Below are 57,671 nucleotides of genomic sequence, written 5' to 3' on the forward strand. Positions count from 1 at the left end.
GGGTGTAACCCGCGCCACGATAGGACGGAATTGTGAGCGCAGCGAGCAATTTCCGTCCTATCTATTGCATCTCCGCACCTTAGTTCGTTTTATATACCAATATGGTGGTATCTGCGAACTATAGTTCGTGAATACTTACTTATAGGTTTACTCTTCTTTACTAATTATTCGATCTAACGGGCTTTTGATTCTGCTGATACTAGCATGTGTTAAATGTGTATAAATCTCTGTGGTTTTTGAGCTGTTGTGTCCCAATAACTCCTGTATATATCTTAAATCAGTACCTCCCTCCAGTAGGTGGGCAAAAGAGTGTCTCAAGGAATGTACCGCCCATATCTAGCCAATATTTGCTTTACTTCTACATTTAATTTGCATCACCTTCCAAATCAATACATTTTTTTACATTATTTCCTTGGTATTTCCTTCTCCAGCAAATTTTCTATACTATATTCCACATAATTATTTCTTGACACTTCCAGAAGGCTTGAGAAAAGGATGCTTCGTTAGCCAGGAGACCTTCCTGTTATCTATTATTCTTGTTGGATGATGGTAAAGTCCTCAACCAGAGTTTTATTTTGGTTGGGGACTTTTTATATTAAAAACCAAGGAGGTAAAAGCAATGTCCTTATTAAGGAATGCTCAAAATGTGTTGTTACCAAAGAAATGGAACAAGTAGCAACACAAGAAAAAGTCAGTCCTGAATTTATCAGACAGGGCGTAGCTGAAGGCAGGATAGTTATACTTAAAAATGAAAGAGGAGATTTCATATCTCCTCTTTTAAGAGTACTGCTTTAACTATTACTCCCGGTGGGATTGGCCCTGTCCCTGCTGGTATATCTATTAGTGCATTACAGCCAGCCATTGATTTCATTATACTTGACGCCTGTTTGCCTGTCTGCTTTGCAACCCATTTTCCGTTTTCATAACTTACATGAACCCTTAAATACCTGCGTTGAGGGCTTTTTTTACTAAACCCTTCTTCGAGTATTACCTCTAAAATAGGTTGTTTTATATTTTTAAATCCTTGAAATTTCTTAATCAAGGGCCTTACTAAAAGTTCAAAGCTGATTAAAGCCGCTGCTGGATTTCCTGACAATCCAATCATTAATTTCCCATCCTTAACCGCCCCTATTACTGGAGTCCCTGGTTTAATATTTACCCGGTTAAAAAGGATTTCAGCACCGATGTAACGAAAAGCAGCTTCTATTAAATCATAGTCACCAACTGAAGCTCCACCGGTAGTTACTATTAAATCATTATCCTGCAAAGCAACAAGGATTTTTTCTGCTATTGCTGTTGTATCATCGGAAATACATCCTAATGATCTGCCCTTTCCCCCTAAACTGTTTATTAAGGCTATGAGGGAAGGTAGATTGCTGTTATATATCTGGCCATGTTCCAGTTCTTCCCCAGGCAATTTCAATTCACTTCCAGTAGATAAAACAGCTACTTGTGGATTTTTATACGTTTTAATTTGTGTTAATCCTACTGCAGCAAGAATACCAACATAATATGGTCCTAATAATTCACCTTTAGATAATAGAAGTTCTCCCTCTTTCATATCTGAACCTATAAAGATTACATTGCTATCAGAAGGCAATTCTTCTGTTAAGGAAATTTGCTCTTCTTCATAAAGAACATCTTCTTTTTTTATGACCACATCTAGTCCATCTGGAATGGGGGCCCCTGTTAGGATTTTTACACCACATCCGCCTTCTATCCTACTAATTTGTCTTGTGTCCCCAGCCTGGACTTCATCAACGATTGTAATTTTTACAGGTTTATCTTTGCAAGCACCTTTGGAATCTTCTGCCCTTAGCGCGAAACCGTCTAATGGGGATTTCTTGAAAGATGGAACATTTATTGGTGAATATATATCCTCAGCCAATACACGTCCATTAAGGTTTTCTATTAGTATAGTTTCCCCTTGCAATGGATTAATGTTATTTAATAATATATCTTGTGCCTCTTCCAATTCAACGATTTTAAACTTCATTGTTCTATACTCCTTTTCCAAAGCTGCATTGGGGATACCTACAAGGTTTACATTCCAAGCATAGGCCTCCATGTCCTAGATCCACGAAATCAGCTTTAGTTATTCTTTCTCCAACAAGTACTCTAGGCAATATTAAATCGAATACGGTTATTTTTCCGTACATTACACATCCTGGCAAGCCCATAACAGGTGTATTCTCCAGATATCCCATGAGGAACATGGCTCCTGGTAAGACAGGGGCACCATAAGAAATAATATTGGTCCCCATTTCCCTGATTGCTGCGGGTGTAACATCATCAGGATCAACTGACATTCCGCCTGTGGTAAGAATTATTTCGGCACCTTGGTTTATTAACTCTTTAATAGCTTTTTGAATATGTTCCTTAGAATCTGGAGCCAATATCTGTCCGATTACCTCACTTCCATAGGGCTTTAACTTGTTTACAAGAACTGGACCAAAGGCATCTTTAATCCTACCGTAAAAAACCTCATTACCTGTTGTTACAATTCCTACCTTGTGGGTTTTGTAGGGCTTAATTTCTACTAATCTTTCCCCTGCACATAATTCTTCGACATATTTAAGCGGTTTTTCATTGATGACCAATGGAATAATTCGAGTTCCAGCCACAAGTTCTCCTTTTTTTACAGGACAGTTATTATGGGCCGTTGCGAACATAATATCGTCTAGGAAATTTATTTCTCTTAAAACTCCCTGGTTAATTTTTAGCAATCCATTGTACTGTGCAATGAGGTTCACTTTTCCTTCCTTGGGTTCAGTAAAGGTTATTCCACTTTTTCCTCCCGCTTTTGCCAACCTTAAAGCTGCCTCATCCTCATGAATCTGCCCGTTTTCCGGTTTCATTATATAAATATGGTCTTTTCCCAGCTTAAGAAGTTCAGGGATATCTTGGATTGAAATTATATGGCCCTTTTTATAGGCTCTTCCTTTGAATTCACTAGGTACAATTTTGGTTATATCGTGGCATAATACCATCCCTACAGCCTCTTGAACTTTTACCTTTTCCATTATCATTCCCCTTTTAAGTATTTTGTGCAAACAAGAAATTTTTGTAATAAAAAAATCCTTATCCCCCAAAAGGAGATAAGGATAGACTAGACCTATCTCTTTTCTCCTTTCCAATGGGGAGGTATAACCGTTTCCAGACATACCCCGTGAGTAGTTTTACTCAGGACTATATACCATAGAACTTAACCTTAGGAAATATAGCCTCGGAGAAATACAAAATACATTTCAAATATTAGTTAGCTTTTTTAGTTAATATTTGCTTGGACTTTACCTTTAACTTCAGTAGAGTTTGTAATAAATTTTTGGTTCAATTACCATATATGCCATGATTGTAATCCCGATTGCTCCGAGTATCAATGACCATTCTACCCAAGTTGGAATATAGTTTGAATTGGACTAATCTGACAGGCAATTACAAAATTAATTCTCATTAAAAGTACACCAAACATTGCTAATATTGAAGCTCCAAAAACTCTTGCCGGTTGGAAATACTAATTGGCCTTTGTTCCGGGTAAATTTTTTAAAAACTGCATATCTTCTTTTATAAATTTTTGCGTTAATAATGTTAAATTAATATAAAAGTCAGTATTGGAATGTTTAACTACAGCTTTAGTAAAATCATCTATCCATAAACCTAAGTGTGTATTCAAAAATATTTCCTGCTTTACCAGATACATCAATTCATTTGTTTCTAAATAACGGTAGTTTAAGTAATACAAAAACTCTAACTCTACCGCTATATGATCTGGTGCTTCTTTAAAAGAAGCATCTATTTCTAAACCTGCCTCTGCATACTGCCTGCAAGCATCCATAGTAGAGTCACCCATCACTTTTCTTTCATTATCCAAATATATAGATCCATAGGGTGCCGCTAATACATCGAAAGGCCCCACAAACAACTTAGCATAATCTACTAATAAATAATTTGCATTAGCAGATGTCTTAGCCAAATCTTTTTCCATTTTGTCCATAAATTCAGTACCTGAATATATATAATCTGAGATTAGTTCTTTTAATTCTTTTACATATCCAGCGGTATCAGCATTTGGCTGATAATATAATAAAGAAAGCAGTTTATAGATATCAGCTCTTTTTTCAATAATCTTTGTAGAGTTATTATTTGTCAAAGTTATTCACCTCTACTTTTTAATAGTACGGGAGCAGTGTTTTGGACACCGCCCCGTACTGTTTATTCTAATAACTTCTAATATAAAACACCTTAGGCTTTGTACCTAACTCAGCTTTTAGTTGTTTAGCTCCATGCTTACTGATTAAATAACTAATTTCACTATTGGGGTCATCCAAATCACCAAAAATACGGGCATCTGCCGGACAGGATTCTACACAATATGGCTTTACTCCATCTTTAACCCTATGGTCGCAAAAGCTACATTTCTCAACTATACCCTTAGGCCTAATTCCCGCATAGGTTTTTTCCCGATCTGGATTATAATAAGGAATGGGAGCGCCTGCTTTATCTGCTACTTCTTTACCACTTGAAGTCCCGTCTTGGACAGCATTTTCACTACTGTTCCAAAATTTATGAGGGTTCTCTTTATTAAAATAGATTACCCCATAAGGGTCGGCAATCATACAACTTTTACAACCAATACATTTTTCCGGGTCATGTAAAGTCATACCATTTTTATCTTTATACATGGCTCCTACGGGACATGCTTTTACACAAGGTGCATCTTCACAGTGATTGCAAAGGGTAGGCATAAACTCAAAACGGACATTGGGAAATTCACCGGTAGTTTTATGAACATAATTTGACCAAAAGAAGCCCTCTTGCACATTATTTTCATTTTTACAAGTTATAGCACATGCACCACAACCTGCGCATTTATGCAAATCTATGACCATTGCATAGTTAGGCATATAATCACCTCCGTTTTATTAAACTTTTTCCACTTTTATCCTGGTAACCCCGCCATGGCGGGCAGTACTGCCGCTAAATCTATCATAATCGGCAGGAAGCAGTTCATTATTATTACCACCCCGGGGCAGCATCTTTTGGAAATCCTTGGCTGCTATTCTTCCATAAGCCCAGTGACCTTGACCATAACATTTTGCAATAGTTCCAGGACGTACACCTTCCCAAAGCTTAGTCGTACATTCAATATGTCCTGTGGGTGAGATAAGTCTAATTTTGTCACCTGTTTTAATTCCTAATTTTGCTCCATCAACCGGGTTTATCTTAGCAACGTCATCCCACTTTTCATCACCTGGATCAACGTCTTTACAGTCCTGATACCAGGAACTGTTAGCGGAGCGGGCTTCACGATTTAATCTGGACCTGTGTTCAAAGAAAATAAAGGGATACTCATTTTCTTCACCCCAGCGGAATGCCGGCTCATAGTGAGGAATGAATGAATGCTCACCAGTAACCGTGAATTTACAGGTCTTCATTATATCATCAACATCAGTAGCGTGCTTTTCTGCATGCCCTTCTAGTGATTTTTTTAATGTTTCACTATAAAACTCAAACATCTTAGTTTCGGTATGGAAATTACCCCACATTTCTTTAAAAGGATATGGCTCCGAATTCCAAACACCTTTTTCCTGAAAATCTTGCCATCCTTGGAATTTATCGCCTTTACTATTTAGTGCTGGATCCCACATGGGTTGAGTAAACATCTTTAGAGCATATAAAGTAAATTCTAAACCATTAGTTGGCTTTTTACCTGTTTCCGGATCTTGGAACTCATTTTTATAATAGTTAAATAAATTAGGATATCCCTTTTGAGCCAATTTTTCTGCTATTAACCAGGGTATTTCTGTTTCATCCATCCGTACATCCCACAGTGGTTCGATTACTCTTTGGTTCATGGTGGCATAGGCATATCTGTTAGCTTTGGATTTTACATAGCCCCATTTTTCATATTTATGCTGGGCTGCCGGTAAGACAATATCTGCAAACTTAGTCATCTCAGCAGGGTTAGTAGTAATATGAACAAAGAATGGAAGCTTTTCTAAAGCTTTTTCCCATCTGGATGCTCCAGAACAGGAGAAGGCAAAGTTATTCCAATAACCGATAGCCATTTTAATTTCATAAGGATCTTCATTTAAAATTGCATCGGCTGCACGGTTGGTCACTACTCCACCACCAGATGCACCTTTCTTCAATGCCGGGAACTCCTTATAACCCCGTTGGTCCATTTTAGGATACTTTTTACCTTTAGCAGCAATTTCATCTACATATGCATCATAGCTTGGGATACCATTAGCCGGTATCTTCATTACCTGCAAAGTACCGCCTTTATTATCAACAGAGCCTACCAGACCATTTAAAGCATGACAGGCCATTGCTGCATAAGCACCTCTAACCTGCATAGCAGAACCAGGTGCCAGCCAGGAGATAACATTAGGAGCATTGCCAGCAAAATCTACAGCTACCCGTCTTATTTGTTCTGCAGGTACACCAGTTATATCCTGAGCCCATTCTGGAGTTCTATTCATGAGCTCCATATTCCACCATTTAACTACACCGTATGTGTATTTTTCCTGGAATATATCCTCCTGCACCGAAACACCGGAACTAAATCTATTAATACCATCAACGAAATCCCCGACAAACTCTCTAGACCATAAGCCCTCTACCAATATTACATGGGCCATAGCTAAAGCTAACGCTCCATCTTCTCCGGGCACAACGGGCAGCCATTCATCGGCCTTGGAGGCGGTAGCTGAAAGTCTGGGGTCAATAACTGCCACTTTCGCCCTGTCTAAAACATCTCCCCAGACGTTAAGAGCACGGGGAACCTGTCTATTAGAGGCTAAGGGGTCTGCTCCCCATAATAGTACATATCTCGTATTTGGCAGGTCGTAATCCCGATAATCCCAAAAACCTTCTGTATAATATGCCCCAAATTTCTCCGCTTCAGCACAAATTGCACTATGGGAAATTCCATTAGGAGAACCATATACTTTAGTAAATGCATCATAGATAATATCACGCATATAAGTATAGCGACCACGGAATGTCACATACTTATGAGTTTCATTGCTTCCACGCAGTTCCATCATTTTTTCAGCAATAGTATCAATTGCTTCATCCCAGGTTATCGGAACAAACTGGGGATCTTCATTTCTGCCCTTCTTAGGATTTGTTCTTTTCATCGGTACTTTAATACGATCGGGGTCATAAACCTGTTGGAGTGATATATGAGCCCGGGGACAAACCTTTCCTTCCATTGCTTTGGAATTAGGGTTACCTCTAACTTTTATGGCCCTGCCATTTACTACATATACCTGAACAGGACACCATGTAGTACACCCCTGGCAGGTAGTGGATTTCCACTGGCCTTGTGATAATTTATTGGCAGCATCACTATTTTCTGCAAAAGCTGTTAACATCGGCTTACCTTTAATACCTGCAACAGCACCGGCAGCTACTGATAATTTTATAAACCCTCTACGGGAAACTTTCATCCATTCTTCCCTCCAGTCCTAAAGATATTTTATAAAAATGGGAACCTAACTTGACCAACTATTAATACAATATGCTTTAATACAAAACCGCCGATTAAAATTAAGGCAGTAATAATGGGAGCAGCAGTTAAATTGTCTTTTCTTTTGTTTAGTTGAGACAGTATTAGAACTAAAGGAATTAGTAAGCCCACTATTATTACTCCACCCCACCAAAGCATACCGTGATTGGAAATTAAATAATCCAAAGCTTTTTGTGTTTCTAAAGTACCATTGTTTAAGGAAATAAACCAAACTAAGACAATTGTTATATTGGCTACAATTAAACCAAATAATAAACCTGAAAAACTAAAATTTCTACTCTGCCCATCAGCAGCTGCTGTTTCCCTTTGGGTAACATTACTTACTGTTGAGGATTTAAAGGAATTAATTAACATTACTACTGCTGTACCAGTTAAAATTGATGAAAATAAGAACATAACTGGTACTAATCCGCCGCTCCACAGACTTCTGCCAACATTTGCAGATAATAGTAAACCATGGTATATACCAACTGCTAAAGCTAATAGTGAACCGAGTATTAGGGTTAAGTTATATATGCCTGAATTGTCTTTGTTCTTCAAAATTAAATAGGCAAATATTAACGCAAGTAATATAAATCCTCCTTGCAAAAATACCCCCCAGGACATTACTGATGAAGAATTAAAATTGAAAATAGTTGTTATAAATCTCATAGGTTTACCCAGCTCAGTAATTAATGCTAACAGTCCTATCATTATTGATATAGGTGCAATAACTGCACTAAGTTTGATAAGTTCACGATAACGATCTTTGCCGTAAAAACTAAGTAATGCCGCAAACAGAAAAGCTCCTATTCCAAGTCCCCCTAGAAAAAAATCTAGAGTAACTCGAATATCCCATGGCGCATAAAAATTCATTTACAAACCTCCCTTATTAAAAATTTCTCATAATATTTAACTACAGATTAAATATTCTTTAAATTTACCCCCTTTGTGAAAATAATCTTAGTTTTATTATGATGTTTTTTTGTTGTTTTTCATATCGGTCAAAACCCTTAAGTTACATTTTTCATGTAAGTAAATACCCCCAAAAAAAGAAATGGTTGTAGGTGTTTTTGCCTACAGCCACTTTTATCTAATACTTTTATAAATTTATCAGTCCTTCATTCAAATTCTATCAAGCCTTCATCAAAAGCGTATCTTACTAATTCCGATCTTCTACTTAAATTCAACTTCTTTGATATTCTAGCTTTATGAGTTTCAACGGTTTTAACACTTATATATAATTCATCGCCTATTTGTTTATTGGTATAGCCTTGTGCTATTAATTTAAGTACTTCCGTTTCCCTTGAACTAAGAATTTGTTTAGATTCATTATTTTCTTTAGCAGCTGTTGGTGAGATAAAACCACTAAGAAGGTTTTCAGTCATGCTTGAATCAATATAGTATTCATTTCCATATACTGAGCGAATAGCAGACAGCAGATCTAAATCAGCGGCATTTTTAAGGATGTAACCGTGGCCTCCAGACTTTAGGACGTCTTTTAAATAGCTATCATCCTGATGCATTGTCAAAACTAAAATCTTAGTGTCAGGTGATAGCTGCCTAATATCAGGTATAGCCTTTAATCCCCCTTTGTGAGGCATGTTTAAGTCTAGAATTAAAACATCAGGCTTTAAAGTTTGGCATGAATGTATTGTCTCTACATCAGTAGCAGCTTCACCGATAACCTCCATGTCATTTTGAGCATTAAGCATCATTTTTAAACCACTACGCAAAACTGCATGATCGTCAGCAATGACAATTTTAATTTTCATTAATATCAACCATCCCTTCTAAGTTAATATGAAGATAGATAGTTGTTCCTTGACCTAGAGTTGATTCGATAGTTAATTGTCCTCCAAGCAAATTGGCCCTCTCCCACATACCATGTAAACCTAATTTCTTCTCTTTAATGGAAGAATTAAAAATTTTTTCTACATCAAATCCTACCCCGTTATCTTCTATTATGGCCATTAACTTATTACCTCTTTTCTCTATTATAACACTAGCTTCTGTTGCCCGTGAATATTTTGCTATATTTGTTAGAGCTTCTTGAACAATTCTATAAATCGTTAGTTTAATTTCTGGCGGCAGTTCTATCCCAGTAATACCAATAGCTTGAAAATCAACATCTACTCCCAAACTTGCCAAACATTCCTGAGAATATCTATGCACAGCAGCCTCTAGTCCCAGGTCATCTAATAAACTTGGTCTTAAAGCAAAGGCCAGACTCCGCATATCTTCAATTGTATTATTTGCTATATGTCTTAAATCCCCTACTTTATTTCTGACATCGTCAATATTGTCGCTGCTCTCTAACATTTTTAAACCTATCATTAATGACGTTAAAGATTGACCCATGTGATCATGAAGCTCTCTAGCAATCCTACTTCGTTCTTCTTCCTGGGCACCTATTATTTTATTTAGTAAATTGGAGCGAGCATCATGGGCTTTTTGTAAATTCTCGATCATATTGTTAAATGCTTTACCCAAATCAAAAAATTCATCCTGTATCCACCAAAACTTTACTCGTTTTGTAAAATCACCTTTACCTACAGCGTTTGTAATTTCCACCATATGGTTTATGGGTTTAGTCAAAACTGATGTTAAGAAATAGGCAGCAATTATACCAAAAAATCCAACCAATACAGTAGTTAGTAATAAGCCTTGCGTTGTTTTAAGTAATAGTTTTTGAATTTCTCGCTCAGTCATGCCCAACCTAACGGTTCCTGCTCTATTATCAAAAATGGGTAATGCCAAGTCATAAACTAGACCTTCTTCAGTTTTTAAAATTTCTAAATTATATGCCTCATGTTCTATAACAGTATTACTTTGGATTAAACCTTGAGGTAATAACATTCCAAAGCTATTAGCAACTAAATGTCCTTCAGAGTCAAATATTAATACATAACGAACATCTTCATTATTTTCAACAATATTAGTGACAAGCTGATGCAATGCAAAACTATCATTAGTAAATATAAGGTCCACACTTCGTGCTGCAGCGTATTGTCCTAAAGAAATTCCTTGCTTGATCAACTGCTCACGCAGTGTTGTTTGCATTGTAAAATAATTTTGTGCAGATGCAAACAGGCCTAGTATCAAAACTAGACCAACCACAATACCCATAATTTTTACTCTGACACTAGCATAGGTTAAAAGATTTATTAAGGCTCTACTTTTGCTCACTTAGCACCTCCTCAACCATATCTCTTAAACTATCATAATCTTTGTCCTCTTGAACAACAAATTCATCTATTCGCAAATGTTCAAGAATCCTTTGTCCTTCAATATCAGTATGCATAGTTAACAATATTCTTTTTAAGTTTGATGCCAGTTCCAAATCTAAATCAGGTCTAACTACTACAGGTGGCATACCAAATTCCACTGAAGTGTTAATTATCTTCACTTTTTCTATAAAACTCGGATCATTTTCAATTGTATGGTCAAAAACCAAGCTGTCAACAGCAGCTCCATCTACTACATTATGCGCTACTGCTGTGATAGAATTGTCATGGCTATAGGTAAAAGTCACACTATTAAAAAAGTCTTTAGGCATATATCCAAATTTTTGAACTAGAAAAGTAGGATAGATATAGCCTGTATTAGATAAAGGATCAGTAAAAGCAAATCTTTTATTCTTTAACTCTTCAAATGAATAAATATCACTACTCGAGTCTACTATAATATATGATCTGTAGGTGTTTTTACCTTCAATTTGTGGGGTTAAAAAAGGCTTTAAATTAAATTCTTCAACACCTAACACATAAGCATAGGTACAGATAAAAGCTAAATCTATCTCCCCTTTCTTCAATAAATCATTTACTTCTTGATAGGTCTTTCTTTGGACAACTTTAATAGGCATTCCTACCTCTTTTTCAAGATACTTTAACAAAGCACTATAATATACAATGCTTTCTTTAGGTGAAGTCATTGAAGATATAGCAACTCTCAAAAATTGGCCATCATCATCATTTTTTTGCTGGTCATCGATTGGCTGAAGATCATTTAATGTTACTTCCTGGTATTCTTTAGGGTTACTTGTACAGGAAGTGGCAAATAAAAGAGCAGCTGTAAGAAATAAAATTGTAATTATGTGATGCTTCGGTTTTAATGACATATTTCTCACTCCCCAGCATTTGAATGTATACATATCATTGTAAACCATATTTACTTTAAAATGAAGGACATAAATTTTAACAAGTGTCAGTATTGTTTTAAAGCTGGTATCCTAATTATTCAACTTTTGCCCCATATGACTCAGCAAATGAAATTGCTTGAAAAATGTCTATCTTCGTACCTTTAAGGTTAATACTCTTGAACAGTTCCAATAAATTTATCTTGATCCATTGCAACTAAAGCTAGTGGTATTTTATTAAAATTCAATCTCTCAGAAATAGAAGCTTCAAAATCTTTTAGGTTCCTTTCAGGATATAAATAACCCCATTCATTATAAAAATGTCTTGAAATTTCCTCAATCAATTTAGGATGGTTTTTTAAATAATCAACTTTAATATCCATTCTAATCTCACTCCACACCTTTACAGGCCTCTTTTAAAAGTCCCGACTTGACCTATTTAAAATTAACTATTACCGTCCTCATTATCTTCCAATTTACTTAACTTTTGTTCAACATGTACCTGTTCGGAAAATAAGCCCAGACTATCGTATATGTATAGCTATGCAAATGTCTATCAAAAATTGTTGGTTAAATGATGATTGCTATTTATCCCCTAAGGCTGTCTTAAAACAGTCTTCATTTGGCCACCCCCAATATTTTTTTGAAAATCTGACTTCTCTACCATTCGGTGGTATTTCCGATAGGTTCCCGAACTTATTCATTTATCGCTTCCAATGTTATTAGTACTATCTCGGGCCGATTATGAAACCTAATAGGTAATACACTTTCTCCTAGTCCACCATTAATTACCATTTTTGTGGAGTTTGATGAAAACAGGCCATAGTCCAACTTTGGAAAGAATCCTTGCCCTGGTGCAACAATTGCCCCTATAATCGGTAGCCGCACCTGACCACCATGAGTATGCCCTGTCATTACTAAGTCAATGTTAGATTGAATTGCTGATGGATAAATATTCGGTGCATGAGCTAATAGTAACCTTGGCGAAGAATCATCAATTCCTTCCAAGGCCAAATCTAAATTATCCTTTCCTAGATAAGGGTCATCAACACCAATAATCCACATGTGCTCTTCACCCTTAAAATATTTGTGATTTGAATTCTCTAGTACAAGTACTCCCTCCGAGATGAGTTGTTCTTTTATCTTATAATTATTCCACCACTCGTGATTACCGGGTACAAAAAATATGGGTTTATCAGTTAACCCTTTTATTAAGTTGATAGCTGGATCTGTTCGGGGGTTGCCTTTATCAACGAAGTCCCCAGTAATAGCAACCATATCAAACTTGTACCGATTTATTAAGTCAATCAACTGTTTTTGGTCATTACCATACTCTTTGCTATGAAGATCTGTTAAATGAAGAATAGTAAAGCCATTAAGTGTGGAAGGCAAGTTACTAATAGGGATACTATACTTAGTTACAGCAACATTTTTAACCTCAAAGAACATGTAAGATATGAAAGCCATTCCACCACCAATAACAAAAGTACGCCGTGAAATCTTTCTTGACCTCAAATAAAAGCCTCCTTTAAAGTCTATTTACATCCACTTCACGTCCTTCTCAATACTTTCTCGAACACGAAAAACGGCAATCTTTCGAATTAGAGGCAAAGGTAGAGGTTTATCCAACGGAAACTGAATTGTGCTACTGGATGTTTTATAATCTGAAAGGTCTTTTGCAAAAGCTTTCACTACTGACGGCGTGGGGTAGAAACTGATGTAATGTTTGAATGCAGCAAACTGGAATAGGATTCTGTGATAGGAAAAAGCGGGCACTCCCCACTTAATACTTTCCTCGGCTTCAGGTGCGGCTTTGCGAAGACATGCACGCATTTGTTTCAAAGCCTTTTGAATATCTTGTGGAAACCCGGCAATATATTCGTCAATGTTATTTGCTTTATTTGTTGTCATACTATCTACCTCCTATAATTAAAAACTACAACCATTATATATAATTTTTCATCCCCCACTATAATCAAATCTACTTCCATTTGAAAGCTTATCATTCCTTCTTCCTCGTGAGAAAAATATTTTGTAAACTGCGTTAATCCTTTTCAAACCACAGTAATGCTGAAACCGGGTTTGGAGATTCTCTTGCCACAGCATGTGCGCCTGCTGAAGCTTTCATCGCTTCACCTACTGGTACATTTTTACCTAGTAAATACTTAAGAAATGTTTCTTGTATAGTATTCCATAATTAGGCATTATTTTCCTTTAGTTTATAGTAGTTGAAAGGAATCTGATGTCACCTTAAAAGAAAGGCGCAGCCTTATAATTGTTCCAACATAACCTTTTCACTAGATGGAAAGGACTTTAAATCTCTTTTGAGGTAATGTCTTGATTATATAAAAAAGATGCTTTGCCTATGGCAAAAACATCCTTTTATCTTATCTCATGTTTATGCTGTACTTTTAATGATTTTTTAGAGCGCCATATGCTGATCATACATTAATAACTGAAGCCTCCAAGGAACGTAACTCTTTTGAACAATGAGCAATGTTCTTATTTGGGCAAATCTTTAACTAAGTACTCCAAACCTAATTCTTTAAGCTTTTCTTCTGTAGGAACACCATTATTGTCCCAGCCTCTTAATCGATAATAGTCATCCAGCATTTCATCAAGATGAACTACCAAATCCTTTTTTATGGCTTCTTTGGGATGTAAAATAAAATCATCATCAGCAACCATTTTATATACGTTGATTGCTTCTTTCAAAAACCTTTTTGGTAGCTGATCGTCCTTTCGATTCAGTCCAAGGCGAACATTGTACATCCTCTCAAGGTTAACTATTCTTTCTCCAGCTTTAACAAGCTCATCAGTAGTATATTTCTGTCCTAAGGCTGTTAACCCGCTACTTATATCTTCAGGATACAAGCAATAGTTTTCTGTAGTGGAAAACTTACACACACCTACTGCATCACTAATGGCATTATAGGCTTCTGTAAATTTAATCATTCTTGCTTTATGTTTTTCAATACCAATGTCCATAATTTCAGGATAAATATCATTAAAATATTTTTTTGCAACGTCCACATGTCCCGCAAGGTCAATAGTGGGTAAAGCGTAGAGGTGATCTGCTCCCCTATTGGCAACTGCATGGCCTAAGGCGAAGGCTTTTACTACCCTTGGTTCCTGTCTTGGTAATTCCATTCCCTTTACGTGCATTGCTAAATCCTCTGCCCCATTACCAATCTTTTCTGCTGCTCTTTTCACACCTTCAGCAAGTAAGTCGCCGATACCATCTCTATAGGCTATCCTAGTTATTAACTCTATAATTTCTGTTGTATTACCCCACTCAAAGTTTAGCTCATCATCACTTATCAGGCCTTTTTCTTTACATTCCATGGCGAAGGCTATAATCACCCCAGTAGAGATGGTGTCCATACCATAATCATTACATAACAGGTTACCATAAATAATTGATTCTAAATCTTTATTGCCGAGTAAAGGCCCTAGAGCATTCATAGTTTCATACTCGGGACCTTCAGTTTCACATGCAAACTCACCAGTCTCAACCTTGGAATATCTAGAACATCTAATAGGGCATGCAAAGCAACCCATATTTTTCTGCAAATATTTCTTTAGTTCCATAGCATTAACACTCAAATTACCTTCAAATTGCACTTGCTGATGGTTTCGAGTAGGTTGATCACCTACTGTATTTTTGGGATCCATTAAAAGAGCTGTTCCCCATTCCCGTAGTCCTGCTGAACCTGGATGATCTTTTACCTGTTTCATGGATTTCTTTGCTATTTCTTTAAACTCAGGGGAGGCTTCTACTCTTTTACTTGTCCTCACGGTAACAGCCTTTAGATTTTTTGATCCCATTACAGCACCTAACCCACATCTTCCTGCGGCACGCCCAAAGTCATTAATTACAGAAGCCATCTTAACCAGCTTCTCTCCTGCAGGACCAATACATGCAACCTTTGAACCAGGATACTTGTCTCGTAGCTCAGTCTCCACCTGAGAGGTTTTCATTCCCCAGTATTTTTCCCCATCTATAAATTCAATTGCTTCATCCTCAATCCAGACTACTAGAGGCTTTTCTGCTTTCCCAGTAAAAACAACTGCATCATATCCAGCCCTGTGCATCTCTGGTCCAAAATGACCTGATGAATTTGCATATCCATATATTCCAGTCAAGGGTGACTTAGCTGTCACAGTATACCTTGCTGAGGCAGGCCACTGAGTACCTGTTAGTGGGCCAGGAGAAAAAATTAAATAGTTATCAGGACCTAATGGCTCTACATCAGGGTCTACATTATCGTAAAGTATTTTTGCAGCATAACCCCTACTGCCAATGAAATTCTGAAGATCATCTTTAGGAGTTTCAATTAACTTGTATGTTTGACTCGTCAAATCAACATATGCTGTAAATCCCATATTTCACTCTCCTTTCCTATAAAATGATTTATATATCGTTTTTAGCCTTAGACCCAACCTCTTCAATGGCATCTATAACTTGTTCATATCCTGTACACCTACACATGTTTCCAGAGATTGCAACTTTTATTTCGTCTCTAGTAGGCTTTGAGTTTTTATCCAGTAAACTCTTTGCACTTAACAGCAAACCAGGTGTACAAAAACCACATTGCACAGCATTATGCTTTATGAAGGCATCCTGTAATGGATGAAGCTTCTCCTCATCTGCTAGTCCCTCAATGGTTATTATTTCTTTGCCTTCCATTGAAGCTGCTAATACCAAACATGAGTTAACATTTCGATCATCTATTATAACTGTACATGCTCCACACTCGCCTACTCCGCAGCCTTCCTTGGTTCCTGTAAGGTCTAGTTCATTCCTTAGCACATCAATTAGCCTTGCATAGGGTTTAACACTAACAGTAATAGGTCTTGAATTGACTGTCATGGATACTAGAATTTTTTCCACCTATTCCACCCCCCATGCCTGTTTTAACGCCCTGTTAGCAAGTGTCTCTATAACTGGCCTTTTATACTCTGTTGACCAACGGATACCTGTCCTGTTGATCATTTCCTCTGAAACCAGCTTGCTTGCCTGTGCTATAAGCTCCGAGGTTGGCTTTTTGTTTAAAAGTATTTTTTCAGCTACCTTGACCCTGTCTGGTGTTGGAAATACAGATCCAGGAGCTATTCTTGCCTCTTCAATACAACCATCATCACCAATACCCAAGGCTACTGCTATATTCATCCGTGCTATTGCTAAAGCCTTTCTACGCCCCAGCTTAATAAAAGCAGTCTTTGTTGTTTCTGATAAAATCTTAAAGCTTATTTCAACAAGAATTTCATCAGACTCTATATTTGTACAATAGGGCTTTGTAAAAATACTGATTAAAGGTAGCTTTCTTTCTCCCCTTATGCTTCTAAGTTTAATATCTGCATTTAAAGCTATTAAAGGTGGTATAAGATCAGCTGCTGGGGAAGCATTGCATATACTACCACCAAGGGTACCTCTATTTCTTATCTGGGGAGAGCCTACTGTAGAAGCTGCCTGGGATAAAAAGAAAGCTTCTCTTTGGATTAATTCTGATTCTTGCAATTCATGGTGCGTTGTAAGACCACCAATATAGATATGGTCGTCTTCTTTTTTAATGTAATTGAGCTCCTTAAGCTGGTTGATGTCTAGGACACACTTTAAGTCCTGTAGCTTTTCCTCCTGTGCCCTAATCTGTACCATAAGATCTGTTCCGCCAGCTAGTATTTTTCCCTTAGATTGTGCTAAGAGCTGACAAGCTTCTTCTATTGTATCTGGTCTAAGATAGTTATACATAATCATTACTTGCCACCTCCTGATGTTAAGCTTTTACCTAAGAGTACTTTTTCTAGATCAGCTGGCAATTGTCTTATCCTTTTACCAGTTGCATTATAGATAGCATTTGCTATTGCTGCTCCAACGGCTTCTGTGGATGGCTCTCCAAGACTCTTGGCACCATATGTTCCCTGCTTGTCATCACATTCAAATATTTGGACTTCCATCTGAGGCATATCCATTGCTGTGGGAATTATATAGGTGTCAAGATTTAAAGTTTTCACCTTACCCTTTTGAACTTCAACCTCTTCAGTTGTAGCAAAGCCCATTCCCATAGCTATTCCACCATAGACTTGACCTTTGATTAAAGCCGGATTAACAGCTGTTCCTACATCGTGGCCTGCAGTTACTTTAATTACCTCCACATAGCCAGTTTCTGTATCTACCTCTACTTCCGCTACGACACAACCATATGAATAGGTTGGAAAAGCTTCTCCTTGTCCAGTATGGTGATCATAATTAAGGTCCTTAGGCCTAAACCATGCAAAAACTGACATTTGCCTGCCACTCCATAGCTGTTTATTACACACATCACTAAAAAACACTTTATTTTCATGATTTGATATATCAAAAAATACCCCTTCTTCTATATCCACATTCTCTACTGTAATGTCTAGCATCTCTGCCGCTGTTATTTTTAAAATATCCTTAAGCTGTTCTGAAGCAATTTTCATTGATTGGCTTCCCATAACTGTACCTCTAGAAGCTACAGTCATACCTCCATCAGGCATGGAATGGGTATCTACCCCTATAAAGTTTATCTTATCTACTGAGACGCATAACGCTTCTGCAACAATTTGCGAGAATGCAGTCTTTAATCCCTGTCCATTTTCTACTAGTCCCGAGTTTATTATAACTGTACCATCTTCTGTTACTGTGACCATGGCTCCTGAAGCATCTATACTTTCTGCACCAAATCCACAGCCCCTGAAACAGGTTGCTATTCCAATACCCTTCTTTATGCCTTTTGGGGACTGGCTACTGTCAATTTCTTTAGCATAACTGTTTGTTTTTTCAATAAAGCTTGTAGACTGTACTAAGGAATCCATTATTTCTTCAAGAATTACCGGTCCCTCAAGTCTTTGTCCTGTTGCAGTAATGGATCCTGTTTTTAAAGCATTTATCCTACGTATCTCAATAGGGTCTAATTTAAGTTCCTCAGCCAATTCTTCAATCAGCTGCTCCCCAGCATATATTATCTGTGGTGAACTATACCCCCGCATTGCTCCTGAGTGAACATTGTTAGTGTATACCCCGTATACCTCAACCTTTATATTGGGTATCTCGTAAACACCTGCTGCATGCACAGAAGCTCTAAAATTCATAAATTGAGTTTGGTTAGTATATGCACCACAATTGTCAACTAGCTCTGCTTTTAGGGCTATAATTTTGCCTTCTTTAGTGGCTCCAATCTTATATTTTAATCTAAATGGATGTCGCTTAGAGCTTTCTAAGATTGATTCTTCTCTGGTCAAAACTATTCTTACAGGACGCCCAGTTTTATTGGCTAATATTGCAGACCTACCTGCTATCAAACCTACAGCTTCCTCTTTACCTCCAAATGACCCACCTAGGGTTTGTTGGATAACTCTAACCTTGTGCATGCTACATTGTAAGATGTCAGCCACATAACGCCTAGTAAAATACGGATTCTGAGACGAGGAGTGTACTGTCATACTCCCATCAAAATTATTAGGAACAGCTACACAAGCTTCAGGTTCAATATAGGCATGTTCCACATATTGTGTTCTATATTCTCTTTCAATAATAACATCACATTGGTTAAATCCTTGATTAACATCCCCTTTACTAACAGGGAAATGGGACTCTTTAAATATATTGTTCTGTGCATTATCATGTACTAGAGGTGCACCCTCTGCTAAGGCTTCCTCTATTGTGTATACCCCAGGAATCTCTTCATACTCAACTTTTATTGCTTTTAAAGCCTCTTCTAAAACTTCTTGTGTTTCTGCTGCAACAATTGCCACAACATCTCCAGCATAACGAACCTTGTCCGTGATATACATGAAATTAGCCCAGCTTTTTGGTTTTTCCAAATCTTTGTGGGTTAATACTTCCCATACACCAGGCAAAGCCTTTGCTTTAGAAATATATATACTAGTAATTTTTGCATGGCTTAGGGTGCTTCTAAGCATCCCGCCATACAGGGTGTTTGCAAATTTTAAGTCTGCAGCATATTTTGCTTTTCCAATTACCTTATCGAAAGCGTCTACTCGTGGGACAGACTGATTAAGATATTTAAAATTCTTATTTCCAAGTAAAGGCATAGCCTTCCCTCCACATTTTAACCTAATACAATGGTTATTTTTTGAGCAAAACATTAATTTTTGCCACTAAGTTTTTATTTATTTGCTAAGGTATTCCTTTAAGTTCACATTTTCATAGACTACACGTTTGTAATCCTTGTTTTCTTCAGATAAGGTTGCATCAATTCCCATTTTGGTCTGCACCCCTCTAGCATCAGAGCATGGATCTAGCTCATGACCCTGGGAGTTTGGTACATAGAATATATCCTTTTCAGGCTTCACCCTAGTAGACATTGCCCACATAATATCTCCTGGATTAAATATGTCTACATCAGGATCAACAACGATTACATTTTTGATATTAACATAGGCTGTCATTGCAGCTAGGGCAACATTCTTGGGCTCTCCAGGATTACTTTTTTTAAGCTGTACAAGTGCCAAAAATCCTCCTCCATAGGGAGGAATGTGTACATTAGTAACATTTTTTGATACATAGGTTGTAAACTTCTTCAATAATGGTTCTCTGGGTAACACATTACCCAAATTAATATGCTCGTAGGAAGCCCCTGAAATAGTCTGGTAGATTGGACTATTTCTATGGCATATAGCCTTAACAATAAGGGTAGGACTCTTCCATGGTTCGCTATAGTGCCCTGTAAATTCTCCTAAAGGTCCTTCTTCTTCCCTTATGTTTGGAATTATTTCAGCTTCAATTACTATCTCTGATGTTGCTGGAACATAGATGTCAGATGTCTTACACTTAACAACTCCAATGGGTTCACCACGTAACGAGCCTGCTATTTCTGTTTCATCACCGTCAAATCTATATCCTGCAGCTATCATAATTACTGGATCTACACCAATAACTACAGCAATGGGAAGGAGTTTCTCTTGAGCTTCAGCAGCATCATAGAAGTCTTTTAGATGCCTCCACTCATTGATCATAATCCCCATTTTGTCTTTACCCTTAACCTGCATCCTCTGGAAAGAAAGGTTATGGGTGTTACCATCTAACCCTTTGGAAACTATAACTCCTCCAGTTATAAATGGTCCTGCATCCAAAGGAGCATGAGTAGGTATGGGTAACTTACTTAAATCCACGTCATCTCCAAGGATAATATTTTCATGGCATGGAGCATTTTCCACCACACATGGCTTTACTGGGTTTTCTAATGCTCTGCTGCATATCTCTACAATGTCTTCTTTTTTGCAGTCTAATGCAAGTGCTATTCTTTCTTGGTTACCCAGAACGCCACCTATAACCGGAATATTGTAGCCCTCAATATTCTTGAAGTAGCCTGCCCCTAAGCCATCCTTTTCCAAAGTAGATAGTACACTTCCTAACTCATGGTCTATAGACACTTCCTTTTCGATTTCTTCCAACTGCCCTGCATCCATTAAAACATTCATGAAACTTCTTAAGTCTTTTATTTTATTCAATATAATACACCTCTTTTTTTAAAAATATCTGCACCTAAATATTTTTTCTTTACTTGGTCAGTAACTTCAATACTTCTATTTGATTTTAACCCCCAATAATAGCAATGAAAAAAGAAACGGTATCGCCTTCATTTAGTTTTTGCTTGACTTGAGGATTTGTAACTTGATTGTTAATAAATAGTCTTATGTGAGGATGAATGTTCCCGCTTTCATCTAGCACTAAATAATTGAATTTTTCACCATACTTTTTGGAAAGATACTCAATTAAGTCCTGAACCGTACTCTCATCCTCCAAATCAAGAAGATCTATTTTTTTCCCAAGAGAATCACCAATTAAATTAAAATACTTCACATAAACTTTGATGGATACACCCTCCTTTTTGAAAAAGATCTTTGTTTTACCATTTACGTAACATTTTAAGCTTCATTATATCCGGATTAAAATATATTTGATTATAGGATATAGGGACATCTTTAATATTGTAAAATAATTCCCTCCAGCTAATCATAGGACTACCCTTTTTGATAGCAAATATACTTTCCTCCTTTTCCCCAGCTGTCATGGGAAGAAACTCTAAAATTGATTGCACCAAATCTTCTTTGCAATACTTCCACACGAATTCATAGCTTGTCATTACATCCTCATCCTCAGATGGAAACGTCTGCATATATATTTTGGGTATTTTAATTAGTGCTCTAATTGCTACTTTGTCATTTGCATAGAATAGTCTTTCAAAAGTAAAAAGTTGTTTACCCTCTTCTACACCCAAACTTTGACATTCCTCGACGGAAGCACATTCAAAACCATAGACGCTTTGAGCTAACCGGGTTGCATATCCCCCGTCCTCCAAAAGGGTAATAAAATCTAAAATAGAGTCAATTCTCATTCTTGCATTAAGGGCACTCTGATGAACAAAACTGCCTTTACCGTGTTTTTTCGATATGACTCCATCTTTAGTTAATACCAACAAAGCCTCACGCACAGTACTATGGCTTACACCTAATTCTCTTGCCAATTCATCTTCTGGAGGTAATTTATTATCACTAAACCTACCATCAGTAATCATATCTAGAATATCTTTTTTTACCCGTAAGTATAGCTTTGACATGTCCTTTTTTTTCATGTCTATTAATCTCCTCATTGTAACGTAATTCCAACAGATTTAATTGTCAGACTTCAGATGACCTCATTGCTAATATATTCTATATGATTTTTAGCATTCCTTCTTTTTTTGCGGAAAAATTAAGGGAAATCTCTAAGCTTTTATCATAGAGAATATCTCGGATGGGTACTGAGTTTTAGTAGCTTTGCAAAAGACATAGAGGGTAACCATCTTGAAGGTTTGAGGAGAAGACATGGAAAAGCTTCCAAATTCGAAAATACACCTTTAAGGTGTATTTTTAATTATTGTATATGAGGTGGGAGGTTTTACGGTTCTTAGCTACTATCTTACCGTTTTTTATAATATGTGATTTATTGGCTTGAGAAATAATCGCATCCTTTGCTGAGGAAGCATCAAGAAGTACTAGATTAGCTGTATTACCAACTTCTAGGCCATAATCCACAAGACCCATACCCTTTGCAGCATTATACGTTCCCATTTTTAAAATATTTTCAAAGTCAATTTCTCTGCCCATTTGAGCTACCTGTGCCATTAAGAGTGCTTCTTCTAACATATCAAAGTTACCAAAGGGTCTAAATGGATCTCTCAGGTTGTCAGATGAATAGGCTACGTTAACTTGATTATCCAGAAGCTCTCTAACCCTTGTAATACCACGACGTATAGGCTGGCAATCGTTACGTCCCATTAAATATAAGTTAGCGGATGGAAGTGTAACGATAGTTATCCCTGCTTCTTTTACTTTCAGTATAACTCTCATTGCCGTATCATCATCTACAGCACTCAGGGAGCAGCAGTGCCCAGCTGTCACTTTACCTTCATAGCCTTCCTTGATAGTCTTTTCTGCCAGGTATTCCAGGGCCTGGATATTTGGTTCATCGGATTCATCCACATGGAAATCTAATGGACAATTGTTGGCTATAGCTAATTCAAAAAATGTATCTATAAACTCCTTGTGATTTGGAGCTAAGGTAGGGCACCCCCCTAAAACAGTTGCTCCCTTTTCTAAAGCTTTCTCTAAACGACTTAAATTTTCCTTGTCTAATACATCGGGAAAGGGTGTTGCAAAAGCTACTACCTCAAGTGTAATATAGTCAGCCATATCCTTTTTTAATTCTAGCAACGGAGCTATGGCTTTGAATTTCAATTCCTTGCTAACTGAAATATGGGACCTAAGAGTTGTTGTTCCCCCTACTATGGCTTTCTCCAGAGCTTTCTTTGCTCTTTCATAGAAGTTTTCCTCATCAACTGTTTTAAAATACACTTTAAAGTTCTCAATGGCCTCTTGTAATGTTCCACTATGATTAGACACATGGTCATCAAGCAAAGCCTTTTCCAGGTGTGTATGGGAGTCAACAAATCCTGGAATTACCAATTTGTCTTTACCATCAATTATTTCTTTGGCATTAACTTTAATGTCGGACTCTTTTAAGGAAACCTTAGCATGACATATTCCAATGTCTAATTGTTCAACTTCACCAAAAATATTTGCCTGTTTAATTAAAATATCGAGCATAATCAAACTCCTTTGTTTTCTAATAATTAAGTGTTGAAAGAAAAAAGCCAGAAACATTTTGTCCTGGCTAGCTTGCATCAATTACAATTCCTTATTTAAGGTGCACAGCAATACCTTTTGTTTTTTACGGTTCCTGATTTGAAGTACATAAATTATTGACAGTACTACAATTCCAGCAGCATTAGCCCAATAAATATGTGTGAACAAACCAATCCCTGCTGCCACTAGGATAAACTGCTGCCACAGCTGCAACTTATCTAACAGCCACCTAGATAAACCAGCCGACAAGGCAACTACTCCAACAGATGCAGTTGCAACAGCCAAGACAACTTCTGAAACCGTACCTATAGCCATTATTGCAGGATTATAGATAAATGCAAAAGGTATTAAGAAGGTTACCACAGCAAGTTTACATGCTACTAGTGCCGTCAAGTTTTGATTGGCTCCTGCAATTCCAGCAGCACCATAAGCTGCCAAGGCAACTGGTGGAGTGATTGCAGAAGAAATTCCATAATAGTAGACAAAAAAGTGCGCAGGCATTAATAATACACCCATATCAATTAGAGCTTGAACAGTTAAGGCTGAAACAATTACATAAACTGCCGCCGCAGTCATCCCCATTCCTAGAATAATTGAGCTTATCATGGTTAAAATTAGGGCTAGGAAGAGATTTCCTCCTGCTAATGATAAAACTATGGATGAGAACTTGATGCCTAATCCTGTAGAAGTAATTACCCCCACTACAATACCGGCCATTGCACAAGCTACTGACACTACAATGGTATTTCGGATACCCTCTTCAATAGCTGATAGTATTTCATAAATACCCATCCTGGTTTCTTTGCGCATATAGGATAAGATCACCATCATTCCCATACCCACGGTTGCTGCTCTCATAGGACTAAAACCTTTAATAAGTAACGCCACCAAAACGACTATGGGCAGTAAGAAATACCAACCTTTTTTAAAGGTTTCCCACAGATTTGGAATCATTGCTGCTTCTAAAGGCTTTAAATTAGTTTTTTTAGCTTCAAAGTGAACCATTAACATTACGGCAAAGAAATAAAGTGCGGCAGGAAATAGACCATAAAGCATAATCTTTGAATAAGGTGTACCTGTAAATTCAGCAATTAAAAAAGCAACCGAGGCCATAATAGGCGGCATAATCATACCCCCATTTGAAGCTGCTGCTTCCACGGCGGCAGCAAAATGAGGCTTATATCCTACCCTCTTCATTAAAGGAATAGTTATAGAGCCGGTTGCAACAGCATTCGCCACTCCACTACCATTGATAGTTCCCATCAATGCACTAGCAACAATTGCTGCTTTAGCAGGTCCACCCCATAACTTACCTGTCATAGCGAAAGCCAAACGAATAAAGAATTCCCCTGCTCCTGACTTGTTTAAGAAGCCACCAAACAGTATAAACATAATCACATATTCTGCAGCGACCTTAATGGGCACCCCTAGGACTCCTGTGGTCTGGTTATACATAAAATCAATAAACCTATCATAACTTAAACCCCTATGGTACAAGTCACCTGGCAAATAATTGCCAAAAAGAGCATAAGCGATGAATATTCCCACTATACCTGTAATTACCCAACCTAGTCGTCTTGCACCGGCATAAATCACTAAAATAATTAAAAAAGTACCAAAAACCTTATCGTAAAAATTCGGCATTCCTGCCCTATAAATAATATTCTCATATTGAACATAAGAATATATGGTTAACCCAACAAGTAAAGTAAGCATGGCAACAGCTAAGAACTGCAAAAAGCCATTTTTAATGGATTCCCTCTTTAAAAAGGAATCCCTTTTTAAAAAGACCAAGTCCCCAACAATAACAAGAGCTAATATTGATATCAGGTGAATCATTCTATACTGCCAAGTTTCCAATAAGCCAAAGAAGCCAGTATAGAGAGAAAAAATACCCAGACCCAAAGCTAATAGCAAGAAAGTCAGTTTGAAAAACCCCTGCTGGATAATTCCTTCTTCTTTAATATGATCCACAGTTGTCTTTGGACCGATTTCTATATTTTTAAAAATTTCCTTACCCTCTGATGATACCATATAAAATCTCCACCTCATCTTAGGCTAGTTATAAAGCATTTCTAGGCACATTAGCCTAGAAATGCTTCAAATCTATCTACTCTTTTATAGTATACCGTTTTCCTCATAGTAACGCTTTGCACCAGGATGTAAGATTTCAGGATCAATACCCTTTAATGGATTATCTGTAAGGTTAACACCCTTGATTTGATTAAACTTATCAGCATTATCCATAAGTACTGTTAAAAATTCATAGACGAAATCCTCCGACAAGTCCTTTCTGGCAAAGATAACAGAAGTGTGAGCAATTGTTTGCGCATCCTCCTCTTGCCCTTGGTATGTTCCTGCAGGAATAACGCCTTCATAGAAACCCTTGTTCTTAATAAAGAATTTCTCTAGAATGTCTGACTCTATGCTGATGACTCTAGCCTTATTATTTGCTTCAATCTCCATAATGTTAGATGTAGGGTAAGCGCCTTTAAAAGCTACTAAATCAGCATGACCATCATTTATTATACTTGGAGCTTCTCCCCAGCTTACAAAAGAAACTTCTCCTCCATTACTCTGAATGCTTTCATAAGTCATATCTTGTAGTGCGAGCAATTCTTGCATAATAAACTCAATGCCCCAGTTTTTTGGACCAGGAAGGATTCGTTTGTCCTTAAGGTCAGCTATGCTTTTAATATCACTTTTAGCCAGCACAGTTAGTTGTACATAGTCCTCTGCAATGTTGATAATTGGTGCTACATTTGTAATATCTTCTTCGCTAAATGGACCGGACTTTTCAAGAGCGTTAAAGATGTCAGGAAGAGCAGCCATACCAATATCCATATCTATACCTTTATCTACGTGTCTGATATTTGTAACTGCACCCCCTTCAACCGAAGTAAAAGTTGTGTCAGGGATTTCATCCTTTAACACTTCCGTTAACTGAGCACCCAGTAAATACCATGAACCTCCAGCACCGCCGGATCCTATAACAACATCTTTAATTTCAGTTTTTTGTTCTCCATTTCCATCAACATTGTTCTCAGGCTCTTGACCGCAACCAGCTACGACTACCAAAGCAACAACTAAAACTAATGCTAGCACTACCAACAACCATCTTTTTTTCATAGAGCATCCTCCCTAATTTGCCTAAAATTTTAACCAACCTTATAAACCATCAACAACCAGCAAATGCGTTTTTCAAGCCTATAGTTTAAATCACCCCCTCAGAAAACATACATGTACAAAGATTATTTAATCCAATCATCTACAACAACTTTATTAGTCTTTTTCAGACTTTCCATTACCTGATCACCATCTAAACTAATAATTGCCATAAAGAGACTATCAACAACACACAGTTGAGAAGTACGAGGCTCAATGGTACCTGTAATAGTTGATCTGATATTTGTACTACCGTATAGTACTAGTTCTGCTACCTCTGTTACAGGAGAACCAATATTATTGGTAATTACTATGGTCCTGGCATTATTTTCCTTGGCTAACTGCAGAACCTTAACAATTCCTTTTGATGCACCTGAGTAAGATAAAGCTATCACAACATCATTTTCATCAGTTAATGCAGCCTGAATACTCTGCATCCGCCTGTCTTGCAGGAACGAACATGAAATACCAATCCTCAACAGCTTGTGATACAAATCTATACCTACAGCTGCCACCGGCCCTTCTGCAAAAATATATACTCGCTTGGCCTTTACTATAACGGAGACAGCCTTTGCAAGCTCTTCAGGACTTAAGATGCGTACTGTTTCCAAGCTTGCCTGGGAATTGGAACGGCAGATTTTTTCTACAATAGTCTTAATATTATCATCCTTGGTAATACCTTCATGTACATCAGGTAAATCTATACCAAGGTCTCTAATAAAAGCTACCTTAAAATCTTTAAAACCTTTATAACCTAACCGTTGGCAAAAGCGAGTAACACTTGCTTTACTTGTCCCAATATTTTCGGCTAACTCTTGTATGTTACCGCTAGAAATAACTTCTTTATTCTGCAGAATGTAATCAGCAATCTGCTGTTCCGTGGGAAGTAATGCGTTATAAGCAGAATTTATGCGGATTATAGCTCCACCTTGTAAATCCGACCAGTTTCCCATTAATACTCACTCCTTCTATGTGTTACCTCTTGCCCTTCTCTAGTATTAGGGCTATTTCAGCCACACGATTGCCCAGTTTATTGAGACTCTCTACCCCAACCAAATCAGCTTCTACACCATCGGAACCCTGATCCTTTGACCAAATCATAGCTCCAGAGTAGTTACCTATTTCATTGCCGATAAAAATCAAACCTCTTGTCATAGCCACATGAATTATTGAATTTATTGTCATTTCCTGTCCCCCGTTACGAGTCCCACCTACTGCTATAGCCGCAGCTAATTTATTTTTTACTGCTCCGCTCATCACATGATGGAGTGGACGCCACCTGGTGAAAAAGGCATGCATTTGGGGGGTGATATTCATGCAGTATACAGGAGACGCAAAAATAAAGGCATCTGCTTGAAGGATTTTTGGATATAATTCCTCCATGCTATCTTTAATAGGACACAATACCTTTTCCTTTTTACAGTAGTCACAATGATTGCAAGGCTTTATTGTCTTGCCCTTTAAAGCTACAATTTCTGCCTCTATTCCTTCTGTTTGCAGGGCAGCCTCAACTGCTATTTCTAAACTTTTATAAGTTGCTGATTTTCGTGGGCTACCGCAAATCCCTAAAATTTTTGCCACAAACATTCCCTCCTACTTCTTGACCATTAGTAAATTCTTAATGCCTACTTATTCTTTTAGAAGCCTTTCTACTTTAACTACTACCCTACTAAATGGATCAGGGCAAGCAACTTTCGCCTCTCCCCTTTCATTCTCCCATGGCACGTTACCTCCTGAGGCAAAGGCCATACAGGCAGGAAATACTGAGTTAAGTAGTTCTGGGCAGATATTATCGGAGTTCTCTAACACCATACATCCTTTGTCTCTAATGATAAAAGATCTACCTTCAGTTAGACCAGCGCTACAGGGTTCATTTACAGATACAACTGTTACTTTTACGCTATGTTTCAAATTGTTCACCTCACTCATTGCGTGAAATAAAGTTTCACCTATTAGGTTATAATATTCAATATTTTTTCACAATATCCTGCCATCTTTGAAATTTTATTTCATAAAAAATACTAATGGATGAAATTTTTTACCAAGCATTACACAAAAGTACTCAACCTACATAGTAGATTAAGCAATTAACCTTTACCTATATTAAGAATATGCTCCTCTATTCCTTTATTCAGTATTTAATGGCCTTGACTACTACAACATAAAGAATCTCCCAATAAGTTAAAAACACACCTTAAGGTGTATTTTTAACTGTATTATATGAGGAGAGAGTTTTTTATATTTTTAGCTACTACCTTACCTTTTTTCATAACATATGATTTATTAGCTTGTGAGATAATTGCATCCTTAGGTGATGGTGCATCTAGAAGTACTAGATCTGCTGTATTGCCAACCTCTAGTCCATAATTCACAAGGCCCATGCCCTTTGCAGCGTTATATGTTCCCATTTTTAGAATGTTATCAAAATCAATGTTTCTGCCCATTTGGGCTACCTGTGCAATTAGGAGTGCTTCTTCTAACATATCCAAGTTGCCAAAGGGTCTAAATGGATCTCTTAGGTTATCTGATGAATAGGCTATGTTAACTTGATTATCCAGAAGCTCTCTAACCCTTGTAATACCACGACGTATAGGCTGGCAATCACTACGTCCCATTAAATATAAGTTAGCTGAGGGTAGTGTAACAATAGTTATCCCTGCCGCTTTTACTTTTTGTATAACTCTCATTGCCGTATCATCATCTACAGCACTCAGGAGCAGCAGTGCCATTAATTTCACCTGTAAGGGGGCTTTTGCCTCCAATAGAAAGTCTTCCAGATGCAAATATTAGTTCTATAATCCAATCTCTGGTGATACCGAGTTAATTAAGAAAGGGAACAAACAGTATATACTGGCGTTCCCTTTCTTCAGTAAGTTAAAATAATCCTTATTATTTAGTAGCTAGGAGACAACACTTACAAATCAGTTTCATCTTTTTCTTCAACTTTACGACCTGCCATCATCAATCCTATATTGGTTTTGTCTGCCTTATCACCGTCTACAATACCCATTAATTCACCTTCATACATAACTCCTATACGATCACCTAAAGATAAAACTTCATCTAATTCAGTTGAAACTAACAAAACAGCACAGCCTCTATTTCTCTCTTCGATAAGGCGTTTATGGATGTATTCAATAGCTCCCACATCAAGACCTCTCGTTGGGAAAACAGCAACAAGTAAGGTTGGTTCATGAAAGATGGTACGTGCCACTACAATCTTTTGTTGATTGCCACCCGAGAGGTTGCCTGCTGATACTGAAGATCCTGTACAACGGATATCATAGTCCGTGATTAAATCTTCTGCAAGCTTTTCAATAATATCTTCCTGCATGAAATGCTGCTTACTGTAAGGTTCTTTATAGAAGCATTCCAAAATCATATTGTCCATAATTGTCATATCTAACACAAGACCTTGCTTTTGCCGATCACCCGGGATATGACCAGAACCCATTTCTATTATTTGCCTAGGGCTCTTATTAGTAGCATTTTTTCCCTGGATATTGACATTGCCTTGAGTAACGTTTCTTAAACCAGTTATAGCCTCTACCAATTCCGTTTGCCCGTTACCATCGACGCCTGTTAAAGCAAAAATTTCGCCTGCAAAAACCTTAAATGATAGATCCCTTACAGCTAGTACTTGTTTTTCATTCTTAACATATAAACCTTCAATCTTCAATGTTGCATCTCCTAGGCTGGCTAAAGGTTTTTCAACTCTTAACACTACTTCCCTACCCACCATCATTTGGGCTAACTCCTCAGGCGAGGTATCTTTTGTAAACACAGTATCTATCATTTTACCCCGACGCATTACCGATATTCGTTCACTAACCGCCATCACTTCGTTTAGCTTGTGGCTAATAAATATTATAGTTACTTTTTGTTCTGTCAATTCTCTAAGCATAACAAACAGTTCTTGTGTTTCTGCAGGAGTTAAGACCGCTGTGGGTTCATCAAGAATTAAGATTTTAGCACCCCGGTAGAGGGCTTTTAATATTTCAACCCTCTGCTGCTCACCTACAGAAAGCGTAGAAACTATGGCATTCGGATCAACTTTAAGCCCAAACTTTTCCCCAGCCTTCTTAACACTATTTTCTATATCTCGCATGGACAGTCTTTGTTTTCCAGGCATTCCTAAAATAATATTTTCTGCAACACTAAATACAGGAATCAACATAAAATGTTGGTGCACCATACCGATGCCTAGGTCAATCGCCTCTTTAGGACTTGCAACGGCAATTTCTTCGCCTTCTAGAAAAACTTCCCCTTCATCAATTCCATATGCGCCATATAGAATATTCATCAGGGTACTTTTTCCAGCACCATTTTCTCCTAAAATAGAATGAATTTCTGATGGGTAAATGTCTAAATTAATATTATCGTTTGCTAGTACTCCCGGAAACCTCTTAACAATATTCCTTAAACTTAGGATGGGTTTCATAAACTATACCTCCGTAACCTTATCTTTAATAAGCTTTTTCCTTTTACTTTGCCCCTGTTCTCTAGCATAAGGAACACCGCTAGCAGCAGGACCCTTGGAAGGCCCCATAAATACTAAAGCTACTAAGGTGATAAGATAGGGTAACATAAGGAAAAATTGATATGGTATAGCTTGAATGTTAAAAGCTTGCAAACGAAGCTGGAGAGCATCTCCCATACCAAATAAGAGAGTCGCTAAAGCAGTACCAACTGGTGTCCATTTACCAAATACTATTGCAGCAAAAGCTATAAATCCTCTGCCTGCAGTAATATTATCATAAAAAGTATTGATTCCACCCAATGTAATGGCAGCACCTCCAAGCCCTGCCAAAACACCACTAATGATAACCGCTGAATATCTGACCTTAATCACATCAATACCCGCCAAATCTAAAGCTTTTGGATGCTCACCAGCAGCACGTATAGATAGTCCCCACTTTGAGTGATACAGTAGAAAATGTATTATAACAATAAGAGCTATTGCAAAATATACTATAGGGAGTTGGCTAAAAAAAATCGGCCCAATAATGGGTATCTCACTTAAAAAGCCAAGCTTTACAGGAACCATTCCCGGGCTTTGTAGCTGCTTTAAGTCAGTACCAAAAATAAATCTAAAAAGAGTACTGGTAACTCCAAGTGCCAACATATTTAGACCAAGAGCAGTCACAATCTGATTAACCCTAATAGTTATACTAAAATATGCATGTACTGTTGCAAGGGCACCACCTGATAGTGCTGCGATTAACAAGCCTAAAACAACACTTTGAGTGTATAGAGAACCTAAATACCCAAAAAATGCTCCGGTAAGCATCATACCTTCTAAACCCAGATTAAGCACACCTGCGCGTTCACAAATCAAACCACCTAGAGCAGCTAGCAAAAGAGGAGCGGTCAATCTAATAGCGGCATTATAAAAGTCAGGATTAGTCAATAGTTGAGATAACATTAAGATTTTCCTCCTACCCGCTCAAATATACGTCGTAAATCAAATTTATAATTAGCAAACCCAAGAACACAAAGTATTATTATCGCTTGTATGATGAAAATTATAGTAACTGGAATTCCCATAAAAATCTGCATGGTAATAGCGCCGTTTCGCAAAGATCCTAAAAAAACAGCTGCAATCACAACACCTAATGGACTTAGACCACCCAAAAGGGCGACAGCTATAGCATCGTAGCCTGTATTTAGTAAAAAGTTTTCTAATAATAAATGTTGGTTTCCGAGAATTTCAACTCCCCCAGCTAAGCCGGCAAGTCCACCACTAAATAACATAGTTAGTATAAGAATACGGTTAGAATTCATCCCCGCGGTCCTTCCAGCATGAAGATTAGAACCTATTACTTTAATTTGATAACCATAATCTGTTCTCTTAAACATGATATGTAGAACAAATGCAGCCAACAATGCTACTAAAATCCCTGCATGTAGCTCTGTCCCAGCCATGAGCCTTGGTAGTTGCGCTGATGGCGCAACTGGTGGTGACTGAGGTGCATACGTCCCCACGTCATTTAGAAAACTATGAACTGAATAATTCACAAGAAATATCGCAATATAGTTCATAAGTATAGTTGTAATAACTTCATTAAATCCTTTTTTAACCTTTAAATAAGCTGGAATAAGGGCCCACAAAGCGCCAGCAGCCATGCTCGCTGCTAACGCTAGTGGGAGATGAATAACCATTGGCAAACCGGTAAACCGTACTCCAACAAAAGTTCCAACCATTGCCCCTACAAAAAGCTGTCCTTCTGCTCCAATATTGAAAATACCTGCCCTAAAAGCTAGCATTATCCCCAAAGCCGCAAGCAGAAGTGGTGTACTTACAACTAAACTAGCCCCAAAGTTACCCATTCCATAGAAAGCCCCTCGAAAAAGAGCAACAAAGGTATTCCATGGACTTATTCCTTGCCAGAAAAGTAGCGCAGAGCTAACTAGCAGAGCAACTGTAATAGCCAAGACAGCCGCGACTAAGTAGCTAAATGAATTCTCCAAAGACTTAGTAATTTTCATAAGAGTTGACAGTCACTCCTTACTTTTAGAGATTGGGTATATTAAGGATCAAATCACCATCCAAGTAACTTTGTACAGCTTGTTCTACTTCATCAACTACTTCCTGAGGAACTTTATCAATAAATGGAGCTATGGATTGGGCATCTTCCGCCATACCATAAACATATCTTTTTGCTTCTCCATTTCCTAATACCACATCTGTCATTTCTAGATACAAGGCTTCAACAGATTGAAGTCCACTAGTTATAATTGTATCTGGTGCCATAAAGTTTTGGTCCGATACCCAACCCATTGCTAATGCATCTGCTTCTTCAGCCGCTTGAAAAACTCCGACGCTAAAGGAATTACCCATTACTAAAAGAACATCAGCTCCATCGGCTAGTTGGGCTAAAGCTGCTTCTTTAGCTTTGGGAATGTCGTTCCAACTTCCAATATAAGATACTGCAACGTTTGTGCCTGGGTTTACCTTCTCGACGCCTTCTTTAAACGTATCCACATCAGCTACAACAGTTGGAGCCTCCATAGCTGCTACCACACCAACTTTATTAGTTTCAGTCATTAAGCCAGCAACCATGCCTGTAAAATAGCCAAGTTCTCCAAACAGAAATCCAGTACTATAAAGATTTCCCCCTGCAGAAGTACCATTGACAGTTATAAATGTAGTATCAGGAAACTCCGGTGAAACTTCCTTCATTGGTTCATCAAATTGAAACCCATGTCCATAGATAATGTCATACCCCTCACGTGCATAAGTACGAATGACCTGTGCCATACTAGCCGGAGCTACCTGTTCACTATAAGAAATCTCAGCACCATATATCTCCTCAATTTGTTCCAAGCCACTTAGTGCTGAAGCATTCCAACCACCATCATTTACAGATCCTTCAGTTATCATGGCTACTTTAAGCTGTTTGTCCACCTGCCCATTGTCTGATGGTTCTTTACCTGGTTCCTCTGCATCCGTTCCTCCACAGCCTATTGCCAATACACTTATTAATAATAATACAACAAAAACTAACAATCTCTTTTTCATTAGTATAGCCTCCTAAGGATTATTTGTATTAACAGCCTAAGAAAAAATGTTTATAAACACCTTCCTTTCTTAGAAATTAATATATTTTACTTCTGTAACACACTACCTATACAAATACCTTCTAGCTATTCGGCTCTCTAACTATAGAGCAACCTGTGTATTCTACAATCCCACCTATGGCAACTGCAGGTTTTTTTATTGTCACCTTTATTTGTTTAATAGGATAACATGCAATGACATCATCTGCTATTCTCTGTGCTATTCTCTGTACCAGTTTATGTTCTTCTTCAGTAACTATTTTCTTAATAATATTGTAAACAGTTACATAGCTAAGCCCATCCTCTAAAACATCGCTTTGGCATATTTTACTCATATCATAGGACACCTCAGCATCCACAACAAATTTTTGACCCAAGCGGTTCTCCTCGGGGAAATGACCGTGACTTCCCCAAAACTGTAGTCCTTTTAACAGTAAAACATCTGATTTTTCCATAATAAGCCCTCCAAATATTTTTTTGATAATTCTTTCTGGGACACTTACACTAAGTAGCTTGGTTAAGTTTAATTAACCTTGCAGCTTCTGCTACCTTTCTACCAATTTTTCTGGCATTTTCCAAGCCTTCTAAGTCCTCTTGCGCGCCTAATGCTTTTTTATCTTTACTCCATACACTAGCACCATGATAAGTGCCTAAACCTCCACTAACTGTCATAATTCCTTGGGTATAATAGAAACCTAAAATTGCATTTATAGTCTGCTCTTGACCACCGTTGCGTGTACCTCCTACAGCTATTGCTCCTCCTACTCTAGAACTAAAATAATCCGGATTTTTTTTTAATATTGTGTAATTGGGTCGAAAACGATTAAAAAAGGTTGCCAGCTGACCAGTTACATTCATATTATAAACTGGAGACGCCACTATGTACCCATCTGCATGGTAAAAGGGCTGATAGAGGTCCGTCATGTCATCGTCAAAAATTACACAATAGTCAGCCTCTTGCTTAACACATTTATCACAGTGGATGCAGAAGTTAATTTTTTTGCCCTTTAATGTAATTAGTTCCACTTGTACATCCTTAACTTTAGATGCTTCCTTCAATGCTTCTTTGATTACATATTCTGTAGCTCCAGTTCTAGGGCTACCACACACGCCTAAGATTTTAACCACCAAATAGCCTCCTCAATTTCCTAAAAACACTTCCTTGCCACTTACTCATCTACATGCTTACCTGCCCTTCTAAGTCAAGTTGTTTTTCTCTTGTCTCCAAGCATTTATCGATACATGCTAAAAAAACAGGTAATTAACAAAAAATGGCTAGTTATTGTTTTGGATTTTTGTCCATTTTTATGAAGCTTCCCCAGCTATTAAAAACTGTCATCAGGGGAAAATAATGAAAACGTTTTCATTATTTATTAAACTAGTATTCTTCATTTACTCCTGAATTCCTTTTTTCTTGTCAGAAATTTTAATATTTTCATACAAAAACATGGCATAAATTTTGCTAGGATGTTTTTGTTTAATTAAAGTTGTTCTTTTTCCATTGAAACCGTATACATTTTATATTTGAGTATGATATAATTTTAATGGATAATCATGGGGGGATATTATGAGTATAAAAAAAATAGCAGAACAAGCCAAGGTTTCTATTGCAACTGTTTCAAGGGTGCTTAACCATCCAGACTTGGTACATCCTGATACCAAAAATCGAATTATGAAAATCATTAAAGAGCTAGATTATGCTCCCAATCCATTTGCACAAGGATTAACAACAGGAAAGGCTTTTACTGCAATTTTAATAGTTCCCACCATCAGAAACCCAGTTTTTGGCCAAATAGCTGAAGGATGTGAAGACATTTTTTTAGAAAATGGATATGATCTGATGATACAAAGCACTCAGGGTAGCCTTTGTAAACAAAAGCTCATTCTCAATAAGTTATTAAAGCGACGTATAGACGGAGTAATATTGGCCGGTTCTGGACTTTTTCACTCAGATTATTTAGAGATGCTAAAAAAATTACATATTCCTGTGGTAGCGGTGGAATACTTGCCAAGCCAACAGGAATATAGTTATGTATATATAGATGATGTAGCGGGCACTCGTTTAGCTTTTGAACACATAATAAATCAAGGCCATAAAAACATAGCTCTTATTACTGGAAATAAACAACTATTTGCAACCCACCGCAGACTGAAAGAGGCAAAAAGAATGCTTAATGAAGCAGGTATCAAATTAAAACATACTCACAGTAAACTTGGAAGTTACGATACAATAGAAAGTGGATTTGAGGCCTTGCAAGAACTAGTACAGCTAAAGCCAAAACCAACGGCTATATACGCATTTAACGATATAATGGCTATAGGGGCGATTAAAGCCATTAATCAACTAGGCTTAAAAGCACCAGATGATATCGCCATTATTGGTTTTGATAATATTCCCATGGCACAGTTTTGTACCCCAAGCTTAACCACTATACACTCACCCAGTTTTGAAATGGGACAACATGCAGCAAGGTTACTACTTGAAAATATGCAAAATAAGATTGTTCCCCAAAAAAAAATGCTCTTACCTGTTGAACTAATTGTCCGTGACTCATGTTAGTCTACTACACGTAGCCCATAATATAGTTTACAAATTTTTGCCTGGTATAAACCTTCACATAACTCCTTTCCCCACATACTTAAAAACAGGTGACTATCCTATAAAATTATATAAAAATACCCTCACATCACATATATGACATGAGGATTTTTTTAAGGCCTTTTTTCTAAAAATGTCCTTGACTTAGGGTGCACTTTATTTCAGTTTGCCCCCTTTTTCTAAATTAAAGTAAATCCTTCAGAACACTTTCTAGTTCTTCCTGAGAGAAGTCCCATTCTAGATCAAATGGAGGTAATTTCTCTTTGAGAAAAAACTCAGGTATCTGATCAGCAGATGATAGTCCTGCCATTTTATTATATTCAATTTCTAGTAGAAGTAGTTTTTTGCCTAGATGTTTTAGGAAATCCACTTCTAATTCTAAACTATAGAGACTATTTAAAAGGTTTATCAAGGCCTGAGGATTAGCACCAGTAGCACCTAGTAAGAATGTACATAATCCCAATGAATCATACGCTGCTCTGGTTACTTGCATGTTTCTTGAAAGTTCAATTTGACCATCTCTGTTATGGTGATTGACAGGTGCAAATACTGTAAGTCCAGCTGTATGATCAGCTCCCATTGGAGTTGTGGCATAGGTAATACCTGTTCCTTTCACCCCTCTAGGATCATAAGCTGACATACATTGATTTTTAACAGCAGGAGTTCTTTCAACCCCTAATACTTTACCGCAAATTGCAGTTCCCATACCTACTAACTTTGATTGGAGATTTCCTCCAGGTAAGCCTTTAAGAATGTTTTTAAAACCATCTATATCTCCAAAACTGACATAACCAGCCTCAGCCATAATTCCTAAGGCTCCCCCTACATCAATTGTATCTAATCCATAATCATTACACATGTAGTTAAGTTTTCCGATTTCATCGAGATTTCCAATTCCTATATTTGAGCCTAGTAGACATATTGACTCATACTCAATTGGGGCACAAAGTTCATTTCCTTCTATATCAGGATAGACGTTTGAGCATTTTATTAAACAAGCTTGCATGCAAGATTCGCTTGTTTTGCCTGTGCCACCCCTTTCGACTATGATGTCATACATGGCTTCTCCACTGATTGCATCGGCTTTTTCAAATCGGCCTAATTTAAAGTTCATGGTGGGTAGTGCACCTATTTGATTCACGGGCATTACTGTTGAGGCCGTACCATATTTGGTAAGTACGGGTATTCTTTCGCTGTTTACAACTATGTCATTAAAATCCTTACGTGCTTTTTTAAATTCATTATTTGCAGCATTGGGATTAAGCTTTTTACCGCGACTGTTGATTATTATTCCTTTTATACCTTTGCTTCCCATAACCGCACCTAAGCCTCCACGTGCAGCTAGCCTGCTAGGTCTCCCATATAGATCCGTAATACTTATTCCAGCTGCATAAAGCTTCTGCTCTCCTGCTTGACCAATTGTAATAAGTGAGTAATCCTTCCCGTAGGTGTCATAAATCCTTTTGGCAGCAGCAAAATTTCCAAGTCCTGAATATTCATCCGCAGGAATAAATTCACATTGATCTCCGTCGATTTTTAATAAATATAAACCATTTGGCATTTTACCTTCTAATATTATAGCCCTAAGACCTTCTTTGGCCATGGAAGTTGCAAATGTTCCACCTGCATTACTTTCCTTAATTCCACCTGTAAGGGGGCTTTTGCCTCCAATAGAAAGTCTTCCAGAGCTAGAAACACCTGTACCAGCTAGTGCTCCTGCAGCAATGACAATTTTATTTTCTTCTCCGAGTGGGTTGCACCCAGCAGGAACTTCCTCGTGGAGAAGCTTACTGGTTAGCATTCTTCCGCCTAATAGAATATCATCATGGCTTAATGCTTCAACTTTCCATTGTTTAGTAGATAGATTTATCCTAATTGTATTCACTTAAATCCTCCATTCTTTGCTAAAACTTTACGTTTTAATAGTTTTAAAAAGGCTTATTAGATTCCGGCTTGGGCTCTTAATCTAGCTCCTACAACAGCACTCTTTTTTAGGACCTCTTCTTCATTAATATTTAAAATCTTTCTATTTTCCATAACCACTTTTCCGTTAATAATTGTGGTTTCAACATTTTCTTCTCCTGAACTGTACACTAAAGCTGTTACAGGATCGTGCATAGGCATTGTTTTAGCCGTCATGGGATTAAAGATGAACATATCTGCCCTTTTTCCTGGTTCAAGACTACCAATTGATTTTTCTTTGTTAACCGTAACTGCTCCATTTATCGTAGCCATTTTTAAAACATCCATGGCTGACATAATTGTTGCATCTCTATAAAATACCTTCTGTAATAGAGCTGCATTTTTTAGAGTCTCAATCATATCTTGGGAATCATTACTAGCTGCACCATCCGTAGCTAGGCCAACTGTAAGTCCTGCCTCCATGAAATCCTTTACAGGGGGAACTCCAGATCCTAGAATCATATTTGCAGTAGGGTTGTATGACACTTTAACATCCCACTTTTTATAGGTTTCTATATCACTAGGCTGCATATGAACACTATGAACAGAAACTACATCAGGCCCCAAGAAACCTATATCATCGAGAAACTCTATGGTTCTTTTGCCATCCCTTTCAAGCGAAAATTTATCATCATTCTCTGTTTCTACTAAATGCATAGCTATCAGCATTTGATGCTCATTAGCAAAGTGGCGCACCATTTTATATTCCTCTTTAGTCAAATCCCAAATAATGCCAGGTGCCAATGCAATAGTTATCATATCATCTTCATCAGATGGATACTTATTCAAAAGTCTTTCAACATCGTTTAAACACATTGGAACTGTCTCGATTATTTCACAGTCGCACCTTTTAGGTAAACCAGACACATTTGAATAAGCCCTACCCAAAATACCTCTAATTCCTATATCTTTAAAAGCCTCAATGATTGCATCATCAAGTTCTGCTTTAGTATGACAGTACATATAATCCATTATTGTAGTAGTACCTGAATGGATGGACTCCATGCACCCTATGAGGGCTGCATTATAGCAGGCCTCTTTATCATAATAAGGTAGTGCATTTCTTACAGACGCATCTAGCCATTCTATTAGGGGCTTATCTCTTCCCAACCCCTTTAGAAGAGTTTGGAATAAATGGGTATGGGTATTTATCAATCCAGGAAAAACAACTTTGCCTTCTGCGTCAATAACCTTTTCCGGATTACCAAATTGATTAGGATATTCTCCTTCAGCTATTTCAACTATTTTCCCGTCCTTTATGGATATAAAACCCTTGCTGATTTCGGTAAGATCTTTGTCCATTGTAATAATTCTTGCATTTTTTATTAATAAATTCACTATTTAGCACCCCTTTTCTGAAAATAGCTCTATTTACAAGGAACAAAAACTTTATTAAAGATGTTCACACAGGCTTCTGATTCTAGTTTTATAGGATTATTGCGTGCCAAGAATGTCTCTGCGGCCTCTTTTCCAAAAAGCTCCATCTCCTCTTGGGTTGGAGTATAATCATAATATTTATCTGGTATCTTAAGCTCTAGGCAAAACTGCCTTACTTTCTCAACTACTTCATGAGCGGCTTCTATGGATGAAAGTCCAGATGTATCTATACCAAAAAACTTAGCAATACTTGCAAACTTTTCTGGGGCTGCACTCACATTAAACTTCATGGCATGTGGTAACAATACTGCATTTGCCAAGCCATGTGGTACATCATAGTAGCTCGCCACAGGACTAGACATAGCATGGACCATTCCTAAACCCGCCTGATCCATGGCCATTCCTGCAAGGGTGCTAGCTTTGGCCACTTGTTCTCTAGCAAGCATGTCATCTCCATTAGCAAAAGCTATAGGTAAATATTCACCAATCAGTTTGATTGCTTCAAAGGCCAAAGCATCAGAAAAGGAATTAGCCCCTAAACCCACATACGCTTCAATAGCATGGGTTAAAGCATCCAATCCAGTAGTTGAAGTTAAATGGGGTGGTAGTGATCTAATTAAAGCAGGATCTACAATTGCTACTGTTGGATACAAATAATCATTAACAATTCCTTTTTTTACATTCCGATCTACAATTACAGCAATTCTAGTAACCTCACTTCCAGTTCCTGCTGTTGTGGCAATAGCTATAAAAGGCAACCCCGGATTTTCCATTTGCTTTCCTTCCCATTGGTATTCTTCTAATGTTCCTGGGTTTGTTGCCAAAACACTTACTATTTTAGCCACATCTAATGGGCTTCCACCCCCGAGACCAACAATTACTGAAGCCTGCATCTCTTTAACTTGAGTTAAGCACTTTTCTACTGTTTGAGGACGTGGATTAACCTCTACCGAATCATACACTTCATATTCAATTCCAAGTGAACTAATTTCTTTAGTTACCATTTCTACAATTCCTACTGATACTAGACCTTCATCAGTTATTATCAATACCTTATCACTTTTATTAATAAATTTCTTGATGTCTTTTAGAGCATTATTACCAAAACAAATTCTTGTTGGCATATAAAAGTTAGTTGACACAGAATCACCTCATCATTTTTACTAAAATATTTTTCCACCAGGTCCGCCCTTCTTTAATCCTCTATTGTATATTTGATAATGAAAATCTTAAAACAAACAGCTTAACCTTTCATGATCAATTTTACCTTTTGTAAATGTTTTGCCGCTAGCTAGATTATGGAAACTAACCCTTGCTGCCCCTTCTAATCCATTAAGTATCTCTGTTACTTTCTCATCTTGTGATCTAACCCAAACATTAACATTTGCTCCGTAAAGGACTGCGGCATTTTGCCTTTCTTTAGCTTTGCTAATATCATCAACAAAGGGTAGTATGGGACAACTGCCCCATGCCCACATAATTTCATCATGTACAAACCCACAGTCTACCATAGCTTTAATTGTTAATGCTAAAGACAATGATGAATGATATGCAGAAGAAACTAGGCATGTTGGAGAAGCAGTCAGAACAAAGATTTTTTCCAATGGTGATAAAATAGAGTTTTGAAATATTTCTGCAATGTCTTTTTGATACTCATACCCATCATATTCCACATAAAACACGGTCTCATGTACTTCGTCAGTAGTGGTTGGTCCTAAAAACTTTTGCCCGGGACCTGCCACCAAAAGTTTATTTTTTTCCCTGGGAAGAAGTGAATTTAAAGAGGCAAAGACTGGTTTATCGGAATAAATATCTACTGATGGCAGATTATAGCTATTACAGGCAAAGTGGCCATAGTTAATGAGGCCTAATCCACCTAAGAGAATTTCAAGTAACCTTTTGCCCGTTTCCCAGCTTCCTTTTTCTTTTATTCCCATGTCTATTAGTGTAATATTGGGTGCCATTTGAGTTCTACTTACATCTGGGCCAACTGTCTTCAAAAACTCTTTTAGCAACCTTACGGATAATTTATTCATATCTAACATAGATGCAGCCTCCTTTATAGTATTGATCTGCAGTCTCTTAATTGTTGTTTAACCTTTATTTAGCCAAGCAAATTCTCTTTTAGTAACTGATAATTAATTATTCCTGTACTATAGGAATTTCCGGTAGAAACATTGTAAAAGTTCACCTTACATGGAGCGTCCCAATTTCTTGGAACCTTAGTCCAGTCATTTTCACACAGGTTAAATAGTGTCATAAAAGGGGTTCCAAAGACATCTTTGTTCTTAGAAAAAGGGAGATCTTCAAGGATGGATTCAATTTCCTCATCCTTACACCTTACATAGATGTTGCTTTCTTGACCGTATATAAGGCAATCATTAACTCTGCCCCAAGCAAGCATTTCGTCATCTACAATAGATACAATGGGGCTAACACCTTCGGCGTGCACAATTTTATCCATTGAAAACCCTCTGTCAAATATTGAAGGTAATGACTGCTCCACGTTTCTCGCACAAACCTGGATTGCACCAACTATTCCGGCGGTTGGGGCCACAACTATATAGAGGTTTACTGGTTTTAGATCAACAGTATGTGCAATGTATTGAGCCAAATCATCGTCAGGGATATCAGTAGTTTGAATCATGGCCACCGCCTCATGTGCTAGTATGTCCCTGTAATCTACTGACTTGGCAAAACTATCACTTCCATTAATAGCTCTAATGGGACCAGAGATTGTAATGTTTTTATTCTTATGCACTATTCTCCAGTAAGCCACATGAGAAGCCATCTCAGCAATGGCAGGTTCTGCTACATGTATAACACAGGTTGGTACACTATACTTATCTAAGTACATTTTTCCAAAAGAACACTGGCCAAGCCCACCTAAACCTATTTCCGTAAAAAGCTTTGCGGCCATCCATCCACCAGGATGATTAATACCCATATCTACAACAGTAGCACCACAAGCTAGCTTTATTATTCCAACACCTAATTCTTCTGAAAAAGGAACTATTTTCTCCTTAATTATCTTAACAGCTTGCTTATTAACGCTATAGCCTTTTATTGTAAGCATCTCCTCTCTAGCTATTGTATCTAGTACATAGTATCTAGTAAGTTAATCGTTGTGCTGATTAACTATTTTCCTTAGTCAACCAGCATAGCTGGAGACCGGGGTTTTAGATGGTATCTTTAAGTGAAGGAATTCCTGCTTCGCTAAGAACTCTTTTAATCAATTACAGGCATTTTCTGCCTTGACATAAACATTCCCCAACGTGTAAATTCCCTCTTGATATCCGGGCATTAATGCAATCGATTTCATTACTTTAGTAAATTATACAAAAAACATATAATTCCTGCTCTTTTTTTAGTTTTTTCTTTTTTTATTTTTAAATAAATATTATACTTTTTTTAATTAAAGAATCTTTCTTTTTATATAGCTTCTCAAATCCTTTTAAATTGATTAAAAGATAAATTTGTAACAATATCATGTAACTATATAAATAATTCTTGCAATCGTTTTCATCAGGTAGGTAAAAAATCATTAGAATAAGTGGGTGAAATAATGTATAATTTTGATGCAACTAAAATTTATGCGGTTTATAATTAATGCTTTTGGCTTATGTAGCTGCTGATGGATTAATAAGGCTGCGCTATCCAACAGAGTTAATCAGCAAGATTTTATAGCTATTAAGACGCTAACTATTGAAGATTTCATTACTTTAATTCAAACCCATCCTACCTTAAGTGAGGTAATTAAAGGAGCAACAGCTCTTGATATAACTAAAGCTTAGTATTCATTAATACTAACTAAAACAAATATAGCCGAGGTGTGTTTAATTGAGTCTAAAAATATCTGATGTAGCAAAAATAGCCGGGGTTTCATCTTCAACTGTCTCTAGGGCTCTAACCAGACCAGATTTAGTTAAAGTACAAACTAGGAAAAAGATTTTGGAACTAGTCAAAGAGTTATCATATACACCTAACCCCTTTGCTCAAGGCTTAACAACTGGTAAAACCAATATGATTGCCCTAATTACACCAAACCTTAACAATACTTTTTTTGCTCAGCTAGCTGAAGGCTGTGAAGAAGCCATGCGTAAAAATGGTTACCACTTGGTAATTGGTAATTCCTTTAATGACAGTCAGGTTGAATTAGAATTAATAACCACCTTTATAAAAAGAATGGTTGATGGAATAATAATGGCCGGTTCTTTGACTGTTAAGGATATTGAGGGCCTTCTTGGTCAACGCAACGATTTAGCCGTTACCTTTGTGAATTATAATATTGACCTGGATTTGGGCTATGATTCGGTTTTAGTAGATGATACTCTTGGAGGAAGGTTAGCCTGTCAAGCCCTTGTAGATACCGGTATAAAAAGAATCGCGGTTATTACTGGCCCCGCTCGTAATCCTTACACCAAAAGACGGTTTAACGCATTTAAAAAAGAACTAGATAAATCTAATATTGAATTAAAGCCTGAATATATTGCTGAGGGAGATTTTGGTTCAATATATAGTGGATTTGAAGCAATGTCTAAAATGCTAAATTATAAGGACAGGCCAGAAGGTGTTTTTACCTTAAATGATACTCTGGCAATTGGTGCTATTAAAGCCATTCATAGTAAGGGCTTAAGAATTCCTAGTGATATTTCTGTAGTTGGTTTCGATGATATTCCCATTTCTAATTATTTAGTACCCTCTTTAACTACAATAAGCTCCCAGAGCTTTGAATTGGGCAAAGAAGCAGCTGCTACTACAATAAATAGAATTAGCAATCCTTTTAAACCACCTGAGCAAATAATACTTCCTGTAAAAATGGTCAAACGAGAATCCTGTTAATAGAACAAGAAGAGGTTTTGCACCCTTTTCTGTTACTACTTTACCGCCTCTAAGCAATAATTGACAAAAACTTATTATCTGGGGGCTAACTGATGAAAATTATAGCTGGAGGAGCAGGAAGCGGGAAAACTAAAAAATTGAGAATAGAAAAAGAGGAAGAACCGGGTTAAGTTCTTCCTCTTTTTCTACTTGCGTCCTTCATTATATATTGGGAAGTATATTTAGTTATCTCTTATTACGCATCCTGTCCTACCACTATCTCGCATGATCTGTGTACATTTGCTACAGGCTATACAAACCTTTGATTTTTCTAGTTTACCTTTTTCTAACAAATCTTTTACAAAGTCTGGATAAGCGAATGCCATCCTTCCTACTCCTGCTTTTGTTCGCTTGTTTCAATCGCAATTTTAGCAAAGTTCACCCGAACACTAATTGCAACCTTAGACACCTTTGAGTAATCCAAAAGTACTGTCCCAAAACAGGAATCTATCTAGGCTAGCTTTTTGGTAGGGCTCTAGATATTATAGTTCTAATTTATTTCTTAACAAGGTTTCTAAATTAGGCTCTCCTATTTCCTGTAATTCATAACTTACTCTAAGTGCTGGCTTATCAATCTTTATTAGCCGTCTTAGGTCTATTGGTGTTCCTATTACCACTACATCAGCTTCAGTTTTAGCAATGGTGTTTTCAAGCTCCTCCATTTGCTTTTTACCATAGCCCATGGCAGGAAGAATATTTGATAAATGGGTATAAGTATTAAATGTTTCTAAGATACTGCCCTGTGCATAAGGTCTTGGATCAACTAATTCAGTTGCACCATATTTACGTGCTGCAATTGCTCCGGCACCATAGGTCATGTTTCCGTGGGTCAAGGTTGGCCCATCTTCAATTACTAGCACTTTTTTGCCATTTAGGACTGAATAATTTTCTACAAAAATTGGGGATGCTGCATCAACTATTGCTACATTTGGATTAGTTTTACGAATGTTATTACGAACCTTTTCAACATTTTCAAGTGAGCTAGTTTCAATTTTATTAATTATAACAATATCTGCCATTCTTAGATTTGTTTCACCAGGATGGTAGTTCAGCTCATCTCCTGGTCTATGGGGATCCACTAAGGTGATATGAACATCTGGTTTGTAGAAGGGTAAGTCGTTATTCCCACCATCCCAAAGAACTACGTCTGCCTCTTTTTCAGCTTGATTAAGTATCTCTTGGTAATCAACCCCTGCGTAAACAATGAAACCTTCTGCTAAATGGGGTTCGTATTCTTCCCTTTCTTCTATCGTGCAGTCATGTTTATTCAAATCTTCGTAGGAGGCAAAACGCTGGCAAGCTTGTTTTTCCAAATCACCGTAGGGCATTGGGTGACGTACTACTACTACTTTTTTCCCTAATTCCTTTAATACCTTTGCAACCTTACGAGTAGTCTGACTCTTGCCCACACCTGTACGAACAGCACAAACCGCAACAATGGGAACACTACTTTTTAGCATTGTAATTTCAGGGCCCATTAACCGAAAATCTGCCCCTGCTGCTAATACTGCTGAAGCTTTTGCCATTACTGTTTTATGTGAAACATCACTATAAGCAAATATGACCTGATTTATTTTATGTTCCTTAATTAATGAATCTAGCTCAGTTTCATCATAGATTGGTATTCCTTTAGGATACAATTCCCCCGCTAAAGCTGATGGATATCTTCTTCCATCAATATTTGGAATTTGGGTAGCTGTAAAGGCTACCACCTCGTAGTTACTATTATCTCTAAAATATGTATTGAAATTATGAAAATCTCTTCCGGCAGCTCCCATTATTATTACTTTTTGTTTCACCATAATCTCCCCACTCCCATTCAAATTTTTATAATATCAATCCAACTGCTAACAAAGCACTATAAAAAAAGAGTAGGTTTGCAGTTTTTCCAAGGGTTGGGTTTAGTTGTCTGCCTTCGTTTTTTGCTACTTCTCTAACCCTTTGTACTGCAACAGGTATTGTTAGCAATGGAAGGAAAGCCCATGAGTTTTGTAGCATTAAGATTAAAACACATGAATAGCCAACTATTAAAAGAACTATGTATTGAATAATACAAAATTTATGTCCATAACGAACTGCAAGTGTCTTTTTGCCTGCACTTGAGTCTGTATGGCGGTCTCTGGTATTATTTACAACTAGGATATTAGTTGCTAGGGCACCTACCCCAGTAGCTGCTATTACTGAAGAAAATGTAATCTGTCCTGCTTGAAGGTAATAGGTTCCTATAACTGCTACCAATCCAAAGAATATAAAAACTGCTACATCGCCAAGTCCGTTATAGGCTAGCGCAAAGGGCCCAGCTGTATACATTACTGCAGCTGCTATACAAAAAATGCCTATGATAAAAAATATTACTCCTCCGATGTAAGTAAGATATAAGCCTACTAGCAGAGCTGCTAAAAGTACAATAATTGTACCAATTTCCATTTGTGTAGGCGAAATTAATCCTGCTGCAACGGCTCGCTTAGGTCCAACTCTGTTGAGCTTATCAGTTCCCTTTTTATAGTCAAACAGGTCATTGGCATAGTTTGATCCGATTTGTAAAAGGGTGGCCAAGATTAAACACGCAATTGTTATAACCAAAGAAAAGGACAGGTTTTGATAGGCTAAAGCAGAACCTACTAGTACAGGAGCAATTGCCGCTGGCAAGGTACGTGGCCTCGCTGCCATTATCCAGGGGCTTATCCCATCTGGCTTATTACTTTTATGCTGCTTATAACTCAAATCAAGAACCCCCAGTCTTCAAATTAAAAACATGACAAACGAAACGTCCCCTTGTCATCCCCTTGTCATCATCAATTAAAACCAGCCACGAGAACCGTCCCCCTGGTTGGTTTTCTTAGATCATTCTGATGGCGAATTCGGGACAGACTGGATAGCAGTAGCCACACAATATACATTTTTCATGGTCTACAACTGCCCTATCACCATCACCCATGGACAATGCTTCGTTTGGACAAGCCTCCATACAAAGGCCACATTTTTTGCAGAGAAATGCCACAAATATTTTTTTAGTATTTTCTAAATCCGGCAGCATAGCCTGGGAGGTTATCTCTCCATTGAAAATCTTAACATTTAACTCAAGCTCATTACTGTTGATTATACCCATGGATACTGCATGTATTCCATCTATATTTCTAGCAAATTTCACAGCATCAAGTAGGTCTCCAACCAAATTGCCTCCAGCAAGAACCTTCATGGCATAAGTTCCTTTTCCAGCTTCATGACATTTATTGATTGCTTTTATCATATCCTGTGCATTGCCCTTTAATATTCCCCTGCTTTTTTTATTAATTAGTGGGTAAACTATGTCAATTTCAGACATGGTGGATGCTAATTCAACCACTTCCACATCATGGGTAGCTATCCCTACAGCACGGATATAGCCCTTTTGTTTATAATCCAGCAAACATTTGAATGCCTGCTCCCTTTTTTGAAAGACATCTGTAGAACTCATGGCAGCATGTAGATGGAAGATATCGATTACATCTCTTTTTAAGCTTTTTAATGCTCCCTGAATGGCTTTTTCCATACCCTCATAATCTTCAGCCATGGACTTTGAAGTTATTACCAAATCACCACTAAAGCCTTCAATCCCCCGGCTAATATGTTCATATGTCTTATAAGACTGAGCAGTGTCTATAAAATTAACACCCATTTCAAGTGCTTGTCTTATTAATTTTCCTCCATCCTCAGGAGACAGATTTGCTTGTAGGGGACCCATTGGTAATGTACCAAAGCATAGTTCTGAAACTTTTATGTCTGTTTTTCCTAAAATAGCATATTTCACTTTTTGATTCCTCCAAGTAGGTTAGTTTATCTCATTTTATCATGTTTAAATTCCTAGGGTCAATAAACAGGATTCTTTATTCAGGTGGAGTCCTGACTCCATCTGAATATTATAGAGCGAAACTTGCCAAATTGTTTGGCTTAGCTGAGCTAATCCTTTAGGGAAAACCGTTATCCAGGGGCTTAGTACCACTTATCTGCTATTTTTCAATCTCCACATCCACATTAAATCCAGGCAAGAGAAAGTAATCATTATTTTCTACTGTAATGTGAACCGGTATGATTGTTTCTCCCTTTCTCTCAATAGCTCTTCCTGCTATATTTATAATTGTTCCTTCGTAAGTCTTACTACGATCTGCTAATGGTATAATAGTTGCTTTTGCACCAACCTTAATTTCTTTAATAAACTCTTCAGAAACATCTGCTTCAACCACTATAGTGTCTAGGTCTATAATACTAAACAGTTTTGTTCCTAATTCAATAGAATCACCGGGAAGATATCCAAGCTCATATATAACACCCTTCTCCACATTGGAAATTATCTCCTTCCCATTTATGACATAATCTTTTAACAATTTGTTTTGCATATTGACCAGGTCACTCTCTATAAGGGCTATTTTCTGTTTTTGCAACTGAATTTCCGGGTTATTGCTATTAGTAAGACCTAATGACAGTTCAAGATTCTTAACAGCCGTTTCATTTTCATCAACTACTTTAGAATAGTTATCGAGTTCAGTCTTAGTTATTACCCCTTCACTATATAATATTTCATTTTGTTTAAGATCTTCCAGAGCTCTATCATATAGACTTTGAGCATGTTTTAAATCATTAGATACTTTATTACGATTGTTTTCTAGTCTTTCAAGCTCAATTCTTTCCATATTTATTTCTCGCTGTTTTTTGGAAATCTGTAAATTGTAGTCATCAACATCTAAAACTGCTATCACATTACCTTTTTCAATAATTTCTCCTTCTTTTACTAATATTTCATCTACATTAGCAGGAAAATCGATAGTTACGTTATATGTATCATTTGCTCTAACAACTCCAAAAGCAAAAATTTTGTTCTGATATTCCTCAAATGTTACCTCAGTATCTTGTTGATTATCATTACCATTTTGACCACAAGCCGTGACTAAGACCGTTAATAATAATATAAATATTATGATTGCTACACAATTTATCTGCTTTTTCATGAATTCCACACCTTCCCATCCCGTACATTAATAGTTCTATTGCCATATTCTGCAGATTCTAGTGAGTGAGTTACCTGCACAATAGTTTTATGTTTTTCTTGATTTATCCTCTGAAGTAATTCTAAAACTTCCGCTGTAGTTGTAGAGTCTAGATTGCCAGTTGGCTCGTCAGCTAGAACAATTTCAGGCTGATTAATCAATGCCCTAGCTATCGCAACTCTTTGCTGCTGGCCTCCTGACAATTCTCTTGGAGTATGTTTGCGCCTGTCTAAAAGTCCAACAACTTCCAATATTTCTTCTAAGGGCTCTTGATAGGTCTTAAGTTTCTTTCCGTCCAATAAAACAGGCAAAAGCACATTTTCTTCAACATTAAGGTTTGGTATTAGATTATAGAACTGAAACACAAATCCGATGGATCTCCGCCTCATTTCACTTTCCTCTTTGTCTTTCATAACTCCAATATCATTACCTAGGACCTTTATTTGGCCACTAGTTGGTTTATCTAAACCTCCAAGTAAATATAAGAGAGTACTTTTCCCTGACCCTGAAGGCCCCATAATGGAAACAAATTCTTCTTTTTTAATAGTTAAATCGATCCCCTTTAGCACTTCTAAACTAACTTCTCCTAGTTGAAAGGTTTTACATAGGTTTATGGCTTCTATTACTACTCCCATTGGATTTCACCCTTTCCCATTCTTATTCAAACTTTCCTTACTCAAACTTTAAAGACGATACTATACTCATTTTTGATGTTTTAAGTGCGGGACTTATTGATGCAACGATTGAAACTACAGTACCAGCTATAACTGCAAACCAGAAGACTGTGAAATCATATTGCATGGTACCACTTAATCCCATACTGCGAAGCAAATAAGAAACTGTATGAATACCCATGACACCGCCTAAAACCCCTATAACCCCCGCTATTAGTCCCCCAGACAAAGCCTCTATCAACAGCATCTTTTGTGTTTGTTTTTTACTCATACCTACAGATCGTAGGATAGCAAAAGATCTCCTTCTTTCCATGAAGCTAATTATATAATTGTTTAGAACACCAAAGATACCAATCACAATGGTTACATAGGAGAACCCATCCAAGAGCATAAAGAGCTGACTATTGCTCTGGTGATTTATTTCCACTATATTTTCTATAGTATCATTCCAAAAAGGGGCTCTGCTATATTTTTTATTTATTTCTTGTTGGACGAGTTTTGGGTCAGCATTGGTTTTTATGTAAACCATATCATAGTACTGTTCATTCATATCTAGTTTCAAATACCTATCAGACATGACTACATAGTTTCCATTGTTTTCTATGGTGTTCATAAAGCCAATTATCTGGTAGGGAATATCCCCCCTGGGAGTTTTTAAGGTCATTATGTCATTTTCTTTAAGTCCTAATAAGTCTTTAATATGGTTTGCAACAATAACAAATCTACCGGAGTTTAATTTCTTGACTGCCTCTTCAGGACCCTCTGGTACTTCTATATTCATAAATTCAAAAAACTTTTCATTGATACCTTCAACTGTCCATATCTTATAATCAGTTCCCACAACTTCCACATCCCTAGCAGTAAGGGCCCCGTAGGAGTCCTGCACCCCGGGCACACTTCTTAGGCCTGCTTCCATATGTCTATCAGCATTATAAGGAGATGCAATTATCTCAAACTTCCAGTCTCTAAAAAATGACGTCACTTCAGTCATAACACTAAAGCCCACAATTTTTACAATTAAAATACAAGTGATGCCAATATATAATAATGCAATATTATTTATGATGTTTTTATTGTTCCTTAGATTTTTTAGCGCCAATACCCCTTCATTTCCAAAAAGTATTTCAAATAACCCTTCCATGGATCTTATTAATAAATTTAGAATTAACGGTAACAGTAATATAACACCTACTATGCCTATTAGTAGTGCCAGGGTTGATAGGGGCATAACCAGTTCATTTGGAGCTACTGGAGGAATTGCCAAGGAAAGGGCCAATAGTATGAATCCTAAAATATATTTATACTTTTTAGGTCTCTTTTTGTTTTCAATGTTATTTAAAACAATGTCCTTAACTGGAATTTTAGCAACCTTCCAAATTGGAATAAAGGCACTTGAAAATGATAGAATTACTGCCAAAGTAAAGGTAGTAAAAACTTGTGCTGGTGTATATACCACATAGGTTGTAATGCCCTGTAGCCAGGTAGGCGTGGTAAGCTTTGCCATCACATTAAGGACACCTATCCCAAGGATGCATCCAAAGAATCCGCCAATTATACCGTAGATTAAGCTTTCACCTAGAAATACGGTATTAACCATTTTACGAGTTGCTCCCACACTCCTAAAAGTACCTATTATAGGTATTCTTTCATACGCAATTACTTTAAAGGAAGTATAAATTATAAATATACTTATTAAAACCACAATAGCAATCATCATCATAAATGGTTGTGTTATCTGATTTGAATATTCCTTAATATCTGCTTCACTAATTGTTTCTGTTACAGTATAACGAGGATACTCAAGAGATACTTTTTCAATAAAATCATTTTTTTGAGATGCATCCTGAAGTTTCAAATATATTGTATTAGATTTTCCTCTAACCTGGTTTAAAGAATTAACATATTCCTTTGGTACAACAGCATATGTAGTTCTACCATCTTCCAAAAACAGACCACTTGGTTGTGCAATACCAACTATTTTAAACTGAATCTTCTGTCCTTGTACTTCTAAATCCAGACCTTCTCCTATTTCAAGGCCATACTTTTCAGCAGTATCTCTATTAATGATTACTTTTCTCCCCGAAAAAGGTTCCAACCCTGACTGCTCGGCTAGAACCAATTTATGCATCTTATTTATGTCATTGAATTCATAGCCAAGAATACTAAAACGCAGCACGTCATCTCTTGATACTTTATAAACCCCACTACTTTGCATTACTCCAACAGCATATTCCAATTCATCAGCATAAGAACCAAGTTGGTTATCAGGAATAAATGAAGATGGGGAATTTTCATTAGGATATATCATTATCTGAGCAGTCCCATAATACTTAGTAAGATACTCAGAATATGTTTTTTCAATTGTATTAGCTAAGCCTGTAGAGCCAAAATACAAGGCAGCTGACAGCATAACCGATAAAATGATTAAAAAGGTTCTTAGCTTTTTTTCTTTAATATTTCGTATCGTAAATTTAAGAATTATATCCACAATTTCATCTCCCAAAAACTAACTATACAGCGCATAGCTTATGTCCCTATACAAAACTTAGCTTGTGCCATTAAGTTGATAAGCACAAGCTTTTAGTAATCAGTATGCTATTTTAGGGTGCAAAGCCTTTAACAAAAGACGAAGAGCACCTGTAATAATCGTCGCAACTATTATATACAGCCCAAAGAAAAATTGAACCCTGTTATTATTATCTTTTTGGGTAATATATGATAAAAAGCCCTTAGTTACCTGAGCTAAATCCTTTCTAAAGTATAATATGACAGCTAAAGCTGATGCCAGGTGCAGGAAAATTTCAAAAGCCAACCCTGGGAAATGGTATCCTAATTGAAATTACCTTGTAAAGTATAGCATAGGAAATTATACTTATCTATAAAGAAAAGATTAAGCTTTTCTTAAGTAATTATTAACAAAAATAATATGACCCAACCCAAAATGGATAAGGCCATACTATAGCAAATCTGCAGTATTTAACTTTAAGATAGATTACTTTTTCAATCCACTTTTTTCTTCCATTAAAGCTTTTACCTTCATTGATAAACCAAAGAGATTAATAAATCCCGTTGCATCATTTTGGTCATAAACTGCACTTTCTCCGAAGGTTACAATATCCTCATCGTATAGAGAATATGGTGAAGATGACCCTGCTGGCATTATATTTCCCTTATATAGCTTAAGCCTTACCTTACCTGTTACTGTTTTTTGAGTGCTGTTCACAAAAGCATCTAATGCTTCCCTTAATGGGTGGAACCAAACACCATCATATACTAACTCAGAATACCTTTGAGCCAAAAGTTCTTTATAGTGGAAGGTTTGTCTGTCAAGGGTTATTAATTCTAGTTCTCGATGACCATAATACAATACTGTTCCACCTGGAGTTTCATATACTCCCCTTGATTTCATTCCTACAAGTCGGTTCTCAACCATATCACAAATACCAACTCCATTTATAGCTGCAACCTGATTTACAAAATCCATAAGCTCAATGGGACTTAAAGCTTTTCCATCAATTCTTACAGGAATGCCTTCTTCAAATTCAATTTCAATATAAGTAGGTTTATCTGGTGCCAATTCTGGTGGAGTGATTATCTGTAATAATTCCGTAAGTTTGGGTTCATTTTCAGGATTTTCTAGGTCCCCACCCTCATGGCTTAAGTGGAAAAGATTTCTATCCCTACTATAAATTTTTTCTTTTGTAACACCTAGAGGTATTTTTCTTTTCTTAGCATATTCTATACAATCTTCTCTTGATTTTAAATCCCATTCACGCCAGGGAGCAATAATTTTCAAATTAGGATTTAAAGCCTTCACAGCTAATTCAAATCGAACCTGGTCATTTCCCTTTCCTGTTGCTCCATGGGAAATAGCTTCTGCACCTTCCTTTTTGGCTATCTCTACAAGTCTTTTTGCAATTAAAGGTCTTGCAAAGGAGGTCCCCAGTAAATACTTGCCCTCATATACGGCTCCGGCTTTTAAACACGGGTATACATAATCTGTAATAAACTCTTCTCGTAAATCTTCAATATAAAGCTTTAAAGCTCCACTATTGATTGCTTTTTCATGTAAATGTTCTAATTCTTCTCCCTGTCCAACATCCGCTGCCATGGCTACTACTTCATATCCGTAATTATCCTTTAACCATGGAATAATAACTGATGTATCAAGTCCTCCTGAATATGCAAGTACAACTTTCTTCATAGATACACACCTTACCCTTCTTATGTCATTTTTCTATAGTAGCGCTGCTAATAAACCTTTTTGAGCATGCATCCTGTTTTCAGCTTGGTCAAACACTACTGAGTTAGGACCATCTAAAACCTCGGAGGTAATCTCTTCACCCCTGTGGGCTGGCAGACAATGCATTACAAGAACATCTTTCTTAGCTTTTTGTAGGACTTCAGAATTCATTTGATAACCCTGGAACAACTTCAATCTTTCTTGTGTTTCCTTTTCCTGTCCCATACTAGTCCATACATCTGTATAGACGATATCGGACCCCTCAATTACATTTTGTAGATCAGTCTCAATATAAATTTTCGAACCGCTTTCTATCGCAATAGATTTTGCCTGATCCACTACAGATTGTACTGGTTCATATCCCGGTGGAGTCACTACTGCAATATCCATCCCAACCATAGCACATCCTGTTAGTAGAGAATTAGCTACGTTATTTCCATCACCAATATAGGTCATTTTCAATCCTTTAAGGATACCCTTTTTTTCTTTAATCGTAAATAAATCTGCAAGTATTTGGCATGGATGCAAATAATCAGTCAATCCATTGATAACTGGGATACTAGCATTTTCTGCAAGCTCAACAACACTCTCATGGGAAAATGTTCTAATCATGATACCATCTAGATAACGAGAGAGGGTCTTTGCAGTATCACCAATTGTCTCTCCTCTTCCAAGCTGCAGTTCATTGGCGCTTAAAAAGAGAGCATATCCGCCTAGCTGTACTGTACCAACCTCAAAAGAAACCCTTGTTCTAGTTGAAGGTTTATGAAAAATCATACCCAAGGTCTTACCCTTTAGCACATCATAAGGCTCTCCTTTTTTTGACTTCTCCTTGATATCTGCTGCTAAATCCATAATGTAAAATAGTTCTTCTTTAGAAAACTGAGTTAAACACAAACAATCCCTACCCTGTAACCCTTTCGCTAATTGCTCCTTAAATTCCATTTTAAACCTCCTTTTTATTTATGGGGACATTCAATGTACCCAATTTATATTTATTCTATTTCTGACATAACGACTTTAAATATTTCTAAGCCCTTATCAACGGTTTCCTTATCTACATTAAGGGCAGGAAGGAATCTTACTACATTGCCTCCTGCGGCACTTAATAGTAACCCTTTTTCCATTGCTTTTTTTACTATAGGAAGGCTTTCACCTTTTACTTCCAAGCCTATTAATAATCCAATTCCTCTAATTTCTTCAATAGAAGGAAATTCATTTTTTAATTCACTTAGTCTTTGTCTAAAGTATTCACCCATTTTTTCTACTTGTTCACAAAGGTTATCTCTTAAGAGTATTTCTAATACCTTTTTCCCTGCTGAACATGCCAAGAAGTTTCCTCCAAAGGTTGATCCGTGGTCTCCAGGTTGAAATGACCCGGCCACTTCTTCAACAGCCAACATAGCTCCAATGGCTGTGCCATTACCCAAGGCCTTTGCTAAGGTCATTATATGTGGCTTTATACCATAATGCTGGTAAGCAAAAAGTCTCCCCGTTCTACCCACTCCACATTGTACTTCATCTACTATGAAAAGAAGGTCCTTTTTCTTACATAATGCCTCAACCTGCTGCAAATAGTCTTTTTGGGCTACATGCACTCCACCCTCACCCTGCACAGGCTCCAGCATTATAGCACATGTTTTTTCTGTTACTGCTTCCTTAAGGGCTTCAATATTATTAAATGGAACATACTTAAATCCTTCCAATAATGGAGCAAAACCTTTCTGTACTTTTTCCTGTCCGGTTGCAGTTAAAGTTGCCATTGTTCTTCCATGAAAGGAACTTTTCATTGTTATTATCTCATATCTTTCAGAACAATACTTCAAGTTAGAGTATTTTCTAGCAAGCTTAATAGCACCTTCATTTGCTTCAGCACCACTATTGCCAAAAAATACTTTGGCAAAACTGCTATTCTCCACAAGTGTTTTTGCTAGCTCTACCTGTGGTTTTATCCAATAAAGATTTGAAGTATGCACTAACTCCCCAGACTGTTTATACATTGCTTGAGTAACCTCTGGGTGACAGTGTCCTAAAGAAGCAACAGCCAATCCACCAACAAAGTCTATATATTCCTTACCATCAGCATCCCAAACCTTATTGCCTTCACCCTTTTCAAGGGCAATGGGAAATCTTCCATAGGTATTCATTACATATTTTGTTCCCATCTCATATATGTCTCGGTTATTCATTAAAATCCACCTCAAATTTATCCAAAATATTCTATAGGGTTATGACCCCCACTTCTATAAGTGTGTCTAAATCAGGTGGAGTAGAGTCTCCATCTGATTCTCCGATGTTCAGCTTTGGCTGAACGAGTTCACTAGTCCGTTAACTTACCTAGTTTCCTACAGTTCAACC

51 protein-coding genes (1 of these 51 running past the window's edge) are annotated in these 57,671 nt (G+C 37.2%); 3 read left to right on the plus strand and 48 right to left on the minus strand.

The genetic code is table 11. The annotated features are described in order from the left end of the window. Positions 1-543: 543 nt before the first annotated feature. Positions 544-795, plus strand: coding sequence for a hypothetical protein (locus APF76_08375; protein ID KUO49378.1), 252 nt, complete (start codon positions 544-546; stop codon positions 793-795). On the opposite strand, the gene APF76_08380 is transcribed toward APF76_08375, so the two are convergent. The 32 genes from APF76_08380 to APF76_08535 form a co-directional block, all read right to left on the minus strand. Then, a complete protein-coding gene (locus tag APF76_08380; protein KUO49379.1) occupies positions 764-1,996 on the minus strand; it encodes a hypothetical protein in 1,233 nt (410 codons plus the stop codon). The genes APF76_08375 and APF76_08380 overlap by 32 nt on opposite strands. 4 nt (positions 1,997-2,000) lie before the next feature. Then, positions 2,001-3,023, minus strand: coding sequence for a molybdopterin-binding protein (locus tag APF76_08385; protein ID KUO49432.1), 1,023 nt, complete (start codon positions 3,021-3,023; stop codon positions 2,001-2,003). Between the two features lie 491 nt (positions 3,024-3,514). Further along, positions 3,515-4,150 carry a hypothetical protein gene (locus APF76_08390; GenBank protein ID KUO49380.1) on the minus strand — a complete coding sequence of 212 codons (636 nt, stop codon included), beginning with the start codon at positions 4,148-4,150 and terminating at the stop codon, positions 3,515-3,517. 67 nt (positions 4,151-4,217) lie between these two features. After that, positions 4,218-4,904 (minus strand): 4Fe-4S ferredoxin, encoded by a 687-nt coding sequence (locus APF76_08395; protein KUO49381.1) that lies wholly within the window; start codon positions 4,902-4,904, stop codon positions 4,218-4,220. Positions 4,905-4,922: 18 nt separating this feature from the next. Beyond that, the gene (locus APF76_08400; protein KUO49382.1) at positions 4,923-7,457 is read right to left on the minus strand and encodes a dehydrogenase; all 2,535 of its coding nucleotides are present in this window, start codon (positions 7,455-7,457) and stop codon (positions 4,923-4,925) included. A gap of 29 nt (positions 7,458-7,486) precedes the next feature. Beyond that, a complete protein-coding gene (locus tag APF76_08405) occupies positions 7,487-8,392 on the minus strand; it encodes a hypothetical protein (protein ID KUO49383.1) in 906 nt (301 codons plus the stop codon). A gap of 245 nt (positions 8,393-8,637) precedes the next feature. Continuing rightward, a complete protein-coding gene (locus APF76_08410) occupies positions 8,638-9,291 on the minus strand; it encodes a hypothetical protein (protein ID KUO49384.1) in 654 nt (217 codons plus the stop codon). Continuing rightward, complete coding sequence (locus tag APF76_08415; GenBank protein ID KUO49385.1) at positions 9,281-10,705, minus strand: hypothetical protein; 1,425 nt, start codon at positions 10,703-10,705, stop codon at positions 9,281-9,283. The genes APF76_08410 and APF76_08415 overlap by 11 nt, the downstream gene beginning before the upstream one ends. Then, a complete protein-coding gene (locus APF76_08420) occupies positions 10,692-11,636 on the minus strand; it encodes a hypothetical protein (GenBank protein ID KUO49386.1) in 945 nt (314 codons plus the stop codon). The genes APF76_08415 and APF76_08420 overlap by 14 nt, the downstream gene beginning before the upstream one ends. 188 nt (positions 11,637-11,824) lie before the next feature. Next, complete coding sequence (locus APF76_08425) at positions 11,825-12,055, minus strand: hypothetical protein (GenBank protein KUO49387.1); 231 nt, start codon at positions 12,053-12,055, stop codon at positions 11,825-11,827. Positions 12,056-12,350: 295 nt separating this feature from the next. Continuing rightward, complete coding sequence (locus APF76_08430; protein ID KUO49388.1) at positions 12,351-13,169, minus strand: metallophosphoesterase; 819 nt, start codon at positions 13,167-13,169, stop codon at positions 12,351-12,353. Positions 13,170-13,193: 24 nt separating this feature from the next. Continuing rightward, on the minus strand, positions 13,194-13,565 hold the full coding sequence (locus tag APF76_08435) for a hypothetical protein (protein ID KUO49389.1): 372 nt from the start codon (positions 13,563-13,565) through the stop codon (positions 13,194-13,196). A 591-nt stretch (positions 13,566-14,156) separates the two neighbouring features. Next, on the minus strand, positions 14,157-16,040 hold the full coding sequence (locus APF76_08440) for a hypothetical protein (protein ID KUO49390.1): 1,884 nt from the start codon (positions 16,038-16,040) through the stop codon (positions 14,157-14,159). 28 nt (positions 16,041-16,068) lie between these two features. Continuing rightward, a complete protein-coding gene (locus APF76_08445) occupies positions 16,069-16,548 on the minus strand; it encodes a (2Fe-2S)-binding protein (GenBank protein ID KUO49391.1) in 480 nt (159 codons plus the stop codon). Then, entirely contained in the window at positions 16,549-17,412 is an 864-nt protein-coding gene (locus APF76_08450) for a hypothetical protein (protein ID KUO49392.1), read from the minus strand. Further along, entirely contained in the window at positions 17,412-19,733 is a 2,322-nt protein-coding gene (locus APF76_08455; GenBank protein ID KUO49393.1) for a hypothetical protein, read from the minus strand. Before APF76_08455 ends, APF76_08450 begins: the two co-directional genes overlap by 1 nt. A gap of 78 nt (positions 19,734-19,811) precedes the next feature. Beyond that, the gene (locus tag APF76_08460; protein KUO49394.1) at positions 19,812-21,152 is read right to left on the minus strand and encodes a UbiD family decarboxylase; all 1,341 of its coding nucleotides are present in this window, start codon (positions 21,150-21,152) and stop codon (positions 19,812-19,814) included. Between the two features lie 85 nt (positions 21,153-21,237). Then, positions 21,238-21,504, minus strand: a complete 267-nt coding sequence (locus tag APF76_08465; protein ID KUO49395.1) for a hypothetical protein — start codon at positions 21,502-21,504, stop codon at positions 21,238-21,240. Between the two features lie 46 nt (positions 21,505-21,550). Next, a complete protein-coding gene (locus APF76_08470; GenBank protein ID KUO49396.1) occupies positions 21,551-22,276 on the minus strand; it encodes a hypothetical protein in 726 nt (241 codons plus the stop codon). 277 nt (positions 22,277-22,553) lie between these two features. After that, entirely contained in the window at positions 22,554-23,789 is a 1,236-nt protein-coding gene (locus tag APF76_08475; protein ID KUO49397.1) for a hypothetical protein, read from the minus strand. An 81-nt stretch (positions 23,790-23,870) separates the two neighbouring features. Continuing rightward, the gene (locus APF76_08480; protein ID KUO49398.1) at positions 23,871-25,862 is read right to left on the minus strand and encodes a TRAP transporter; all 1,992 of its coding nucleotides are present in this window, start codon (positions 25,860-25,862) and stop codon (positions 23,871-23,873) included. An 84-nt stretch (positions 25,863-25,946) separates the two neighbouring features. Beyond that, positions 25,947-26,957: a TRAP ABC transporter substrate-binding protein gene (locus APF76_08485; GenBank protein KUO49399.1), complete on the minus strand. Its 1,011-nt coding sequence runs from the start codon at positions 26,955-26,957 to the stop codon at positions 25,947-25,949. A 122-nt stretch (positions 26,958-27,079) separates the two neighbouring features. Continuing rightward, positions 27,080-27,946 carry a hypothetical protein gene (locus APF76_08490; protein KUO49400.1) on the minus strand — a complete coding sequence of 289 codons (867 nt, stop codon included), beginning with the start codon at positions 27,944-27,946 and terminating at the stop codon, positions 27,080-27,082. Positions 27,947-27,968: 22 nt separating this feature from the next. After that, positions 27,969-28,580 (minus strand): hypothetical protein, encoded by a 612-nt coding sequence (locus APF76_08495; GenBank protein ID KUO49401.1) that lies wholly within the window; start codon positions 28,578-28,580, stop codon positions 27,969-27,971. Positions 28,581-28,622: 42 nt separating this feature from the next. Continuing rightward, positions 28,623-28,904: a hypothetical protein gene (locus tag APF76_08500; GenBank protein ID KUO49402.1), complete on the minus strand. Its 282-nt coding sequence runs from the start codon at positions 28,902-28,904 to the stop codon at positions 28,623-28,625. Positions 28,905-29,209: 305 nt separating this feature from the next. Then, positions 29,210-29,755: a hypothetical protein gene (locus tag APF76_08505; protein KUO49403.1), complete on the minus strand. Its 546-nt coding sequence runs from the start codon at positions 29,753-29,755 to the stop codon at positions 29,210-29,212. A 152-nt stretch (positions 29,756-29,907) separates the two neighbouring features. Next, positions 29,908-31,434: a hypothetical protein gene (locus APF76_08510; protein KUO49404.1), complete on the minus strand. Its 1,527-nt coding sequence runs from the start codon at positions 31,432-31,434 to the stop codon at positions 29,908-29,910. A 3-nt stretch (positions 31,435-31,437) separates the two neighbouring features. Next, on the minus strand, positions 31,438-32,418 hold the full coding sequence (locus APF76_08515) for a hypothetical protein (protein ID KUO49405.1): 981 nt from the start codon (positions 32,416-32,418) through the stop codon (positions 31,438-31,440). Continuing rightward, positions 32,418-33,482 carry a hypothetical protein gene (locus APF76_08520; protein ID KUO49406.1) on the minus strand — a complete coding sequence of 355 codons (1,065 nt, stop codon included), beginning with the start codon at positions 33,480-33,482 and terminating at the stop codon, positions 32,418-32,420. Before APF76_08520 ends, APF76_08515 begins: the two co-directional genes overlap by 1 nt. A gap of 25 nt (positions 33,483-33,507) precedes the next feature. Then, positions 33,508-34,515 (minus strand): hypothetical protein, encoded by a 1,008-nt coding sequence (locus APF76_08525; protein ID KUO49407.1) that lies wholly within the window; start codon positions 34,513-34,515, stop codon positions 33,508-33,510. A 121-nt stretch (positions 34,516-34,636) separates the two neighbouring features. Beyond that, positions 34,637-35,008, minus strand: a complete 372-nt coding sequence (locus tag APF76_08530) for a dihydroneopterin aldolase (protein ID KUO49408.1) — start codon at positions 35,006-35,008, stop codon at positions 34,637-34,639. 49 nt (positions 35,009-35,057) lie between these two features. Continuing rightward, positions 35,058-35,681 (minus strand): hypothetical protein, encoded by a 624-nt coding sequence (locus APF76_08535; protein ID KUO49409.1) that lies wholly within the window; start codon positions 35,679-35,681, stop codon positions 35,058-35,060. 439 nt (positions 35,682-36,120) lie between these two features. Between APF76_08535 and APF76_08540 the strand changes: the two genes are divergently transcribed. Beyond that, positions 36,121-37,113 (plus strand): hypothetical protein, encoded by a 993-nt coding sequence (locus APF76_08540; protein ID KUO49410.1) that lies wholly within the window; start codon positions 36,121-36,123, stop codon positions 37,111-37,113. 223 nt (positions 37,114-37,336) lie between these two features. Here the strand turns inward: APF76_08540 and APF76_08545 are convergent, their stop codons facing one another. The 5 genes from APF76_08545 to APF76_08565 form a co-directional block, all read right to left on the minus strand. Next, entirely contained in the window at positions 37,337-39,037 is a 1,701-nt protein-coding gene (locus APF76_08545; GenBank protein ID KUO49411.1) for a hypothetical protein, read from the minus strand. 56 nt (positions 39,038-39,093) lie between these two features. Continuing rightward, complete coding sequence (locus APF76_08550) at positions 39,094-40,416, minus strand: hypothetical protein (protein KUO49433.1); 1,323 nt, start codon at positions 40,414-40,416, stop codon at positions 39,094-39,096. A gap of 65 nt (positions 40,417-40,481) precedes the next feature. Next, positions 40,482-41,633: a hypothetical protein gene (locus APF76_08555; protein ID KUO49412.1), complete on the minus strand. Its 1,152-nt coding sequence runs from the start codon at positions 41,631-41,633 to the stop codon at positions 40,482-40,484. Between the two features lie 87 nt (positions 41,634-41,720). Beyond that, a complete protein-coding gene (locus APF76_08560) occupies positions 41,721-42,536 on the minus strand; it encodes a hypothetical protein (GenBank protein KUO49413.1) in 816 nt (271 codons plus the stop codon). Between the two features lie 59 nt (positions 42,537-42,595). After that, positions 42,596-43,567 carry a hypothetical protein gene (locus APF76_08565; protein KUO49414.1) on the minus strand — a complete coding sequence of 324 codons (972 nt, stop codon included), beginning with the start codon at positions 43,565-43,567 and terminating at the stop codon, positions 42,596-42,598. A 764-nt stretch (positions 43,568-44,331) separates the two neighbouring features. On the opposite strand from APF76_08565, the gene APF76_08570 reads away from it, so the two are divergent. Continuing rightward, entirely contained in the window at positions 44,332-45,333 is a 1,002-nt protein-coding gene (locus APF76_08570) for a hypothetical protein (GenBank protein KUO49415.1), read from the plus strand. Positions 45,334-45,854: 521 nt separating this feature from the next. Here the strand turns inward: APF76_08570 and APF76_08575 are convergent. From APF76_08575 to APF76_08625, 11 genes are all read right to left on the minus strand, one after another. Further along, positions 45,855-47,174, minus strand: coding sequence for a GTPase (locus APF76_08575; protein ID KUO49416.1), 1,320 nt, complete (start codon positions 47,172-47,174; stop codon positions 45,855-45,857). A 25-nt stretch (positions 47,175-47,199) separates the two neighbouring features. Then, on the minus strand, positions 47,200-48,042 hold the full coding sequence (locus tag APF76_08580) for a hypothetical protein (protein ID KUO49434.1): 843 nt from the start codon (positions 48,040-48,042) through the stop codon (positions 47,200-47,202). Between the two features lie 169 nt (positions 48,043-48,211). Beyond that, positions 48,212-49,162: a hypothetical protein gene (locus APF76_08585; protein KUO49417.1), complete on the minus strand. Its 951-nt coding sequence runs from the start codon at positions 49,160-49,162 to the stop codon at positions 48,212-48,214. Between the two features lie 199 nt (positions 49,163-49,361). Beyond that, the gene (locus APF76_08590) at positions 49,362-50,357 is read right to left on the minus strand and encodes a hypothetical protein (GenBank protein KUO49418.1); all 996 of its coding nucleotides are present in this window, start codon (positions 50,355-50,357) and stop codon (positions 49,362-49,364) included. Then, positions 50,354-51,031, minus strand: coding sequence for a macrolide ABC transporter ATP-binding protein (locus APF76_08595; GenBank protein ID KUO49419.1), 678 nt, complete (start codon positions 51,029-51,031; stop codon positions 50,354-50,356). The genes APF76_08590 and APF76_08595 overlap by 4 nt, the downstream gene beginning before the upstream one ends. A gap of 37 nt (positions 51,032-51,068) precedes the next feature. Further along, complete coding sequence (locus APF76_08600) at positions 51,069-53,558, minus strand: hypothetical protein (protein KUO49420.1); 2,490 nt, start codon at positions 53,556-53,558, stop codon at positions 51,069-51,071. 99 nt (positions 53,559-53,657) lie between these two features. After that, on the minus strand, positions 53,658-53,882 hold the full coding sequence (locus APF76_08605; protein KUO49421.1) for a hypothetical protein: 225 nt from the start codon (positions 53,880-53,882) through the stop codon (positions 53,658-53,660). Positions 53,883-54,062: 180 nt separating this feature from the next. Next, the gene (locus tag APF76_08610) at positions 54,063-55,274 is read right to left on the minus strand and encodes an argininosuccinate synthase (GenBank protein ID KUO49422.1); all 1,212 of its coding nucleotides are present in this window, start codon (positions 55,272-55,274) and stop codon (positions 54,063-54,065) included. A 33-nt stretch (positions 55,275-55,307) separates the two neighbouring features. After that, complete coding sequence (locus APF76_08615; protein KUO49423.1) at positions 55,308-56,258, minus strand: ornithine carbamoyltransferase; 951 nt, start codon at positions 56,256-56,258, stop codon at positions 55,308-55,310. A gap of 50 nt (positions 56,259-56,308) precedes the next feature. Beyond that, positions 56,309-57,502 (minus strand): acetylornithine aminotransferase, encoded by a 1,194-nt coding sequence (locus APF76_08620; protein ID KUO49424.1) that lies wholly within the window; start codon positions 57,500-57,502, stop codon positions 56,309-56,311. A 156-nt stretch (positions 57,503-57,658) separates the two neighbouring features. Then, positions 57,659-57,671 carry the 3' end of an acetylglutamate kinase gene (locus tag APF76_08625; GenBank protein ID KUO49425.1) on the minus strand. 878 nt of this gene lie beyond the right edge of the window, so only the last 13 of its 891 coding nucleotides appear in the window; its start codon lies beyond the right edge, outside the window; its stop codon occupies positions 57,659-57,661.

Origin of the sequence: Desulfitibacter sp. BRH_c19, from assembly GCA_001515945.1 — a bacterium.
Lineage (GTDB): Bacteria > Bacillota > DSM-16504 > Desulfitibacterales > Desulfitibacteraceae > Desulfitibacter.

Excerpts from the sequence above, each read along its gene's own strand:
- APF76_08405 (KUO49383.1), bottom strand. The coding sequence starts at position 8,392 with ATGAATTTTTATGCGCCATGGGATATTCGAGTTACTCTAGATTTTTTT.
- APF76_08495 (KUO49401.1), bottom strand. The coding sequence starts at position 28,580 with ATGTTTGTGGCAAAAATTTTAGGGATTTGCGGTAGCCCACGAAAATCA.
- APF76_08490 (KUO49400.1), bottom strand. The coding sequence starts at position 27,946 with ATGGGAAACTGGTCGGATTTACAAGGTGGAGCTATAATCCGCATAAAT.
- APF76_08550 (KUO49433.1), bottom strand. The coding sequence starts at position 40,416 with ATGGACAAAGATCTTACCGAAATCAGCAAGGGTTTTATATCCATAAAG.
- APF76_08620 (KUO49424.1), bottom strand. The coding sequence starts at position 57,502 with ATGAATAACCGAGACATATATGAGATGGGAACAAAATATGTAATGAAT.
- APF76_08470 (KUO49396.1), bottom strand. The coding sequence starts at position 22,276 with ATGAAAAAAAAGGACATGTCAAAGCTATACTTACGGGTAAAAAAAGAT.
- APF76_08565 (KUO49414.1), bottom strand. The coding sequence starts at position 43,567 with ATGCTTACAATAAAAGGCTATAGCGTTAATAAGCAAGCTGTTAAGATA.
- APF76_08480 (KUO49398.1), bottom strand. The coding sequence starts at position 25,862 with ATGGTATCATCAGAGGGTAAGGAAATTTTTAAAAATATAGAAATCGGT.
- APF76_08615 (KUO49423.1), bottom strand. The coding sequence starts at position 56,258 with ATGGAATTTAAGGAGCAATTAGCGAAAGGGTTACAGGGTAGGGATTGT.
- APF76_08590 (KUO49418.1), bottom strand. The coding sequence starts at position 50,357 with ATGAAAAAGCAGATAAATTGTGTAGCAATCATAATATTTATATTATTA.
- APF76_08580 (KUO49434.1), bottom strand. The coding sequence starts at position 48,042 with ATGGCAGCGAGGCCACGTACCTTGCCAGCGGCAATTGCTCCTGTACTA.
- APF76_08375 (KUO49378.1), top strand. The coding sequence starts at position 544 with ATGATGGTAAAGTCCTCAACCAGAGTTTTATTTTGGTTGGGGACTTTT.
- APF76_08400 (KUO49382.1), bottom strand. The coding sequence starts at position 7,457 with ATGAAAGTTTCCCGTAGAGGGTTTATAAAATTATCAGTAGCTGCCGGT.
- APF76_08515 (KUO49405.1), bottom strand. The coding sequence starts at position 32,418 with ATGTTATCTCAACTATTGACTAATCCTGACTTTTATAATGCCGCTATT.
- APF76_08485 (KUO49399.1), bottom strand. The coding sequence starts at position 26,957 with ATGAAAAAAAGATGGTTGTTGGTAGTGCTAGCATTAGTTTTAGTTGTT.
- APF76_08395 (KUO49381.1), bottom strand. The coding sequence starts at position 4,904 with ATGCCTAACTATGCAATGGTCATAGATTTGCATAAATGCGCAGGTTGT.
- APF76_08610 (KUO49422.1), bottom strand. The coding sequence starts at position 55,274 with ATGAAGAAAGTTGTACTTGCATATTCAGGAGGACTTGATACATCAGTT.
- APF76_08510 (KUO49404.1), bottom strand. The coding sequence starts at position 31,434 with ATGAAACCCATCCTAAGTTTAAGGAATATTGTTAAGAGGTTTCCGGGA.
- APF76_08540 (KUO49410.1), top strand. The coding sequence starts at position 36,121 with ATGAGTATAAAAAAAATAGCAGAACAAGCCAAGGTTTCTATTGCAACT.
- APF76_08385 (KUO49432.1), bottom strand. The coding sequence starts at position 3,023 with ATGGAAAAGGTAAAAGTTCAAGAGGCTGTAGGGATGGTATTATGCCAC.
- APF76_08435 (KUO49389.1), bottom strand. The coding sequence starts at position 13,565 with ATGACAACAAATAAAGCAAATAACATTGACGAATATATTGCCGGGTTT.
- APF76_08380 (KUO49379.1), bottom strand. The coding sequence starts at position 1,996 with ATGAAGTTTAAAATCGTTGAATTGGAAGAGGCACAAGATATATTATTA.
- APF76_08410 (KUO49384.1), bottom strand. The coding sequence starts at position 9,291 with ATGAAAATTAAAATTGTCATTGCTGACGATCATGCAGTTTTGCGTAGT.
- APF76_08450 (KUO49392.1), bottom strand. The coding sequence starts at position 17,412 with ATGATTATGTATAACTATCTTAGACCAGATACAATAGAAGAAGCTTGT.
- APF76_08440 (KUO49390.1), bottom strand. The coding sequence starts at position 16,040 with ATGGGATTTACAGCATATGTTGATTTGACGAGTCAAACATACAAGTTA.
- APF76_08520 (KUO49406.1), bottom strand. The coding sequence starts at position 33,482 with ATGAAAATTACTAAGTCTTTGGAGAATTCATTTAGCTACTTAGTCGCG.
- APF76_08595 (KUO49419.1), bottom strand. The coding sequence starts at position 51,031 with ATGGGAGTAGTAATAGAAGCCATAAACCTATGTAAAACCTTTCAACTA.
- APF76_08455 (KUO49393.1), bottom strand. The coding sequence starts at position 19,733 with ATGCCTTTACTTGGAAATAAGAATTTTAAATATCTTAATCAGTCTGTC.
- APF76_08575 (KUO49416.1), bottom strand. The coding sequence starts at position 47,174 with ATGGTGAAACAAAAAGTAATAATAATGGGAGCTGCCGGAAGAGATTTT.
- APF76_08530 (KUO49408.1), bottom strand. The coding sequence starts at position 35,008 with ATGGAAAAATCAGATGTTTTACTGTTAAAAGGACTACAGTTTTGGGGA.
- APF76_08420 (KUO49386.1), bottom strand. The coding sequence starts at position 11,636 with ATGTCATTAAAACCGAAGCATCACATAATTACAATTTTATTTCTTACA.
- APF76_08525 (KUO49407.1), bottom strand. The coding sequence starts at position 34,515 with ATGAAAAAGAGATTGTTAGTTTTTGTTGTATTATTATTAATAAGTGTA.
- APF76_08560 (KUO49413.1), bottom strand. The coding sequence starts at position 42,536 with ATGTTAGATATGAATAAATTATCCGTAAGGTTGCTAAAAGAGTTTTTG.
- APF76_08475 (KUO49397.1), bottom strand. The coding sequence starts at position 23,789 with ATGCTCGATATTTTAATTAAACAGGCAAATATTTTTGGTGAAGTTGAA.